We start from the raw sequence: 49,486 nt of genomic DNA on the forward strand, positions 1-49,486 counted from the left end.
AGTACTTGGTAGCCATGCCGAACACGCCCGTGAGCCACATCCACAGCACGGCGCCCGGGCCGCCGGCGATGATCGCGGTGGCCACGCCGATGATGTTGCCCGTGCCGATCGTGGCCGAAAGCGCGGTGGTCAGCGCGCCGAACTGGCTGATGTCGCCTTCGGCATCGGGGTCGGCCGTCACCGACAGTTTGATGGCCTGAGGAAGCTTGCGTTGAATGAAACGCGTGCGGATGGTCAGATACACGTGCGATCCCAGCAAGACAACGATGGTAAGCGGGCCCCATACCCAGCTGTCCACCAGATTAATCACACCGACGATGTCCATGGGCGGCTCCTTCGTGATGGTGCGCCCGCAGGCGCGTCGTCGCGAGAAACACCGACGCGAAACCCCTCGCGCCGGAAAGTGCGCATGATTATACGAATGCAGATCCTTTTGCATCTTTACCTGCGATGCTTTAGCGTGCAAAAGCGTCTATTCGACGGCGAAAGGCGCCTCGCGCGCGTCGGAGCACGCCTCGCGCCGCCTGCCGTCGGCAAGCGGCGCGTACAGGAGTCAGACGCGTTTCGGCGCGGCCGCGGCAAGGGCGGCCATGACCGCAGGCATGCCCGCCGCCGTATCCGTCGAGCCGTCGGCGCCCACGCGCAGAAGCGTCGGCGCGGCCATGACGCCCAGGCTCTCGACGAGCGCGCGAACGCGGTCGTCTTCGTCGATACGCAGCTCGCGATAGGAGATTCCCGCCGCGGAAAGCAGAGGCTTCACCCTGCGGCAATTCGGGCAGGCGGCCGTGGTGATCAGATACGCGCCCGGCGTCAGGGCGCATGCGGCCGAAGAGACCGCGCCGTTTTCGGCCGCCTTGCCGAACGAGGGCACCGTGCCCGCGGGGCCGCCCTGGGCGCCTTCGTCGCAAGCGGCGCGGGACGCGGGGCTTTTACCGGCTTCGCCGCGGCGTTCGTCAGCGCGCGCGTTGCGCAATGCATCTTCATCGGGCGCGAAGGGGGCTTCCCCCTTGGAAGGATGCGCCGTGGCGAGCGCGTATTCCGTACGGTCGGCGTATTCTTGCGCCTTGCCTTCGTTCCAGTTCTTCAGCGGGCGATAGTAGCCCGTGATGCGGCTGCATACCTCGGTCTCGGCACCGCACTGCGGGCAGGCGCGCTGCTCGCCCGCAAGGTAGCCGTGGGTGCGGCACACCGAATACGTGGGCGAAAGCGTGTAATACGGCAGGCGGTAGTTCTCGGCGATCGCGCGCACCAGCTGCGCCGCAGCGCGCCAATCGGGCAGCTTCTCGCCCAAGAAGGCATGGAACACCGTGCCCGAGGTATAGCGCGTCTGCAGGTCGTCCTGCACGTCGAGCGCGCTGAACACGTCGTCGGTGCAGCCCACCGGCAGATGCGAGCTGTTGGTGTAGTACGGCGTGCCCTCCCCGCCCGCGCACACGATGTCGGGGAACTGCTCTTTGTCATGCTTGGCCAAGCGGTACGACGTGCTTTCGGCGGGCGTGGCCTCCAGGTTGTACAAATCCCCGTAGCGCTCCTGATACACCACCAAACGATCGCGCATATGATCGAGCACCTGCGCGGCGAATTCCTGCGCGCGCGAGCCGGTCAGATCGCAGCGAAGCCAGCTCGCGTTGAGCGCGGCCTCGTTCATGCCCACCAGCCCGATCGTGGAGAAGTGATTGTCGAACCCGCCCAGATAGCGCTTCGTGTACGGATAGAGCCCCGCATCGAGCAGCTGGGAAATCACGGTGCGCTTGGTCTTGAGCGAACGCGCGGCGATATCCATCATATGGTCGAGGCGTGCGTAGAAATCGGCCTCGTCGGCGGCAAGGTATGCGATGCGCGGCAGGTTCACCGTGACCACGCCCACGCTGCCCGTGCTCTCTCCGCTGCCGAAATAGCCGCCCGACTTCTTGCGCAGCTCGCGCAGATCGAGACGCAGACGACAGCACATAGACCGCACGTCGGAGGGCTCCATGTCGGAGTTCACGTAGTTGCTGAAATACGGCGTGCCGTACTTCGAGGTCATCTCGAACAGCAGGCGGTTGTTCTCGGTGTCGCTCCAGTCGAAATCGCGCGTGATCGAATACGTGGGAATGGGGTACTGAAAACCGCGGCCTTCGGCGTCGCCTTCGATCATGACCTCGATGAACGCCTTGTTCACCATATCCATCTCGCGCGCGCAGTCGCCGTAGGTGAAATCCTGCGGCTCGCCGCCTACGATGGCGGGCGCGTCGCGCAGGTCGGGCGGGCACGTCCAATCGAGCGTGATGTTGGAAAACGGCGCCTGGGTTCCCCAGCGGCTCGGCGTGTTCACGCCGTAGACGAAGCTTTCGACGCAGTGCTTGGTTTCTTCGTAGCTCAGATCGCCCGCGCGCACGAACGGAGCCAGATAGGTGTCGAAGCTCGAAAACGCCTGGGCGCCCGCCCATTCGTTCTGCATGATGCCCAAGAAGTTGACCATCTGGTTGCACAGGCTTGCCAGGTGCTTGGCGGGCTTGGAGGAAATCTTGCCGGGCACGCCGCCCAGGCCCTCTTCGATCAACTGGCGAAGCGACCAGCCCGCGCAGTAGCCCGTCAGCATGGACAGGTCGTGAAGATGGATATCGGCGTTGCGGTGCGCCTGGGCCGTTTCGGCATCGTAGACCTCGGACAGCCAGTAGTTCGCCGTGATCGCGCCCGAGTTGGACAGGATCAAGCCGCCCACGGAGTACGTGACGGTGGCGTTCTCTTTCACGCGCCAGTCTTCGATCTTGAGGTAGCCGTCCACGAGCTTTTTGTAGTCGAGCAGCGTGTCGCGCGTATTGCGCACGTTCTCGCGCTGGCGGCGGTACAGAATGTAGGCCTTGGCCACGTCGGCATAGCCCGCTTCGGAAAGCACCTCTTCGACGCTGTCCTGGATCTGCTCGACGCCGATCAGGTCGTTTTCGATCCTCTGCTCGAAATGCGCCGTCACGTTGAGGGCCAGCATGTCGATGACCGTGGGATGGTAATTCTTCTCGCACGCCTGAAACGCCTTGGTGATGGCCGCCGATATCTTCGCGATGTCGAAGGCGACGACGGCGCCGTCGCGCTTGATGACCTGGTACATGGTGCCCGCCTTTCCCTCTTGATGCCCTCGATGATAAGCGCTCGAAAATAGAATTCAATATCTTGCAATATCATTCCTGCTTCAACACAACATATGGTGGTGTTATGCCGTATTCGAGCGCACCTGGGCAAACGCCGTCCGCCGAAAAGCGCGGCTGCCGATCGCCGTCGACAAGCGGCGGCGGGGAACGTGCCGAAACCCGGCGCGGGCGGTCGCAGGGCTTTCGACGGACGCCGAGCGGGCGGCTAGACGCCGCGCAGACGGACGAACGGAGCGCGCGAGACAAGACGCTCGACGATGCGCGCCATGGCGGCTTCGTCGTAGGCGCTCAGCACCCCCTGCCCCGCAAGCACGTCTGGCGAATCGGCATAGCGCTGCAGATACCACGCCCGCGCGCCGCGCAGCTCGTCGGCCATGGCTTCGAGATGCGCCATGTCGTGGAGCTCGCGCACCACGGTGGTGCGAAACTCGTAGGCGATAGGCCCCTCCATCAGCAGGCGGGCGCTTTCCTGCACCGCGCGCACTACCCCGGGCGCCGCATCATCGCGCAGGCCCGCCGCCTGGGCATAACGCTCCCGGCTCGCTTTGACGTCCATGGCCGCATAGTCGACCAGGCCGGCATCGACCAAGGCCGCCAGACGCTGCGGATGCGCGCCGTTGGTATCGAGCTTCACCCGATAGCCCATCTCCTTGATGCGCCCGCACAGCTGCGCAAGACCGTCCCTCAGCAAGGGCTCGCCGCCCGAGATGCACACGCCCTGCAACACGCCGCGGCGCTTTTCCAGAAAGGCCCAGAAGGCGTCTTCGTCCACCGTGGGAAAGCCCGCCCCGCCCTGCGGCGCCACGAGCGACGCGTTGTGGCAGAACGGGCAGCGGAAGTCGCAGCCCGGCAGAAACACCGTAGCCGCCATAAGGCCCGGATAATCGACCAGCGAAAGCTTCTGCAGCCCCGCTATTTCCATAAGCTCCCCTTTCCGCGCGGCCGTTTCGTTCCATATAACCCCGCGCCCGCTGCACGAAGCCGGCGCGATCCGCATGCGGCTCTGCGTCGTCCGCGCTCGGCGCCGCGAAACCCCATCCCGACACGACGCGCCCGCCCACCGCCGCAAGACGCATCGGGCCGCAACGCAAAAAAACCTCCCGCCTTCGGCCGGCAAGCGGCTGAAAACGGGAGGTTCGAAACGATGCCGAAAAGACGCGCTACTTGGCCTCGATGACCGGGATTTCTTCCTCGTACGCCTCGTCAAGATGGCCTTCGTAGACATAATGCTTGGTCTCACGGGCGATCATGCCCGAAAGCAGCAGCACCATGATGATGTTGGGGATGGCCATGAGGGCGTTGCCGATGTCGGAGACGGTCCACACCACGTCGCCCACGCCGATCGCGCCGAGAAAGCCCACGACCACATACAAGATCTGGTAAGGACGGATAGCCTTGCGGCCGAACAAATACGTGGCGCAACGATTGCCGTAGTAGCTCCAGCCCAAGATGGTGGAATACGCGAAGCTGATCATGCCGATCACCAAGATGGGCGTTCCCAGGTACGGAATGGTGGCGAAAGCCGCGCTGGCGAGCGCCGCGCCCTCCTTGATGCCGCCTCCCTCGATGATGCCGGGGTTGGCGAGCAGCGTGGACACCAGCACGATGCCGGTGATGGCGCAGATGACCACGGTAGACCAGAACGTGCCGGTCATGGCGACGAGCGCCTGGCGAGCGGGGTTTTTCGTCGCGGCGGCGGCGGCCACGATGGGGGCCGAACCCAAGCCGCTCTCGTTGGAGAACAGACCGCGCGCGCATCCGAACTGCAGCGCCACCATGATGCCGCTGCCCACGGCGCCGCCGAACGCGGCCTTCGCGGTGAAGGCGCACTCGAAGATAAGCGCGAACGCAGGGCCGATGTATTGCCAGTTATATGCCATGATCACGAAGCAGCCCACGGTATAGGCGATGGCCATGAAAGGCACCAGCTTCTCGCACACGGTAGAGACCGTCTTCACGCCGCCGAAGATGACGAGCGACACCAAAACGGCGATCACGAGGGCGATCAGCCACTCGGGGATGCCCGGGAAATTGGATTCGATGATGCCGGTCATGGCGGCCGACTGCACGGCCGAACCGGTGCCGATGGTGGCGACGATCGCGAACAAGGCGAACGATACGGCACCCAGCTTGGCCCACCACGGAACAGATCCGTCCTTGCGCTTGAACGCGCGTTCCCACGCATACATGGCGCCGCCGAGCATTTCGCCCTTATGGTCTTTGACGCGATACTTCACCGCGGCGTAGACCTCGGAGTACTTCGTGGCGATGCCGAACACGCCCGTAAGCCACATCCAAAACACCGCGCCCGGGCCGCCGGCGATGATAGCGGTGGCCACGCCCACGATGGAGCCCGTGCCGATCGTACCCGCCAAAGCGGTGACGAGCGCGCCGAACTGGCTCACGTCGCCTTCGCTGTCCTCGTCCTTGACGACGGACATCTTGATGGCCTGAGGCAGCTTGCGCTGGATGAATCCCGTACGAATGGTCAGAAAGATATGGGAGCCCAGCAGCAGCGCGATCATGAGCGGGCCCCACACGACGGCATCGATCTGATTGAGTATGCCGACAATGTCCATATAACAGCCTTCCCCCGGTTGATCCGTAGCGATGCATTGTACGCCTGACCGCCGTTCAACCTGCATGAGAAGTGAATCAAAACCGAACTCGGCGCATAAAAACAGAAGTCGGACAGGTAAAAGGCGTTTGACCGTGCATATAAAACCGTTCGCCGAATTTATAAAATCGCATTCGCGCTCGGTCGACGGCCCCTGCGCGCAATACGAAGACGTGCGCAGACGCGAAAACGGCTGCGGCCCGATCGATAGGATCGGCCTTTCGATCGGGGACGATCGCATGGTTTTCACCCGAATTCGCAACTCCGGCCGTACACCGAAGGCGCGCCGCCGTTCAAGGTGCTACAATGCCAGCCATGAATTCTGTTTCAGGGCGGGGCGAAATTCCCCACTGGCGGTAACCGGCGCGGCGCGCAGCGCTCCCGGAAGTCCGCGACCCCGATCCGGCCTTCGGTCGAATCGGGCTGATTCGGTGAGAATCCGAGACCAACGGTCACAGTCCGGATGGAAGAGGCAGAGTTCGCACGATATAACGCTCCGGCATGGACCGGAACCGTTTTCATGCGAATGACAAGCCCGTATTGGAATTCATACGGGCTTGTTTCTTTTTCGCGAGGCAAGAAGCAATTCCGAACGGCATTCGCCTCGCAGAAAAGAGGCCGTCATGGCAGCATCGAAGAAACCCGTGAAAAACACCAACCGATGGAGCACGCGCCAGCTCGTCACCATGGCGCTCATGTGCGCCATCTCCGCGCTGTTCTCGTTCGTGCAGATCCCCCTTATTCCAGGGCTCACGTTCCTCACCTACGACCCCTCGCTCATGCCTGCCATGGTATGCGGCTTCGCGTTCGGGCCGGGCGCGGGCTTCGTCGTCGGCGCCCTGGCCGCCGTCATCCACGGCCTCGTGCTGGGCGAATGGGTCGGCTCGATGATGAACATCGTCGCCACGCTGTGCTTCGTCGTTCCCGCGGCCTTCGTCTATCGCCGCGTCCATACGTTCAAGGGCGCCGTGGCGGGCCTGGTGCTCGGCAGCGCGGCGGCGGTGGCAGGAGCCATCATTGCCAACCTGACGATCGGCGTCTGGTTCTGGTATGGAAGCGTCGATGCGATCGCTCCCATGATCCTTCCCGCCCTGGTGCCGTTCAATCTGGTGAAGACCATTCTGAACTCCGTGCTCACCATGGTAGTGTATAAAGCCGTATCCAACCTTATCACGCCCAAAAAAGACCAGGTCAAAGGACGCCCTGCCGCTACGAGGTCCTAACATTCGGCGCAACGGCACGGATGCGGGGCTTGCATGAAGGGCGCCGCATCCGCCTTCCGCGGCCGCCTCGACCGGCGGACGCGATTTCGAACCGTCTCGAGAAGAAACGAACCACGATGATCGACTGCGAACATATGAGCTTCACCTACGACGGCGAGCGCTTCGTGCTCTCCGACGTCAGCATCCGCATAGCCCAAGGCGAATTCGTCTGCATCCTGGGCGGCAACGGAAGCGGGAAATCGACCTTCGCCAAGCATATCAACGCCCTGCTCGTGCCCGACGAAGGCGCTATGACGGTCGACGGCATGGACACCGCCGACGAAGAATCGCTCTACGCCATCAGGTCGACGGCCGGCATGGTGTTTCAAAACCCCGACGACCAGCTGGTCGCATCGTTGGTAGAAGACGACGTGGCGTTCGGGCCCGAGAATCTCGGCGTCGAAACGCCCGATATAGCTCGACGCGTGCGCGAGGCGCTTTCCGAGGTGGGCCTGGTCGGATTCGAGACGCACGAAACCAACGCGCTTTCGGGCGGCCAGAAGCAACGCGTCGCCATTGCGGGCGCGCTGGCCATGGAGCCGAAGATCATCATTTTGGACGAGGCGTCTTCGATGCTCGACCCGCGAGGCAGGCGCGGCCTCATGCGCGTATGCAAGGCGCTCCACGAACGCGGCATGACCGTGGTGGCCATCACCCACTTCATGGAAGAAGCCGCCGAGGCCGATCGCGTGGTGGTGTTCGACGGCGGACGCGTGGCACTCGACGGGGCGCCCGCCGACGTGCTGATGCAAACCGAGAAGCTGGCGCATCTGAACCTCGAGGTTCCCTTCGCATGCGAGCTTTCCGAGCGCCTGCGCGCCGAGGGCGTGGACGTGCCCGTGTGCATTCGCGAACACGACCTGGCCCGCGCCATCGCGCAGCGCGCTGACGCATTCGGCCGCCCCGTCGTGCAGGCCGAACCCTGCGCATGCCGCGACGCCGCGCACGCTTGCGCGCCCGACGGAACGCCCGTCATCGCGTTCGAGCACGTCAGCCACACCTACCTCGATTCCTCGAAGGCCAAGAAGAACCGCGGCCGCAAAAAGGAAAAGACCGCCGCATGGGGCAACGACCCCAATGCCGTGTGGGCGCTGCACGATATCGATTTCACGATCGGCGCGGGCGAGTTCGTAGGCATCGCAGGCCATACCGGATCGGGCAAATCGACGCTCATCCAGCATATGAACGGCATCCTCAAGCCCACGCAGGGACGCGTATTGGTGAACGGACGCGACATCGCCGATAAAAAAGAAGCCACCGCGGCGCGCGCGAAGGTGGGCGTGGTGTTTCAATACCCCGAGCGCCAGCTGTTCGCGGCCACCGTGTACGACGACGTGGCGTTCGGCCCGCGCAACCTGGGCCTTTCCACCGGCGAGGTGGACGAGCGCGTGGCATCGGCGCTTGCGCTGGTAGGCCTTGACCGCGAAGCGGTCGGCGACATGAGCCCCTTCGAGCTTTCGGGCGGACAACAGCGCCGCGTGGCCTTCGCGGGAGTGCTCGCCATGGACCCCGAAGTGCTCGTTCTCGACGAGCCCACGGCAGGATTGGATCCGGCGGCGCGCAAGGAATTCCTGGGGCTCGTGGCCAGACTGCACGCCGAAGCGGGCCTGACCGTGGTCATGGTGTCTCACAGCATGGACGACCTGTCGACGCTCTGCCAGCGCATCATCGTGCTGAAGGAAGGCGAGATGTTCGCGCAAGGCACACCGCGAGAGGTATTCTCGCTCGACGGAGAACTCGACGCCATCGGGCTGGGCCTTCCCGCGGCGCGGCGCATGGCGCTTTCCCTGCGCGACCTGGGCATGCCCGAAGCCTTCTCCTCCCTGTACACCGAAGACGAACTGGCCGCGGCCGTCGTTTCCGCATGCAAGGGCGGTGCACGATGAATTCGGCGTTTTCCTTCGGCAGCTATTACCAGGGCGAAAGCGTCTTGCACCGCCTGGACCCGCGCACCAAGCTGCTCGCGGGCATCGCGCTGATCGCGGCGGCGCTTCTAGCGCGCGATTTCGCGGGGCTTGCCGTGGTGGCCGCATTCGTGGCGGGGTTTTATCTGCTTGCACGCATCCCCTTCGGATCGGCGGCACGCTCGATCGCTCCGCTGCTGGTCATCGTGGTGCTTGCCTCCGCGCTCAACCTGTTCCTCGTGCAAGGCGGCGACGTCTTGTTCCAGTGGTGGATCGTACGCATCAGCGAAGCGGGCGTGTATTCGTGCGCCTTCATCGCCGCCAGGCTGTTCCTCATGATGGCGGGTATGAGCCTGGTCACCATGACCACCACGACCATCGACCTGACCGAAGCGTTCGAGCGTCTGCTGGCGCCGTTCGCGCGCATCGGGCTGCCGGCCCACGAGCTGGGCATGATACTGGGCATAGCGCTGCGTTTCATGCCGCAGTTCGCCGACGAGCTCGTCGCCGTCTATCGAGCGCAGATCAGCCGCGGCGCAGGGTTCGCGAACAGCCCTTCGCGCGGGATCCGCATGCTTTCCTCGCTCGTGGTGCCGCTGTTCTCGAGCGCGTTTCGACGCGCCGAAACCCTTGCCGCGGCTATGGATGCCCGCTGTTATCACGGCGCCGACGGGCGCACCCGCCTGCATCCGCTGGCCTTCGCTGCGCGCGACGCGGCGGCAGCAGGCGTCATGGCCGTGCTGATCGCGCTTGCCGCCTGCGCCCACCTGGTGCTGTAGCCCGCATTTGCGCGCCGTATGCGCGTCGCACGACAACTCGCACGAATCGGCGCGCGACGCCGACCGATACGCCCCCTGGAAAGGAGCAGCCATGACTGGAAACGAAACGATCCTGCAGTACCTCAACGCCGTGCCCGCGTGGTATCTGGCCACCAGCGTCGACGGGCAGCCCCACGTGCGCCCGTTCAGCTTCGCCGCCGAAGAGCACGGCAAGATCTGGTTTTGCACGGCAACGACCAAAGACGTCTGGCAGGAGCTTCTGGAAAACCAGCGCTTCGAGGCCACGTCCTGGTGGCCCGGCCACGGCTGGCTCATCCTGCGCGGCAAGGCGGGCCTGAAAGACGAAGCGGGCGACGCCATGCGCCGCGCAGGCTACGAGCATCTGGAAAGCCTGGGCGAGCACTACGAAGGACCCGACGACGAGACGCTCGTGTTCTTCAGCGTCGAAGATCCCCAGGCCTGGATTTGCGACCACGACGAGTGGAAGCCCATCGAGCTGTAAGCACGCGAACCTTTGGAACGAACGAAGGCGGTCCATATCGGGCCGCCTTCGTTCGTTTTAGGATGTATTTCAGCTATGCAGACGCCCTGCATGCGACGCATTCGCCTTCAGGCTCGCGATCGCACGAGGCATCGAACGCGATGCGTTCGGGATGCGTGTACACGGTGAAGCGGTCGTCGCGGGCGAACGCCGCCAATGCGACATCGGCCTGAGCGGCGAACTCGAGCACCGCCGACGTGGGCGCGGAAACCGTGGCGACCAGGCCAACGCCGAAACGAGCCGCCTTGCTGACCAGCTCGAGCGCGCAACGGCTCGAAAGGAACACGAAACCCTCCTGCGGATCGGCCCCCGCGCGCAGCAAAGCGCCGATCAGCTTGTCGAGCGCGTTATGGCGTCCCACATCCTCGCGCAGCATAAGGAAATCGCCCCCGCGCGACACGAACGCCGCCGCATGCGTGGCACCCGTGGCCTGATGCATGCCCTGCTTATCGCGCAGGGCATTGGCAGCGCGCGTGATAGCCTCCGCTGGAAACGGACGCGACGGGCCCACATGCACCATACGGGCAGGAAAATAGGACGGAACGCCCTGGTCGCACAACGAGCGAGGGCAGTCCGACAGAGGGCTCAGCCTCATGGCCGATTCGGATGCAGAAAGCCCCTCGCGCAACGCGACATCCACGATAGGCGCATCCGCCGTGCCGCCTATCTCCACCGATGCGATGTCGGAGGCGGCATCGACGACCCCGGCCGAAAACAGCGCGCCGTACGCCAGGTCGACCAGATCGACCGGCGTGCACGACAGCGCATTCAGGCACACGCCGTTGCAAAACAGCAGCACAGGAATCTCGACCGCCACCGTTTCGTCCCGCATATGCAGCCCGTGCACGTCATAGCGCACGCATTCGGGAACCGAACGCACCGATGCCTCGTGCCTTCGGCGTTCTTCGCCATCGAATGCAACGAACTTCTTTTCGGCCACATCGACCTCCCGATTCATAAGACCCGTCTTCCATGGCCGCGGCGCGCGGCCGCGAACCGTCTAGTTTTCCTTCTTCGCGTGGAAGACGAACCAATACGCCAGGCCCACGAACAGCGCGCCGCCCACGATGTTGCCCAGCGTTGCGGCCGAGACATTGTAGAAGATGCTGCTGAAATCGAGCGCCGAGGCATCGACGGTCGACGCGTAGCCCGTGCTTTTGGCGAGCAGACCCATGGGCAGGAAGAACATATTAGCCACGCAGTGCTCGAAACCGCAGGCCACGAAAGCCGAGATGGGAAGCAGGATGCCGATGACCTTGTCGACCACCGTGCGCGCGCCGAAGCCGATCCAGACCGCCAGACACACGAAGATATTGCACAGGATGCCCTTGAAGAACAGCGTGATCCAATCGGGCGTCACCTTCGACACCGCCACCGAAATCATGGCGCCTCCCACCGCGCCGCCGTTCATGTCGCCGATATGCGCGAAATACACCAGAGCGACGGCGACCAGCGCGCCCGCCAGGTTGCCGAGCCACACGAGCGCCCAGTTCTTCGCCATGGCACCCAGCGTGATCTTCTTGCTCGCCAACGCGCACACCATAAGCATGTTGCCGGTGAACAGCTCGGCGCCGCAGCAGAGCACCAGCACCAGGCCCAGGCTGAAGCACAGGCCGCCGACGACGCGCTGAACGGCGAAGGGGATGGAGGGGTCGCCGAGGAACACGCAGAAATACAAGGCGCCGAAGGCGATGAACGCACCCGCCAGCATGGACAGCACGAGCAGTTTCGCCACCGGCGTCTTGGTTTTCCCTATCGCGACGGCTTCGGCCTTCGCTTCGATTTCGGCCGGCGTCAGAGCGTCCGGCCTCACGGCCTTCACTTCGGAATCGTCCAGAACCGCCATGGATGGAATCTCCCTTCCTCTTATGCCCGCGCAATGCGGACGACCGATACGATGCGCGCGGCGACGCGTCGCAGACACGCCCGGACGCGTCGGACGAGCCTGGAACCACCACGGTACCCCATGCCGCATTCGACGAACCGGGCGAATTCGCAGTCGGCGCGGATTACATGGCGACGAGAGGGCCCGCATCGGCGGATGGCGGCCGCGCTCGCGTCGTATACTTACATAAACGCACGACGGCGCGGCGCCGCCGACCGAAACGAACGGAGACACCATGAGCGAGAAAGAACGCATCAGGCTGACGCAGCTGACATCGCGCGGCGGTTGAGCGGCGAAATGGGGTCCGGGCGACCTCGACGACGTGCTTGCCGCGCTCGCGCAGCGCAGCGCGCACGACCTTCTTCCCGCCGACGCAGACAGGCTGCTGCTCGGCTTCGAGACGAGCGACGACGCGGCGGTCTGGCGAATCGACGACGACACCGCGGCGGTGCTTACCGTGGATTTCTTCACGCCCATCGTAGACGACCCGTACCTGTTCGGGCGGATCGCGGCGGCCAATTCGCTTTCGGACGTGTTCGCCATGGGAGCAAGGCCCCATGTAGCGCTTAACATGCTGGCGCTCGACAGCGCCTTGGGATGCGAAGTGGCGGCCGAAATCCTGCGCGGCGGCGCCGATACCGTGCGCGAAGCCGGCGCCTTCGTGGCCGGCGGCCACACGATCGACGATGCGGAGCCTAAATACGGCCTGACCGTGTTCGGGACCGTGCATCCCGACCGCATCGTGCGCAACGCCGGAGCGCGGCCTGGCGACGTGCTGTTTCTGACCAAGCCGCTGGGCACGGGCATCATGGTCGCGGCTCGCTCGGTGGGCCTGGCCGACGACGACGCCATGCGGGCCGTGACCGACGCCATGGCCGAACTGAACCTGCATGCGGCCGAAGCCATGAAGGCCGCAGGAGCCCATGCCGCCACCGACGTGACCGGATTCGGTTTCGCGGGCCATCTGCACGAAATGCTCGCGGCAAGCGGATACGCCGCCGAAATCTCCTGGAACGCGCTACCGATATTCGAGGGCGCGTGGGACAACGCCTGCGCCTACTGCAGGCCCAACCGCGCCTTTGCGATCATGGACCTGGCGGAGCGCTACATCGCGCAGGGCGAGCTTTCGGACGAAGAGTACGACAACCGCATGGCGGTGCTGTGCGACCCACAGACCTCGGGCGGCATCCTGGCGGCCATTCCGCCCGATAAGGCCGACGAGTTCGCCTGCGAATTCGAACGACGCGCAGGAAGGCCCGCTTGCCGCATCGGCGCGATTACAGAAGGCCCGGCCGGTACGATTTCATTGATCGATTGACCGACGACAGCGCCCGGCACGGCGCCTGAAAACCGACGACTGCCGAGAAATGGAGGAGAACATGACATGCGTACGCATCGCGCGCCCCGAAGAATTCGAACAGGTGGCCGCGCTTTATGATGAAATGGTCGCCGACATGGCGCATTCCGCCTTCGATCCGCACTGGAACCGCGAAAACCATCCGAGCGATGCGTTTTTGAAGCAGGCGGTCGAGCACGGCCAGCTCATCGTATGCGAATACGAAGGCGAGCTCGCAGGGGCCTTGGTGCTTGACTCGGGCGGCGCGCAAGGCTACGAAGGCGCCCCGTGGCCGACCGATGCGACGGCCGACGAGGCCGCCGTCATCCACGTGCTATGCACCCTTCCCCGCCTGCAGGGAAAAGGGCTTGCACGAGCCTTGCTGAAAGGCGCGCTCGACGTTGCGCGAAAGGACGGCCGACGCTGCGTTCGCCTGGATATCCTGCCCGACAACCTGCCGGCGCAAAAACTCTACGAATCGGAAGGGTTCGTGCGCGTCGCAGACGCCGCGCTCACCTATCCCGACGGCACGTTCGACGCGGTGCTCTACGAATGCCCGCTCGAAAAGCCCCGTCCCTAGCTTTCTCGCATCGCGAAAAAACGGCCGCAGGCGGCACGTCGAATGCGACGAGCCGACCCGCGGCCGTTTTCTCTTATGGCGCGAACCCTGTGCTACCAGTTACCGAAAATGAAGCGCTGGATGTCTTGGTTCAGCATGATGATGAAAAATCCTATGAACAGCGCCATGCCCGCGATGCTCATATAATTCATGGCCTTGTAGCCCACCGCCTTACGCGAAATCTTCTGGAAAATCTCGATTACGAAGCGACCGCCGTCGAGGGGCGGGATCGGCAGCAGGTTCATGATGCCGAGCGACACCGAAATCATAGCCATGAACTGGAGGAACATGGCGAGGCCCGCATCGGCGTACATCTTCGACATGACGGCCATGCCCATGATCGACGTGGAGCCCGACACCGTTTCGGCGGCGGTCTGCGGATTGAACAGTCCCGCCACGGCTTGCGCCACCAGCACGATGTAGCTCACGCCGCCCTGGACGGCCTCGATGGGCGTGAGCACGATATGCTGCTGGATGACGCCCGCCTCGTCCACGATGTCGACGCCGATCACCGAAAACGCCACCACCAGCAGCACGATGGCCACCAGCAGATTCATGAACACGCCGGCCAGCAGGATGACCGAACGCTTCCAAAACGGCAGCGCGCGATACGTCTGCGCTCGTTCGGACAGATACAGCTCGTGCGCGTCGGAGAACTCGCGCGGCATGCCTTCGGCCAGGTCGATGCCGCGCTTCTTGTTCTTGTACGCGCGGGTGCGAAAGATATTATGCTCGTCTTCTTTCTTCGGACCCGTCAGACAGCCCCAGTCTTCCAGCACGTAAAGCACGTCGCACGCCTCCTGGATGGTGATTCCCATCTCTTCGGCCAAGTCGTCGGCATACACGGTGCCATGCTTGTAGGCGAAAGCGAGCGCGCCTTCGATATACGGATTTTCGGGGCCCGGCTCCATGCCGCACACTTTGGCATAACCGCCCAGCGGCACCGCCGTCACGCCGAAGCGCGTACCGCGCCAGGTGAACCCGACGCTGGGGCCGGGAAAGCCGATCATGAACTCGGTCACGCGCACGCCGAACGCACGCGCCGCCAGGTAGTGGCCGCCCTCGTGCACGAACACGAGCACCGAAAGCACGATGGCCAGGTACAGAATCATCATCACGATATCCATGGGAGGAATCCTTCTCGCAATATCTCATGAAGCGCGGCCGCGACGCAGACGGCGGCCGCACGCGTCTCTTTCGCCTGCGTTTATACCGGCTCGCCCGACGCACAGCCGCGCGCGAAGACGTCATGGGCACGAAACGCGCAAACAAAACGCAACGAAACGCCCCGCTGCGTCGCACGGCGTAGGGATCGCGCGGCACGGCAAGGGTCCATGCGCACGAAAACGCCCCGGGCGCATATGCCCGGGGCGCTGGGAATCGGTTTTCGAAAAGCCTATTTGAACTGGCTCGGGTGCTTTTCGAAGAAGTCGGTGCGCGGCGGAAGCTCCACCACGGCGTGACGGCCTGCCGCACGCTCGTCCTCGGCGCACAGCTCGTCCATGTTCTCGAACGCTTCGTTCCACGAGAATACGCGCTCGACGGGAAGGTTCAGATGGAAGGCGATCTTCTCGCAGCCGGCAGGCGCCACGGGATGCATGAGCAGCGCGCAGACGCGCAGCAGATAGAAGCTGTCCAGAAGAACCTGGCGGCGCGCATCGGCGTCGTCGGCGGTATCGGCGGCCTTGATGCCGTCGGCCCACCGCTTCTGCGACCAACGCACGAAGTCGTCGAGCAGCGTCATGATCGAATGCAGCTCGGCGCGGTGCATGATGCGCTCGTATTCGGCCATGGCCTCATGCGCGCGCTCGATCACGGCAGGACTCGGCGAGCCCAGGGGCATGAAGCCGCCGAAGCTCTTCTGCGCCTCGTAGAAGCAGCTGCGCGCCAGACGATTGAACACGTTGGTGAGCAGCGCCCCTTCTTTGAGCACCGGATCGGCCACACGCGGGTCGGTGCGCTTCTGCTCGTCCGGATCGAACGGCTTGGGCTTGAAACCGACCGATTTCTGATCGAGACCCAGACCAAGCCAGTGCGCGCGCAGCTGTTCGACCGTGTAATGCTCGAGCAGGTCGTCTGCCGAAGGCGGCTTGACCGCGCCCGAGGACGAGGCTTTATGCTTGCCGAGCAGGATATGATGGTTCGCGATCAGGCGCGTCTGCTGCAGCTGGCCCTCGGCAGGCTCGGCCTGCATGGCGTTGCCGTCCTCGAGACCGACCCACAACGCAGGCTGGGCCACGCCGTAGAAATACAGGTTGTCCTGGCCGATGAACTGATAGACGCAAGCATCGGAAGAGCACCACCAGTCGCGCACGGCCTCCAGGCTTTCTCCGCGCTCTTCCAGCGCCGTGGCGCTGAAGCTGATCGGCGCCCACAGGCTTTCGGGCCAGCACCATACGGTCAGGCCTTCCACGCCGTCCATCTCGGGAACTTTCACGCCCCATTCCACGTTGCCGGAAATACGGAACGGCACCAAAGCCTTGCCCGTGCGGAAACGCACGCCCGCCTCGAACAGCACGTCGCGGGCCGTATCGCGGTCCTCGATGCTTTCGAATTCGATTTCGAAGGACTGCTTGCCCTTTTCGGCTTCGTGGAACGTATGCGCGGGAAGCTTATCGGCGATCGCGCGGTAATCCTCCTCGAGCTCGTTTTTGATGTACATGACAGGCGGCACCAGGAATTCCTTGGCGCCCTTCACCACGACGGGACGCACTTCCTCGTCGGCTTCGAGGCGTGTGGCATGTTCTTGCAGCTGCGTGCGGAAATTGGGCAGGTCGAAATACCAGTTGCGCACAGGACGCATTTCGGGAACCTCGCCCGTCAGCGTGGACACCGGCGCGATGAGGTCTTCGGGGTTGAACTGGTGGCCCAGTTCGCACTCGTCTGCGTAGGCCTTTTCCGACTTGCAGCCCTGCACGGGGCAATGGCCCAGCACTTGGCGGCCGTTCAGAAACGCGCCGGCCTTCGCATCGTAGAACTGCAGGGTCTCCATCGTCTTCAGGTGGCCGTTTTCATGCAGGCGGCGCAGCACGGCGTCGGTGACCTGCTGGTGCACTTCGCCCGCGCGGCCCATGCCGCTTCCCTCATAGATGGAAAGCGAGATGTCGTAGGCGTCGAGCGTCGCCTTCTGCGCGTCGTGGTTGCGCTGCACGTAATCGCGGATATCGCCCTCGAAACCGTCCTCGCAAGCGGCGCAGGCTTTGCGATAGCCCTCCTGGATGGGAGAGCCGAAGCAGTCGGTGCCCGAAACGAACAGGACGTTTTCGGCGCCCAAGCGGTCGCGCAGGAAGCGCGCGTAGGCGTCGGCGGGAACGAACACGCCGGCGACGTGCCCGAAATGAAGCTTCTTGTTGCCGTACGGCATGCCCGCCGTCACCACGGCGCGCTTCGGCCAAGATACCGTGCTCAGATAACTCACGAAAGAACACCTTCCTGTTTCAACAACCCGATCAGCTCTTCGACGGCCTGGGAAGACTCCGAAGAACCGAACAAATCCATCAATGCGCCCAAGTCGGCCGAAGAAGGCGTCAGCTGCACCACGTCGTAAGACGGAGCGCCTTCATAGGCGTCGTATTCGATTCCGCCCAGCTCGGCGGCCTTGTCGAGAGCGTCGTCATAGATGCCTACCTCGTCTGCCAGGCCGTTTTCGACGGCTCGACTGCCGGCGAATTGCATGCCCGTCGCAAGGGCGCGCACCTCGTCGACCGACATGCCGCGGCCTTCGGCCACGTTGCGAATGAACGTCTCGTTGATCGTGTCGACGAGCTCTTGGTAATACGCGCGCTCCTCGTCGGTCAAAGGACGCGTGCCGTAGCTGGAATCCTTGGAATCGGCCGAAGCGATATTATCCACCGAAATGCCCAGCATATCCATCAGACCCGATAAATCGGTGACTTGCATGATGGTTCCGATAGCCCCGATAGCCGTGGTCTCGTTCACGAAGATGTAGTCGGCCTGGCTGGAAATCTCATACGCGGCGCTACAGTTCATCGAGGCGCTCGACACCACCACCGGCTTGGAGAAATCGCGCACATAGGCCGCCATCTCCTCGCCCGCCGTGGCCACGCCGCCGCCCGAGTCGACGCGCAGCACGACGGCCTTGATGTCGGGATTGTCTTCGGCCTGCTGCAGCAGTTCGCGCAAACCCTCGGGGCTGCACGACGTGCCGTCGTACTGGATCGTTCCCGCCACGTCGATCACGCCGACGCTATCGCCCATAGTGAGCGCGGCCGCATCGGTCTGTCCCGCAGACATCACGTTGGAATACACATGCGAACACGAAAGCGCGCCGATGGTGAACATGAACACGATGACGAACAGGAACACGCCGCCCGCGATCCAAGGGGCCTTGCTCTTCTTGGCAGGCGCCGCGGCGTACGGCATGGCCGCATAGGGCTGCGAGGCGTATTGCTGCTGCGCATAAGGCTGGGAATACGACTGCTGCGGCGGAACCTGACCGGCGTAAACCTGCGATTGAGGCCTGGCCGGCTGCCCGCAAGGCGGCTGGGTCGATCCGGGAGCCTGGGGCGGCGTGGAAGCGGCGCCCTGGGCCTTGTTCTGGTCCGTCATGCGAACCCTCCTTCTATCGATGCGCCGAAACGAAGCAAGCCCGAACGCCTGCTCGGCGAAGCGCGCGATCACGATGCAGACCATGGTAGCGTAAAGCGTTTCAGGCCGAGGCGAGAGCCATGGTTTTGCTACAATCACCTGCCATGAAATCATCCGATACACCCGATATCGCGCCTCAAGGCGCCCTCTCGCCCGGCTGCCGAGACGGCAGGTCGAAGGCGTTCGTCGCGGCCTCGTGGGCCGCCGTGGCCGTCGTGGCGGCGCTGATCTTCGCCATGAGCGCCAAAGACGGCGTTGCCTTGGATACGGGATCGGGCCTTCTGTCGGCCGCGAAAGCCTGGCTCGCCGAGATGCTTTCGGCGGCTGCAGGGCATCCGGTGGACGTGTCCCCCATCGGGCATTTCGCGGAATATCTGCTGTTCGGCTGCGTGCTCGCCAACGCGCTGCGCCTGCATGTCGCGCCGCGACGGGCGGCCGCGATCGCAAGCATCGCCGCGAGCCTCTACGGCATAACCGACGAAATACACCAGATTTTCGTGCCCCTGCGCTCGTGCGACCCCGCCGACTGGGCGGTCGACACCGTCGCCGCCTGTATCGGCGCCATCGTCGTAAGCGCCCTTGCAGCCCGCCGCTCGGCACGCACGCGCGCATCGACCGACCGATAGGCGCCGCGAACGCACCGCCGGCACGGACGCGTGCCGCGACGGCCGGCGGCGAACGGCCCCCAAAATACGAAAACGCTTCGGCCGCCCCCCGTTCGCCTGCAATCGCAGGCGCGCAGGATGCGCGGCCGAAGCGCCGATACGCGGCGGGCGGCAGGACCATCGCCCCGCCGCCCGCCGAACACCCGCTAGACCAGAACCTTGAAGACGGCCTTTTTCACCGGCGCCGAATCGCTGACCGCGATACCGGGCTTGTGACCGTCGCACGGAAAGACCGCCACGAACGTGCCGGGCGTCATGACGACCGACGCGGCCGCTTCGCCGTCGAGGAACATGTTATCGGCTTCTTCGTCGAAGGGCTCGGCGTCCAGACGGTCGATGAACTGCACGTCGATGCGCTCCTCGCCCTCGAGCACCATCTGCACGTCGATGTAGCGGCGATGGGCCTCGAAGCGGCAGTCCTCGAACGCACGCGTCTCGTAAGCGCATACGTTGACGAACAGCGCGTCGCCGTCGATGTCGTGCCTGCCGGGTTCGAGCACGCTCAAGTCGTGCTCTTTAGCGTAGGCGACGGCGCGGCGCACGCCTTCGTGGGCGCATTCGTCAAGGCTCGCCGTATCGATATGTCCGAACAGCATCGGTATTTCCTTTCTTCGGGCCGCATCGGGTGCGGCGTCGATCCTTCTAAAAGACGGAGCATAGAAACGACGCTCCGCCCACCATCGTTTTCCGCCTAGGCGAGCATCGCGCGGGCGGCCGCGTCGAGAGCGTCGAGCAGTGCGAGCGCGTCTTCGCGGGCATCCGCCTTCGCGAACAGATAGGCCTTGATCTTGGGCTCGGTGCCGCTCGGGCGCACGATGACCTTGCAATCGCCTTCGAGCGCAAGCTCGACCACGTTCGCCGCAGGAAGCTGGGCGGGTTCTTCGCCCGAGCCGCCCACCACGGGCATAACGGCTCCCTGAGCGTAGTCGGTCGCGCGCAACACGGCGCGGCCCGCCACCGATGCAGGAGCCTGGGCGCGCAGAGCCGCCATGAGGTCTGCCATCTTGCGGGCGCCGTCTGCGCCGGGATAGCTCAGCGAGATGGTGCGGTTCAGGCAGTAGCCGTAGCGCTCGTAGAGCGCGAGCAGGGCCTGGACCAGGTTCATGCCCTGCTCGCGATAGAAGCGCGCCATCTGGCAGATGAGCATGCTCGCCACCACGGCGTCTTTATCGCGCACGTGCGTGCCCGCCAGATATCCGTAGCTCTCCTCGAAACCGAACATGAACCGGTCGGCTTCGCCCGCCGCCTCGAGCAGACCGATCTGCTCGCCGATGTATTTGAAGCCCGTCAGGGTACGACGCAGCTCGAAACCGTGGGCGCGCGCCACGTCATCGGCCATCGCCGACGACACGATCGTGGTCACCGCGATGCAGCGCGCAAGGTCCTCGCCGCGCTCGGCACGCATGCGCGCCAGATAGTCCATGAGCAGGATGCCCATCTCGTTGCCCGTGATCAGCGTGTAGTCGTCGCCGTCTTCGCAGGCCACACCCACGCGGTCGGCATCGGGGTCGGTCGCCAGCAGCAGGTCGGGGGCCGCGCCCTGCGCCGCGCGTTCGCGGCAGCGGGCGATGCCGGCCTCCAGAGCGGCACGCTCTTCGGGATTAGGGTATTCGCACGTGGGGAAATCGCCGTCAGGCTCGCCCTGCCCCGCCACCACGTCAAGGTTATCGATGCCGATGCGGCCCAGCGCGTCGCTCACGCATTCCAGGCCCGTGCCGCACAGCGGCGTGTACACCACTTCCAGCGGACGCTGCATCTGCTCGGGCGTTTCCTGCGACTGCGCCAGCACCGCCTCGACGAAACGCTCCAGCGTGTCGTCGTCGATTTCTTCCACCAGCCCCTCGGCGACGGCACGGTCGAAATCGACCGTCTTCGCACAGGCGCCGTCGGCTTCGAAATAGCCCAGGCGTGCGATGCGCGCCGAGATGTCGGCCGCGGCCTCGCTGGTGATCTGGCAGCCGTCGAAGCCATAGACTTTGTAGCCGTTGTAGGCGGCCGGATTATGGCTCGCGGTCATGTTGATGCCGGCGCTGCAGCCCAGGTCGCGCACGGCGAACGAAAGCGCGGGCGTGGGCTCGACGCGCGGATACGCCAGGCAGCGGATTCCGTTGGCGGCAAGCACGCTCGCGGCCGTGTGCACGAACAGCTCGCCTTTGTGGCGCGAGTCGCGCGCGATGGCCACGCTGGGATTTTCGAAGCGAGCGTTGAGGTGCTCCGCCAAACCCTGGGTGGCGCGCGCCACGGTGTAGACGTTCATGCGGTTGGTGCCGGCCCCGATCACGCCGCGCAGGCCCGCCGTGCCGAATTCAAGATCTTGGAAGAATGCATCGGCTACCGCAGCATCGTCGGCCTCCGAAAGCCGCGCGAGCTCTGCGGAAAGCTCGTCGTCCGCCACGCATTCGCTCCAGTGCGCAAGGGCAGCGCGCACGTCGATTTCGCTCATATTCCATCCCCCCTGCCGTGGTCGCGCCCACGAGAGACAAATCCCCCGAAAGCGCCTCGATACGATTTTCCGATTCTACCAATGACTCTCTGAGCAGACCAGAAAACGCATGACAAAGAGACAAGCGCGGCGACGCGCCTCCCCGCCGCAGGCGCCATCCCGTGCTGCACGCATCCCCGAAAGTGCCGCTGATGCCAAAACCACGCAACGCGAGAAAGTCGTTCGGTGAGGGCATGGGCACGCCCCGACGCGTGGCGGAAACATTTTCCAACGCAGGAATCGATTCGGGAAGGCGCGATGCAAGCCAAAAGAAAGCGCACGTCAGCTATAAAAAGACCGTTTGCCGGCAACGTCTTTCCATATGCCGATTAGCTTTGTGAATTCATTGACAAATGTTAAATCAGATAGAAATTATCGCCTTTTTTCGAGGAACCGTGGTATCTTGGCCACAACGTCGGGACCGCGCCCCGGCGAACGAGCATAGGACGCCTCGAATAAGAAAGGAGGCATTCCCATGAATGCCTATTTCATCGCCGCGAAAGCAAACGCTTGGGAAGTCTCCCAGCAGGTCGGCCACGCCATCGAAGCGCATCAGCCCGAGTACCTCACCGACGCGCAAGGCCGCGGTGCAGGCTGCGACATGAGCACGAAACGCAAGGTCATGACGCGTCCGAGCCTGTACAAGGACATCTTCCGCATGGCGGGCAAGACCTTCGCCTAAGCAAAGTCGCAAAGAGCCGCCTTCTGCGACGCGCTCTTTTCAACCCGGACCACTTCCTCCACGGGCCCCGAACCTTCACGGTCGGGGCCCGTTTTTTATAAAGACGGCCTATTCGCCTGCATCGAGGAAGATCTTGCGCGTGACGAAATTCCACACCATGACGATAGCCGTGGCCGCGATCTTCACGATCAGGTAATGCACGCCCAGAAGCTCGACGCCCGCCCACATGCAGACGTTATTGATCAATAGGCCGATCACCGACAGGATGATGAAGATGACGAACTCGCGGCGGCGGCTCATATCCTCTTTGTGCGTGAACACGTAGCGCATCGACGCCAGGTAATTGAACACCACCGACACCGTGAACGATATCGTGGCGCTGACCAGGTAGTTCACGCCGAATACTTCGGTCAGAAGCGCCAGAAGGCCGTAATCGATGCAAAACGCCAGCGCTCCCACCACGCCGAATTTCATGAACTGGGCGAACAGCTTCTTCATAACGACCTTTCATCATCGCGGATATTCATCGGACAGGCGCGGAAACGCCGCGCAGGCGGCGCCTTACGTCCAGAACTGGAACGTTTCCAGAAGCGATTGGTACGCCCACGGATACGCCTGGCTCCACCAACCCGATTCGGCGGTCAGGCACAGAAGCACCATGTAAGCCAGGCCGACGAACACCGCCACGGGAAGCACCCGCAGCATAAGCACATGCAAGGCGCTGCCAGGGGCCATGTTCTCGTTGAGGATGAATATCACAAGCACCGCGGCCATAAGGAACATGATGCTGAAGTCGGCGAAATAACGCTGCAGGATGCCCGCCACCTCCGCATCGGCGATGCCGATAATCACGCCCGACGCCAAAAGCACGCCGACGACGCCCGCTATCGTGCGGGTCTTGCGCTGGCTGACGCGCATACGTAGCGCCGTGCCCGCGAACGGCAGGATCCACAGCACCGGCAGGCATGCGAAGATGCCGCCGAACGTGGCCTCTTTGACGGTCTGTCCGAGATAGGTGGTATCGAACGGCGTCGCCTGCAGGTACGGGAACACGCCCGTAGCCGAGGGCGGCTGGAAGAAATAGGCGAACAACGCCGGCGCGATGCGGCCCACGGCCATGCCGCGCTTGGTCATGTCGTTGACCGTCAGGTTGTAGTTGGCGCCGAAATCGAATAGCGACCCGAAGCGAGCGTAGTTGTACCACATGATGCCGGCCAGCACGACGGCATACGGCGCAATCAGGCAGATGAACTGACGCATGCCCGCAGCCGTCCTGATGTGGCCCTCGGTGATGAACGGCCGCCAGAACAGCGGGAAGGCCAAAAAGCTCAGCATGACGAATTGCGGTCGGCAGCCCACCACGAGCGCCATGCACAGCGACCCCGCAAGATAGAGCAGCTCGGGCCGGCGATGGGCGCGGCCGAGCATCCAGAAATAAAGGCCCCAGACCGAAAACGCCAATGCCAGCATGATAGGCAGCGAATAAAACGTCGGGAACTTCAGCAGATACAACGCGCCGCTGCAACCCACCACGGCCATCTGCAGCAGCAGGTACAGCCCCACGCTCACGCGCTTGAAATGGTAGCGCGCGAATCGGTCGAGCAGCGCCGAAACGCCCGCGATGAACGCGATCATGCCTATGAGAACGCCGATCGCCGTGGGGAAATTGGCTCCCGTGGCAAGATAGAACGGCAGATAGAACAATACCACCGGCACCACGCCGAAATACACGTAGTAATGGCCGTCGTAATACGCCACGTCCCACAGATAGTTCTCGCCTGTTTCCTTGACCAGCTGGTCGCGGGCGCCGCGGTCGTAGGGGTCTTCCATATTCTGCAGCCAGTTCGGCGGCTCTTCTTCCAGATAGAACTTACCGTCGGCCATGCTCTTGGCCAGCTCGGCGTACTGCTGGGCGTTATCGCCGCCCACTTCGAAGGTGTTCACGATGCTCACGCCGTCCCACGAACCCGAGTTATACGACGACGTGGCCACGCCGACCAGGTTGGAGCCCATGAGCAAAAACGACGAGCACAGCCAGATTTCGACGGCGGCGACGCCGATGGCGGCGATCTTAGAGCGGTGCGGATGTTCTTTGATGTAGATGCGGTACAGGCCGCTTCGCGGACGGAAGGCGTAGACGAACGTCATGACGGCGATCGCGGCCAAAAGGCGCAGCATGCTGAACGAGAACGGCTCGGGCGCGTTGATGGACACGCCGTCCAGATACAGCGGATAGACCGTCTTGTCGCCGCCGAACTGGATGCGCAGCTTGCCGATCTCGCCCGACGAATTCAGGTTGAGATATTCGCTTTCGTCGCAATTGGTGGCCACGTAGGCCACGGGCACGCCCGAAGTATATTCGGTGTCGTCGAAATAAGTGGAATGGGCATCGTCGGTGAACCAGATCTTCACCGGAACGTTTTGCGCCCCCTGGTTCCAGCTGAAATCGAGCCGCAGGTTGTGCACCTTCACGCCGAGATGCTCGAATTCTATATCGTTGTCGACCGTCGATATCCGATAGCGCCCGTCGGGCGTTTCAGGCAGGTCGATCTGGGAGTCGAGCGTCACGGCCTCCCACGTGAGGCTGCGCCAATGATTGAAATTGAAGACGAAGGTTTCCAGCACCACGGCGCAAAGCACGATGATGCACGCCGTTTTCACGAAACGGCGCAGTTCGGGATGATGGGTGGCCACGAATTCTCGCAGCAGTGTCATGAATTCACGCATGACGGACATTATAGCCGACAACTTGCGGGCGAACGCCTTGCGAGCACAGGCACGACACGATGCGAACGCCGTGCATCCGAGAAAACAAAACAGGGGGAGACAGCGTCTCCCCCTGACCGAAACGATACCGCACGAAAGAATCGGCGGCTCCATTCCAGCAAGCCTACAGGCTCAGCAGAGCCTTCACATCGGCATAGACCTCGTCGACCGGACGATCGCCGTCGACCGCCTTGAGCAGCGCCTTGCCCTTGTAGTAGTCGATCAAGGGAGAGGTGCTCTTCTCGTAGACGTCGAGGCGGTTGCGAACCGTGGCCTCGTTGTCGTCGTCGCGCTGGTACATTTCGCCGCCGCACTTGGGGCAGGAAGCGTCAGCGTCGGAGCCGATGTAGCCGCAATCCTTGCAGCAGCGGCGAGCGGTCAGGCGCTTCACGATGACCTCGGGGTCGACGTCGACGAGCAGCGCGCCGTCGAGCGGACGCTCGAGACGGGCGAGCATGTCGTCAAGAGCGACGGCCTGCGCGGTGGTGCGGGGGAAGCCGTCCAGGATGAAGCCGACCTTGGCGTCGGGCTCCTGCAGGCGCTCGTTCATCAGGTCGATGATCAGGCTGTCGGGAACGAGGTCGCCCGCGTCCATGAACGACTTCGCCTTCTTGCCGAGCTCGGTCTGGTTCTTCACGGCGGCGCGCAGGATGTCGCCCGTGGAGATATGCGGCGTGCCGAACTCCTCGACCAGCTTGGCGGCCTGGGTTCCCTTGCCAGCGCCCGGGGCGCCCAACAATACGATGTTCATACGAACTTCCTTTCGTTAAAACGGTGGCTCCATTGTAACAGTGCGTTCCGACGGAAGAAACCGTGCGACGGCAAGCAGGCGCGGCCGGCAGCACGAAACGCGACGCGTTACGAGATATTGCGGTGATACAGGTCCCACAGGCCCTTCAGCAGCAAGTTGGGATCGTGCACCACGTATCTGCGACAGGCAGGCACAATCAGGCGGGAAATGCCGCCCGTGGCCACAGCCAGGACCGGGCCGCCCAGCTCATCGGAGATACGGTCGACCAGACCGTCCATCATGGCCGCATTGGCATAGATCACGCCGCTGCGCATGCAGTCGACCGTATCGCGGCCGATCAGGCGCTTCGGGCGCTCGAACTTGATGAACGGCAGCGCCGACGCCTTCGCGGTCAGAGCATCCTGCGAGATCACGACGCCGGGCATGATGATCGAGCCCAGGTAGACGCGGTCGGCGCTCACCACCGAGCACGTAGTGGCCGTACCCATGTCGAAGATGGCCAGGTTGCCGTCGTAATCGTTGATGGCGCCCGCGGCGTCGGCGATCATGTCGACGCCCAGCTTCTCGGGCGTTTCCATGTCGATCGTAAAGCCCAGATCCATGCGGTGGTCGACCACGAGCGGCGCATCGCCCGTCTTCGCGCGCACCGACGCCACCACCGAATCGGTGAGCTCGGGCACGACGGAGCTCACGATGGCGCCGTTGACGTTGGAGAAATCGAAGCCATGCATGGCGACCAACGCCTCGAAGCCTTCCATGAACTCCTGCACCGTCCGGCGCTTATCCGTGGGAAAGCGCAAGTTGGAGGCAAGCAGGCCTCGTTCGGGCATAAGGCCCATGACCACGTTGGTATTGCCGATATCGACCGTCAGAAGCATCGGCTACTCCCCTTTCGGCGCGATCGCGAACAGTTCGTCGAGCACGCGGTCGGCCGCGTCGATCTTGTCCATAAGGGGCAGGTCCACCGTGCGTTCATGAGAGATCAGCGTGAGGTGGTTCGTCGGCGTGCCGAAGCCCGCGCCGTCCTCTTTCAGGCAGTTCGCGCAGATCATGTCGACCTTCTTGCGGTCGAGCTTGGCGCGGGAGTTCTCCATCACGTCGCGCGTCTCCATAGAGAAGCCGCACAGACGCTGGCCGGGCATGCGATGGGCGCCGAGCCACGAGAGAATGTCGACCGTGCGCTCGAGCTCGATCGTCAGGTCGCCGTCCTTCTTCTTCATCTTGTCGGAAGCCGCATGCTTGGGGCGATAATCCGCCACGGCGGCAGCCTTGATGACCGCATCGCAGGATTCATAGCGAGAAGCGACCGCCTCGAACATATCCTGGGCGCTCACGACGGGCACCAGCTCGACCCCTTCGGGGGCCTCGATGGAAACCTTGCCCGATACCAGCACCACATCGGCCCCACGCTCGCAAGCGCGCTGCGCGATCGCATAGCCCATACGGCCCGTGGAATGGTTGCTGATGAAGCGAACGGGGTCGATGGCCTCCTGCGTAGGTCCCGCCGTCACAAGAATCCGCTTGCCATCCAAATCGCGTTCGGTCATTGATCGTTCCAATCTCTTCGCGATAGACTTATTTCCACAATAAGGCATAAAATGTTGTTTTTATGCTCGATAAACCAGAAACAGTCTAGCCGAAAAAGACCACGCATCCGTCGAGAAAACGCATTTGGCTCCCGCGACGTGCGAATAGGCCGGAAAGTCGGACGTATCGCGAACGGTCGAGGTCCGCATGGCAAGCGAATCTACGCTTCGGGAAGGGAATCGGCCAGAATTTCGGCGATATCGCGCACCGGCACGGCGGCGTCTTTCGCAGCCACGCCGTCGGAGAGCATGGTCAAGCAGAACGGACACGCCGTGCATACCTCATCGGGATCCGTTTCAAGCGCCTGACGCGCGCGTTCGAAATTGATGCGGGCGCCCTCCTTCTCTTCGAGCCACATGCGACCTCCGCCGGCACCGCAGCAAAAACTCTCCGAAAACGCCCTTTCCATCTCGACCACATCGCGACCCGCAGCCCTCAAGAGAGAGCGCGGCTCCTCATAGATGCCGTTATAGCGACCCAAATAGCACGAATCGTGATACGCCACGCGCTTCGAAGCGCCGCTCGCGATAGGCAGACGCCCTTCGGCGACCAGCCGCTCAAGCAGCTCCGCATGATGAATCACTTCATAACGGCCTCCCAGCTGAGGATAGTCGACGCTAAGACTCGTGAAGCAATGCGGACACTGAGTGATGATCTTCTTCACTCCGTACGAATTCAGCGTGGCGATGTTTTCCGATGCGAGCATGTAATACACATATTCGTTGCCCATGCGACGAGCGGCATCGCCGCAGCACTTTTCCTCGTTGCCGATAATCGCGAAATCGACGCGCGCCGCCTTGAGCAGCTTGACGAGCGCGATGCTCACCTTGCGATTGCGCGCGTCGAATGCACCCGAGCATCCGGGCCAGAACACGTATTCCGCATCGGGGTTCTCCGCCAACGTGGGAACATCGAGGCCTTCGGCCCAATTCGCGCGCGTCTGCCAACCCAGGCCCCAGGGATTGCCGTTGTTCTCGAGAGCCCTGAACGACTGCTGGGCTTCGCTGGGAAACGCGCTTTCCATCGATACCTGATAGGTACGCATCTTGACGATTTTCGAAGGGACCTCGATCATCGCGGGGCACTGTTCCTGGCATGCGCCGCATGTCGTGCAATCCCACAAAGCGTTCTCGGAAAGAACCGAACCGACCGGCGCGATGCGCTCCGACGCCCCGGAGGCGGCCGCCTGCCCTTCTTTTCGCCCATCGCCTCGATCGGCAGCTTTGCGCGCGGCAGCGATAGAGGGCCCATGCTCTTCAAGCTGGACGCGAAGCCCTTGAACGACCCCTTTCGGAGAAAGCTCTTTGCCCGTCATGCTGGCGGGGCAATTGTTCACGCAACGTCCGCACCGAATGCATGCTTCGGCATCGAATAGGTCTTTCCATGTGAATTCGTCGATAGACCCCACGCCCATGGAATCGAGTTCTTCGTCTTCGAGGTCGATATACGGCAGCGTCGCCTTATGGTCGAGCGTTCTGAAATACACGCCCGCCGGCACGAGCAGCACGTGAACGAGCTTCGTGTAAGTCCATGCGCCCAAAACGACGAACGCAAGAACGAGATGGCTCCACCACAAAATCCGATGCGCAGCCGATATCTGTTCCGCATCGAGACCCGCGAAGAGCGCGGCGAATACGTTTCCCACAGGAGACCAAAAACGCCACGGGTCATCGGTGCCGACGATGCGCAGCCCCTCGACGCAAAAGCCCGATATGCCGATAGCGAGCAAGGCGACCAGAATGACGATGTCGGAAGCGGAAGTGTCGAGGCCCCTGTTCTTCCGCATCGCACGGCGAATAAGCGCTGCCGCCATGCCGATGCAGAACAGCAGTCCCGCAACGTCGACGGTCAAGGAGAAGAAATAGAGGTAAAGCCTGCCTTGCACGAACGACGTTCCCAGATCGGCATCGGCCGCCGTCAACGCCGTGGCCAAAAGCAGCACGATCATGCCCGCATACATGGCAAGATGGATGATGCCGCCCTTTTTCTCGCGCAGAACGCGAACCTGCAAAACGGCGTCGCGCAACGCTCCGCGCAGACGCAGCCCGACATGGCCCGACCTGTCGTCGGGCCGTCCGATACGCCACAGCTTCACGCGCCGCACATAGAATAGGACGAAGAATGCAACGACCGCGAGAAACAGCGGATACATGACCCACTGCCCCGAGATGTTCCAGAACAATTCACGCGTCGGCGTTACCGCATCCATGCCCGTCATCCTTCCCCGACACCAAGGCGTCTACGCATCGAGTACCGATTTCAATTCCTGCGTAAGCAGGGGAACCGCTTCGAACAGGTCGGCGACTATGCCGTAGTCGGCCACCTTGAAAATTTCGGCCTCCGGGTCGCGATTGATGGCGACGATGCACTTCGACGCCGAGACGCCGGCCATATGCTGGATCGAGCCCGAAATGCCGCAGGCGATGTAAAGGCCGGGCGCGATGGCCTTGCCCGTTTGGCCGACTTGGTACTGAATATCGAGCCAGCCTTCGTCTACCACCGGTCGCGAAGCGGCGATCGCTGCGCCGAGCACGTCGGCCAGCTCTTCGATCGTCGCGAATCCTTCGGCGCTGCCGACGCCGCGGCCGCCCGCAACGACGCGATCCGCTTCGGTCAGTTCCACACGGCCCGACACCTTGCGGACGATATCCTTGACGACCTGGCGCGCATCGACGCCGGAAAGAAGCGTCCAGGCCGTCTCGCACACCGTCGCGCCTTCGCGCACGACGCGCGCCTCTATGGCCTTCGGCCTCACCGTCATCAACGCCGACGGGCCCTCATCGGGTATCTTAACGGCTTCGACGACCTTGCCCGAATACGCCTCGCGCACGGCGGCACGCCGTTCGGGATCGACCGCGACGATTTCGGGGATATAGACCGTCCTGAGACGCTGCGCCATCGAAGGCGCCACATCCATCCCGAACGACGAATGGGCGAACATGATGGCCGAAGGATTTCTTTTCGACGCAAGGTCGGCAAGCATAGCCGCCGCCGCTTCGGTTTCGCACGGCTCGACGGCGTCGCCCAAAAGAACGATATGGTCGGCGCCGAACTCGGCGAGGCGCTGCACGCCCTCGACTTCCGTTTCGGCCACGACGGCCACGACGCATTCGCCCGACGCATCGGCCAGCGAACGGGCCGCCGTCACCATCTCGTAGGTCACATGTCGCAAGGCCTTGTCTTTCACCTCGGCGTATACCCAGATATCAGCCATGTCGTTTCCTCCTAAAGCACTTTCGCCTCGTCGCGAAGCATACGGACCGCATTGGCGACCATCTCTTTCGTTCCGTCGCCTTCCACGATGCGGCCGCCCACCCGCTTCGGCTTGGAAGAGACCGCAAGCACTTGCAGCGTCGCGCCCGCATCCGCATTCCCGCTTGCGGCATGCGTCTCGATCGGCTTACGCTTGGATTGCATGATGTCGCGCACGGTAGGATAGCGGGGTTCGGCCAATCCCTGCTGAGCGCAAACCGCCGCGGGAAGCTCCATGTCGATCGCGACCTTGCCGTCGTCTATCTCGCGCACGACATGCGCCACATCGCCTTCGATTTCCAAATCCACCGCCGTGTTGACGTGGGGGATTCCGAGAATGCAAGCGATACGCGGCATGACCTGTGCGCGAGCCGTATCGGAAGACATGCATCCGCCCATGACCAGATCGGCGCCCATGGCGCGAATCTCCTCGGCCAGAACGGCCGCCTTCGCCGCAGGGTCGCCATCGGCGAGAGCGGCGTCTTCGACGAAGACCGCCGAATCGGCGCCCATGGCAAGCGCGTGACGGATGACGGGAAGCGCATCGGGCGATCCGATGCACAACGCGACCACTTCGGCGCCCAAAGACTCCTTGATCCTGACCGCCTTTTCTACGGCGAATTCGCTGTACGGGTCGATGACGAGCGTCTGCCCTTCCTTGGCAACGCTGCCGGATTCGTCGAACGCAAGAACCGCCTCCGAATCGACCGACTGCTTCACGCATACGACAATCTTCATGTCCTACCCTCTTTTCTTTCGGAAGTCGGAATCAAAACGATGAGACGCGAGGCGTTTTTCTCCACCCAGCGCAGCAAACGGCGCCTGCTACGCCTCGGGTTTCGCGTATTCCCGCAAAACCGCTTTCGCCACAAGGCTCTTTTGCACCTGGCTCGTGCCCTCGATGATGGTGAACGCGCGCGCGTCGCGGTAGTAGCGCTCGACCGGGTAGTCTTTGCACAAGCCGTAACCGCCGAATATCTGAACGGCGTCGCGCGCCGCGTCGACCGCATGCTCCGAACAGAACGCCTTCGCAGCCGAAGCGGTTTTCATCATGTCCGCCGAACGGTCCATATATGCGTCGGCCGCCTGATCGAGCAGAAGCCGCGACGCCTCGAGCGATATCTCCATGTCGGCGAGCATGAATTTAACCGCCTGGAAATCCGAGATGCTGCGATGGAACTGAACCCTTTCCTGCGCATATGTGGCGGCGGCCTCGACGCACGCCGCCGTCACACCCGTCGAAAGCGCCGCCACCGCGAGCCTTCCGCGGTTAAGGGTGTGGTGCGCGATATCGAACCCCTGCCCCACTTCGCCGACCAGCATATCGGGGGTCACGAACATGTCCTCGAAAAACAACTGCGAGGTCACAGAGCCGCGCAGGCCGATCTTGTGTTCTTTTCGGCCGATGACCAATCCGGAGGTATCGCGAGGGACGACGAAGCATGTGGGCAGCATCTCGTCGTCCCGGGGCACTTTCGCGAATACCGTGAAATAGTCGCTCACCTCTCCGTTCGTGATGAAAATCTTCGCTCCGTCGATCTTCCAGCCTCCATCGACCGGCTTCGCCGTCGTCGAGATGGAAGATATATCGGAGCCCGCACGCGGTTCGGTCAACGCAAAACAGATCTTCGCCTCGCCTGAAGCGAGTCGCGGAAGAATCGTCGATTTCTGCTCTTCGCTTCCCGAAAACACAAGAGCGTCGGACCCGATGGCGGATATGAGGACCATCAGCGCCACGGCGGGCGATTCCTTGGAAATGCGTTCGATCATGCGGACCCAGCAATGCATACCGACCTGGCATCCGCCGTATTCTTCGCCATACGCCAACGAGAACAGGCCTTGTTCGGCGAAAAGACGATAGATATCTTCAGGGAATTCATCCTGCTCGTCGATTTCGGCTGCGCGCTGCGAAACGACATTCGTGCAGATATCGTCGACCATTTTCAGAATCATGGCCTCTTCTTCGTTGATTTCGTATCTCATTTTTACCCACATTTCAAAGTTTGTTGATAACTTTGAAAATATTATAGGTACTATTCATTTTTATATAGCTCTTAGTTCAATATTGATGGGATACTTCTTTAATATTGTATGGAAATATACGAAATAACTGAGCGATTCCGACCGAAATCGACGCCGTTTTTCACACACTCGCGCCACCTTGTCCGAAAAGAACATCGATGCGCTCCGGCGGTCATCGGCATCCAAAACAAAGGCCTCCTCGAAAAGGTTCCGAGGAGGCCTTGAAATAAAGGCGACATATGTCCGACCGCGCGCAATGCGGACGGCCTTCATCACAGCACGTATGGAATGCAGTCTCCCGCCACCAGCAGCACGGCCGCCACCACCGAAGCAAGGAACAACGAGTCGCACCGGTCGAGGATGCCGCCGTGACCGGGCATGATGGTTCCCGAATCCTTGACGCCCGAGTTGCGTTTGATGCGGCTTTCCGCCAAGTCGCCCAGCACGCCTGCAAGGCCGCACATCATGCCGAAAGCAACGGCCTGGGCTATGCTCATTTCGACGCCGGGAATGAACGAGAGGGCATACCAGATGGCGACCGACCCAAGAAGGCCGCCGACAAAGCCCTCCCAGCTTTTCTTCGGCGAAATGCGGGGAGCAAGCTTATGCTTGCCGAGCTTGCTTCCCACCAGGTAGGCGAATGAATCGTTCGCCCATACGCTGCAGAAAATGCCGACCACCAGCACGCCGCCCCAAAATCCAGGGACGGCCTGACGCACTACGATCAGGCTCGACAACAGCAGGCCGGTGTAGGCCGCGCCGAAAAACGACACGCCCACATCGCCGATACGCGCCCGCATCCAGAATACGTACCATACCAGCAATGCGACAAGAAGCGCGCCCGTCACGACGAGGGCGCCGGGCATGCCGAACTGCCATACGCTGATCGGATACGCGACCGCAGCCATCGTGCCCAGAAGCTCGTTGGGAAGCTTCGCATCGCTGCGCAGCATGTAGAAGAATTCGCCTGCCGCGATGCCCGATAGCACGCAGAGCAGAAGCACGGTGCTCAATTCGCCGCCCATGATGCACAGTATGGAAACCGTGACGTAGACGAATCCCGTGCGGAAACGAACCTGCAGGTCGCTTGCGTTCTTGAATTTCGCAGGCGTCTTATCGTAAACGAATTTCTTCGCGGCGTTCTTCTTGCCCGTCGCCGTCGATTTCGCCGATTCATACGCCTGATGGGCGTGTTCCCTCATTTCGTGCGTATTGCTCACGACCGCACCGCCCCGAAACGCCTGTCGCGGCCCTGATAGTCCAGCAAAGCGCGCAAGAAGTCGTACCTATCGAAATCGGGCCAGAGCACATCGGTGCAATAAAACTCGGAATACGCCATCTGCCACAGAAGGAAATTGGACACGCGCATTTCCCCCGACGTGCGGATCACCAAATCGGGATCGGGAATGTCGGCGGTATAAAGGCCGCGTTCGAACATGCGCTCGTCGACCTGCGGGACCGACCCCGTCTCTTCCGCCGCGATGACGGCTTCGCGCATACACGCCTGCACGGCGCGCAGCATCTCTTGGCGCGAGCCGTAATTCACCGCGACAAGCAGCGTCATGCCGTCGTTATCCATGGTCTTTTTCCAGGCCTCGTCGAATGCCGCGCGCGTATCCTCGGGCAACGCGGAAAGATCGCCGATCGTGCGCACGCGCACACGCTCTTCATGCAATCCGTCCACTTCGGCAAGCATGGTTTTGGCGAAAAGGTCCATCAGCCCGACGACCTCTTCTTCGGGTCGCTTCCAGTTTTCGGTTGAAAACGAGTAAATGGTCAGATAGCGCACGCCGGCATCGCTCGCGCATCGAATGGTCTCGCGTACGGCCTCGATACCCGCCTTGTGCCCTTTCAGGCGATTCAAGGCGCGCTTCTTCGCCCAGCGGCCGTTGCCGTCCATGATGACGGCGACATGTTCGGGGACGCGCTCGGGATCGAGCGCGAAAGGATCGAGCCCGTCGGGCGGGCTCGGAAATATAGCGTCGAGAGGCTTGTGAAGCATAAGCACCCCTTTCCATCGAATCGGGGCCGCGTGAAAACACGGGCTGGAAATAGACCGAAAAAAACAGCTGCCGCCCGCGTCATGCGGACGGCTTCTTCGGTGCATTTCCAGCCCGGCCGCCCCGAAGGGCGGCTCAGGCAAAAAGCGCGAAACAATGAAGAGAACACCAGGTCGCCCAGCGCAGCGAAAGGCTCCGGCCTGCCGAAGCGCAGGCGAGGCGAACAAGGAATTCCAGGTCGCCGAAACGCAGGCGAGGATGAGCGCGGCAGATGCAGTCGGCGTGAAAGCGGGGCGAAGCGTACTTCGGTACGCGAGTCCCGCTTGGAGCGCCGCATGCGCCGTCCCGCTCGTGCGCAGCCGGACGACCCGTTCCGTCGGCCGAAAGGCCGACGGAACCTAAATCTCCATAACCTCGGCTTCCTTCTTCTTCAGCATCTCATCGACGGAAGCGACGAACTTGTCGGTGAGCTTCTGAACCTGCTCCTCGGCGCGACGGGCGTCGTCCTCGGAAATCTCGGAGTCCTTCTTCAGGCGATCGATCTTGGCGTTGGCGTCGCGGCGCGCGTTGCGCACGGCCACGCGTGCTTCCTCGGCGTAGGTCTTGCAGTCCTTGACCATTTCCTTGCGGCGCTCCTCGGTGAGGGCGGGAATCGGAAGGCGGATAACCGCGCCGTCGTTGGACGGGGTGATGCCGAGGTCGCTCGCCAGGATGGCGGCCTCGATGCCGCGCAGGATTGACTTGTCCCACGGCTCGATGACCAGCATATGGGCATCGGGGGTCTTCACGGCGGCCATCTGATTGATGGGCGTGGGAACGCCGTAGTAGTCGACCTTGATCTTGTCGAGCATCATCGGGTTGGCGCGACCGGTGCGAACGCCGGCGAACGCCTCCTTCAGGTTGTCGAGGCCTTTGTTCATGTTGGCCTCGGCGGCACTCATGATTTCAGCAGTCATGTCCGGTTTCCCCTTTTCTCTAGTACACGAGCGTTCCGACGTCTTCGCCCTTAAGAATGCGTCCGATATTGCCGGGCGTGGTCATATCGAACACGAGCAGCGGCATCTCGTTGTCCTTGCACAGCGAGATAGCAGCCGCATCCATGACGTTGAGCTCCTTGGTAAGCACGTCGAGGTAGCTGATCTTGTCGAACTTCTTGGCATCGGGATTGGTCTTGGGGTCGCTATCGTAGATACCGTCGACCTTGGTGGCCTTCATCATGCAGTCGGCGTCGATTTCGCACGCGCGCAGAGCGGCCGTGGTGTCGGTGGTGAAATACGGATTGCCCGTACCTGCGGCGAAAATGACGACGCGGCCCTTTTCCATGTGGCGGATGGCGCGCAAGCGGATGTAGGTCTCGGCGACCTGATGCATCTCGATTGCGGACTGGACGCGCGAAGAAACGCCGTGACGCTCGAGGCCGTCCTGCAGCGCCAGCGCGTTCATCACGGTGGCGAGCATGCCGATGTAATCCGCCTGAGCGCGATCCATGCCATCGGCGCTGCCGGCAACGCCGCGGAAGATGTTGCCGCCGCCGACCGTGATGGCCACCTGGACGCCGTCGTCGACGATTTCCTTGATCTGCTCGGCCAGGTCGTCGATAACCTTCGGGTCGATGCCGTAGCCGGCGTCGCCCATCAGGGCCTCGCCGGAAAGCTTCAGCAGCACGCGGTTGTATTTGTAACCTTCTGCAGGCATGAAATCCCCTTTCGAAAGAATCATGGTATCCGCGCTATTGTACGCTAACAAAAAGGGCCGCACCCACCAAAGGCGCGACCCTTTTTCCCATGTTCATCGAAATTGCCGAGCAATGCACGGCCGTATGCGACGAACGTGCCGCCTAGTAGCCGAAACCGTACATGCCGTAGCCGTTGCCGTAGCCGTTGCCATAGCCGTTGCCGTTACCGCTGCCATAACCGTACTGGTCGCTTTGCGACGAGGCCGCCAATGCGTTCTCGTCGGATCCCAGCGTCACCGAAAGCGTCTGCTCCTGGCCGTCGCGATTCACCGTGACGTCGACGGTGTCGCCCGGGTTCTTCTGGCGCACCATCAGCTGCAAATCGGAAGGCGACGTGACGCTCTGGCCGTCGAAGCCGGTGATGATGTCGCCGCGCTGCAGCCCGGCATCGGCCGCTCCCGTGCCGTCATACACATTGGCCACGTATACGCCGGTGTCCGTCGGAAGGCCGTAATAGCGAGCCATCTGGGCATCGATCTGAGCCATCGACACGCCAAGCTGGGCATGCGTGGGGGCTTTGCCCTCGATGATCTGCTGCGCCAGGTTCATGGCGTAATCCACGGGAATCGCGAAGCCCACGCCCGAGCTGGAGCCGGAGGCCGACTGGATCATGGAGTTGATGCCGATCAGCTTGCCGTTGGCATCGACCAGCGCGCCGCCCGAGTTGCCGGGATTGATCGTGGCATCGGTCTGGATCATGTTGGGATAGATGACCGTTTCGCCGGTGGTCTCGTCCTGCATGGTGGTGGAACGCTGCAGGGCGCTCACGATGCCTTCGGACACGGAGTTTTCAAGACCGAACGGGCTGCCCAAGCTCATGACCCACTCGCCGACCTGCAGGTCGGACGAGGAGCCGATTTCGATCGGAGTCAAATCGGGCGCGTCCACCTTGATCACCGCGATATCGCTCGAGGCGTCGCTGCCGACGAACTGGGCGTCGTATTCCTGGCCGTTGATCGTGGCCTTGATGGCGTCGGCGCCTTCGACCACGTGGTTGTTCGTGATGATGTAGCCGTCCTTGGAAATGACTACGCCGGAACCGAGGGAGGCCTGCGTGAGCGTGTCGTCGCTGCCCGCGCCCGGCACCTCGAAACCGAAGGCCGACTGCGACGAAGACGAGGCCTTCTGGTAGATGTCGATGCTCACCACGGAAGGCAACGCCTTAGCGGCCACCGCTTCGGCGAGCGTCGCCTCGGTGTCCGAGGCGGTCACATTGGTGGTGGTGGACGCGCCGAGCGAGGTGGACGAACCCTGACCGCTCAAGGCGTTGAAGCCCGCAAAGCCCCCCAAGCCGAGGACGACGGCCAAGGCCGCGCCCGCAAAGCTCACGCCGAAGGTCTTCATGAGGCTTTTCTTGGCGGGATCCTTCTCGGTCTTGACGTGCTGCGCGCCGTTATGGGCGGCGTATGCCTGGTAGACCTGCTGCTGATAAGCGGCCTGCTGCTGGGTATAGCCCTGCGCCGAAGCGCCCATCTGGGGCTGTGCGGCGTGGAGCGGATGCGGCTGGGTCTGGAAGGCCGCATCGGCATTCGCCTGCGGCTGCTCGGGGCCGGACTCGAACGTGTTCTTGTTCTCTTCGCTCATATCAATATCTCGCTTTCCTTGTGTGGGGGCATGTGCTCTTTTCGCTGAGAACTCTAAACGCCGCACGCCTTCTTGAAAAGAGGGGCGGCCCGCATCGTCATCGCCGCGTTGCCCTTTATACGCTCGTGAACGTAGCCGCGACACATTGCGTACACATTCGGCTCGTCGAAGCTGAAAAAACAGTGCTGGAGACGACGCGCGAGAAGCCGCACGGGCAGCGTTTGACAACCTGGGAACGCCTAGGCCGCCAAGGCGCGGCAAGCTCGGCCGGATGCTAGCATCTATATAGAGGACATAAGCGCAACGAACATGAGAGGAATGGTAGCAATGAACCTCGCAGGACTGACCACCGTGAAACCGGAAGACCGCGAGCTCGCGCATCGCGCCGCGATTCTGCTCGGCGACAGCTTCATGGAAGAGATGTGGTTCGTCACCTGGCTCGAAGCGCTCGACGAAATCGGCACCGACGACGCGCGCAAACGAGAGCTTCTGCATGCGGTATTCGCCGACGACATCGAGGCCTTCGCGCCTTACGGCGCCATCTTCATGCTCGACGACATGACGGCGGCCGTGGGCGGCTATCTGTATAGCGAGCTGGGCGGCGAGACCATCACCTCGGTAGAAGGCGCACAGGCGGGCAAACGCTTCCTCGAAACGGCAACCCCGCAGGAAGTCGAACTGCTCGAGCGCAGGGAGCAGGAGATGGTCGCCATCTCCTCGTTCGACTGGGCGCGCAAACATGCAGGCGGCGAAGACCACATCAACTTCTTCGCCTGGGCCGTCGACCCCGCAGCGCGCGGCAAGGGGTCGCTGCGCAGGATGCTTGCGCCGTTTTTCGCATTCGCCGACGAACACGGCCTGAAATGTTACCTTGAGTGCTACTCCGACAGGCTGCAGAGCATGTACGAGCATCTGGGATTCGAAATGGTTGACGAGCTGCACTCCCCCGATTTCGACGTGTATGAACGCCGCATGGTACGCTACCCCAAGCCGCTGGCGGCATAGTCGCGCCGCACCCGCGTCACGCGCCTCGGACGCGACGCCCTTATAGATGAAAATCGCCCCCGTTTTCCTCCCTCGAGCATCGAAGGCGGAAACGGGGGCGATATCGTTCAGGCTCCAATGCGGCGCGTGTTACTTGGAAGCGATGAATTCGCGCGCGACGCCGCGGGCCCAGGCGTCCACATCGTCAAGCTGGTCGAGGCTTTCGACGCGCTGCACGCCCTGCTTCACATGAAGCTCCATGGCATGTTCGACGCACGCGTCGATATCGAGATAGCCGCAGGCGTCGTCGAGGAAGGCCGCCACGGCCACTTCGTTAGCCGCGTTCATGACGCACGGAAGCGTGCCGCCCGTGCTGCCGGCATGACGAGCCAAGGCGAGGCAGCGGAACGTGTCGGTATCGGCAGGATAGAACTCGAGCGAGCCCAGGCGCGTGAAGTCGAGCGGCTCGACCGGCGCTTCCCATCGATCGGGATAGCTCAGCGCGAACTGGATGGGAATGCGCATATCGGTGGTGCCCAGATGCGCCTTCACGCTGCCGTCGGAGAATTCGACCATCGAATGGATCGCGCTCTGCGGCTGCACGACCACCTTGATCTTGTCATAATCCATGGCGAACAGATGATGCGCCTCGATCACTTCGAGGCCCTTGTTCATCAACGTCGAGGAATCGATCGTAATCTTCGGGCCCATTTTCCACGTGGGATGCGCGAGGGCCTGCTTGGCCGTCATGCCCGCAAGCTCGGCGCGCGTCATGCCGCGAAACGGTCCGCCCGAGGCCGTGACCCACAAGGCCGATACTTCCTCATGACGTTCGCCCAGCAGACACTGGTAAATGGCGCCGTGCTCGGAATCGATCGGCATGAGGGCGCCCGCAGGACCTGCCTGCGGTGCGATACCGCGCTCGACGCGCAGGGCATCCACCTTCGCAGCCAGCGGCATGATCAGATCGCCCGCTACAACAAGGCTCTCCTTGTTGGCCAGAGCGAGCTGCTTGCCGCACGCAAGGGTCTCATACGACGCACGCATGCCGGCGGCGCCGACAAGCGCGTTCACGACCACGTCCACCTCGTCCAGACGCACCAGGCCCAAAAGACCCTGCTGCCCGAAGCCGACCGACACGCCGCCATGAGCCTGGGCAAGCATCGGATTTTCCCTCAGACGCTCGTCGCCGAACGCTATATTGCTCACCTTGAATTCATGCGCCTGCCCGATCACCTTGGCGACGTTCGTATTGGCGGCAAGCGCCACGATTTCGAGCTCGTCGGAATGACGGCGCACGACATCGAGCGTCTGCAGGCCGATAGAACCCGTGGACCCGAGCACTGCGATGCGCTTGCGCACGCGACCTTCTGTCGACATAGAAACCCTCTTTCCTCAATAGAACGATTATTTCTCAAGCCCATTGTAGTGCCCGTCCGGACGAGCGCTCGGAGCGCCTCGCAACGAGCGTCAAACTTGCGTATACGCAGGACGGTACAAAAAAAATCCCCTCGCGATAGCGAGGGGATTCCAAAGCCTTTGAAGCGACTACGCGGCCTACTTGAAGAAGCCCTCGTAGTTATGCATCTTGAGCTGCGACTCGATCTTGGACATGGTATCCAAGGCGACGCCGATCATAATGAGGATCGACGTACCGCCGAATGCCTGGATCAGCTGATTACCCGTGAAGTAGAACAGGATCGAAGGCACGACGGCGATCAAGGCGATGAACAGACCGCCAGGCAGCGTGATGCGATTTATCACGCGCTTGATGTAGTCGGTCGTCGCCGAACCCGGACGCACGCCCGGAATGAAGCCGCCCTGCTTGCGCAGGTTGTCGCTGGTCTCTTCGGGATTGAACACCATGGAGGTGTAGAAGTACGCGAAGAAGACAACCAGACCCAGCGTAAGCAGCCAGTTGACCCAGCCGGTGCTCATGGCGTTCGCAGCAGCCGTCAGCCAGCCGACATTGAACAGAGCGGCAAGCTGAGCCGGGAAGTAAATCAAGCAGCTTGCGAAGATGATGGGGATAACGCCCGCTGCATTCACCTTGAGGGGAATGTAGGTGCTCTGGCCGCCCATCATGCGACGACCCTGGACGCGCTTGGCATAGTTGACCGGGATACGGCGCTGGGCACGCTCCACGAAGATGATCGCGGGGATGCACAGGAGCACGATCGCGACGATGACCACCGTGATCACGATGCCCATGCCCATATCGGCCTGCAGATTGACGCTGCTGAAGATGGCCGAGGGAACACGGGAGATGATCGACGTGAAGATGATCAGCGACATACCGTTGCCGATACCGCGCTGAGTGATCAGCTCGCCCATCCACATGATGAAGGCAGTGCCCGCCACCAGAGTGAACACGACGATGATATCGGTCACGATTTCGGGGACCTCGCTCGAGAACACCACGCCGTACTGGCTGCTCTTAAACAAGAAGAGGTAGCCGATGGCATTGATCAAGCCCAGACCGAGCGTCAGGAAACGAGTGACCTGGGTGATCTTCTTGCGACCGGTCTCGCCCTCCTTCGACCAGCGGCCCACGGCGGGAATGACGCCCTGCATGAGCTGCATGATAATGGACGCGGTGATGTAAGGCATGATACCCAACGAGAACACCGAGAAGTGCGACAGCGCACCGCCGGTGAACAGGTCGAGCATAGTCATGCTCACGCCGCTCGACGCGAATGCATTCGCGAATTCGTTGAAGGGGATGCCGGGCACCGGCACGTACGCGCCGAAGCGGTACAGTGCCAGGATGCCCAAGGTGAACAGAATCTTATTCCTAAGTTCCGGCACCTTGAACGCATCGATGATGGTTCTTAGCAAGACTGCTCGACCTTTCCTCCGGCTGCCTCGATCTTGGCAACAGCGCTCGCGGAAACCTTATCGACCTTGACGGTCAGAGCCTTGGTCAGCTCGCCGTTGCCAAGGACCTTGACCAGAGCGTCGACGCTCTTGATGATGCCCTTCTGAACCAGAGCCTCGTGATCGACGACATCGCCGGCCTCGAACTTGAGCTCGAGACGGTCGACGTTGACGGGCACGTACTCGACGCGATTGAAGTTGCGGAAGCCGGGGAGCTTCGGCAGACGCATAGCCAGAGGAGTCTGGCCGCCCTCGAAGCCGGGGCGCTTGCCGCCGCCGGAGCGGGACTTCTGGCCGTTCATACCGCGGCCGGAGGTCTTACCATGACCGGACGCGGGACCGCGACCGACGCGCTTGCGGTTTTTGGTAGAGCCCTCTGCGGGGCGCAGGTCTTTGAGTTCCATGTTCATTCCTTTCGCTTTTTTCGGACGGGTGTATCCCGTTCTCAGCCGACAGCTCGCTCGCCGGCCAACTATGATTACCTGCCTGTGCGGGCAACGACGCCCCTAGAAGCACAAGCCTTTCTAGAATACACCGAAACCCCCGTAATTGCCAGAAGAATATCTGACTTGACCGGGGGTTTCTTGAAAATCAAAAAGGCCGCCCTTACGAGCGGCCTTTCATCGTTAGTCCTCGACGACCTCGACGAGATGCTTGACCTTGAAGATCATGCCACGGATGGTCGGGTTGTCGGCATGGTCGACCGTGCGGCCGATCTTACCCAGGCCCAAAGCCTTCAGGGTAGCGCCCTGATCGGCCTTGCGTCCGATAGCGGAACGGGTCTGGGTGATATGGAGGGTCTTCTGAGCCTCGGCCATGATTTATGCCTCCTTCTTCTCAGACCAACCGTAAATGTGAGCGACGCTCACGTTACGGCGGGCGGCAACCTCATTGACGTTGGAGAGCTCCTTGAGGCCCTCGGCAGCTGCCTTGACGATGTTCATAGCATTGTCGGAACCGAGAGACTTGCCGAACACGTTCTTGACGCCAGCGAGCTCCATGAGAGCGCGAACCGGGCCGCCGGCGATAACGCCGGTACCAGGGGTAGCAGGCTTGAGAAGCACGCGGCCTGCACCGAACTCGCCCATGATCTCGTGGGGGATGGTGCCAGCCTCGGTCAGCGGGATGCTGAACATGTTCTTCTTGGCATCCTCGATGCCCTTCTTGATGGCGACAGGCACTTCCTGGCTCTTGCCCATGCCCACGCCGACGCGGCCGTTGCCGTCACCGACGACGACCAGCGCGGTCAGAGCGAAACGACGGCCGCCCTTAACAACCTTGGAAACGCGGTTGATGTAAACCACGCGCTCCTGAAGCTCAGGAACGGCAGACTGGTTCTTTTCTTCTTTACGAGGAGTCATTTACCCTACCCTTTCCTAGAACTTCAGGCCGGCTTCGCGAGCAGCATCGGCCAGAGCCTTGACGCGGCCGTGGTACAGGTTACCACCGCGGTCGAAGACGATTTCGGTGATGCCGGCTTCGACGGCCTTCTTGCCCGCGATCTCGCCGAGGGCGGCAGCGCCTTCGACGTTGGCACCGGACTTGCCGGTGGCCTTGAAGTCGGGGCCCAGGGTGCTCACGCCGAGCAGGGTCTTGCCTGCGACGTCGTCGACGAACTGGACATACACATTGGAGTTAGAGCGGGTGACGCAAAGCCTCGGACGAGCGGCGGTGCCGGAGATCTTACCGCGCACGCGACGATGGCGACGAGCCAGCGCAGCTTGTTTCTTCTGAAGTTTCTTCATCTTAAAATCCCTTCACACCTGAGTCGCTATTTGTCGCCCTTGGCGGCCTTGCCCAGCTTGCGGCGGACCTGCTCGCCGGCGTAGCGGATGCCCTTGCCCTTGTAAGGCTCGGGTTTACGCCACTTGCGCACGATAGCCGCGGTCTCGCCGACCAGCTGCTTGTCTGCGCCCTTGACGGTGATGTGCGTCTGATCGGGAACCTCGAAGGTGACGCCTTCGGGAGCCTCGACCACGACGGGGTGAGAGTAACCGAGCTGCAGCTCGAGGGCAGTGCCCTTGAGAGCGGCACGATAGCCGACGCCCACCAGCTCGAGCTTCTTCTCGAAGCCTGCGGAAACGCCCTCGACCATGTTGGCGATGAGGGTGCGGGTCAGGCCGTGGAAGCTGCGGGCTTCGCGGGAATCGTCGGGACGGGTGACGATGATCTCGTCGCCCTCATGAGCAACGCTCATGATCGGGTTGAAATCGTAGGAGAGTTCGCCCTTACCGCCCTTGACGGTGATGTTGTTGTCGTTGATAGCGACTTCGACTCCGGCAGGAACCGGAATAGGCTGCTTACCGATACGAGACATATCTAGCTCCTTCCTTTCCTTACCAGATGTACGCAATCACTTCGCCGCCGACGCCGGCCTTGCGGGCGTCGCGGTCGGTCATAACACCCTTAGAGGTGGACACGACAGCCGTGCCCAGGCCGCCCAGAACGCGGGGCAGCTCATCCTTGCCGGCGTAGATACGCAGACCAGGCTTGGAAATACGCTTAATACCGCGGATGACCTTCTCCTTCTTGTCACCGTACTTGAGGGTGATCTCGAGGATGTCGCGCGGGGCGGCCGGGGTGATTTCATAACCCTGGACGTAGCCCTCTTCGGTCATGATACGGGCAATCTCGACGAGCTTCTTCGAGGACGGCATAGAAACCGTAGCCTTGCCAGCAGAGTTTGCGTTACGCACACGCGTAAGCATATCTGCGATGGGATCGTTCATGCTCATGTTTTCTCCTTTGGTTCGTGATGAGCGGAGTCGGAGGTACGTAATGGCGCCCGTAGCGCGTACGCCTTACCGACCGGCACACGCCGATGTGCGAAGTCTTACCAGGAAGCCTTGGTCACACCGGGCAGTTCGCCTTTGTGAGCGAGTTCACGCAGGCACACGCGGCAGAGACCGAACTTGCGATACACAGAGTGCGGACGGCCACAGCGGGTGCAGCGGGAATACTTACGAGTCGAGAACTTCGGCTCGCGCGCAGCCTTGGCGATCATCGATTTTTTTGCCATGCTTTTCCTTCTTTCCTATTTCTTCACTCAACAGATGTCGAGTAGAAACCTAGTTCTTCTTGAACGGGAAGCCCAGGGCATCCAGAAGGGCCTTGGCGTCCGTGTTGTTTTCGGCGGTGGTGACGAAGGTGATGTCCATACCACGGGTACGGTCGACCTTGTCGTACTCGATCTCGGGGAAGATCAGCTGCTCGGTGATGCCGAGCGTATAGTTGCCGCGACCGTCGAAAGAGGTCGTGGGGATGCCGCGGAAGTCACGCACGCGAGGAAGGGCCATGGACAGCAGGCGGTCCAGGAACTCCCACATGCGGTTGCCACGCAGGGTGACCTTGCAGCCGATGGCCATGCCCTGGCGAATATGGAAGCCTGCGATGGACTTCTTGGCATGGGTGACGCAGGGCTGCTGGCCCGTGATAACGCGCAGGTCGGCCATGGCGGCATCGAGCTGCTTGGAGTCGGACGCAGCGGCGCCGACGCCCATGTTCACGACGATCTTCTCAAGGCGGGGAACCTTGTTGATGTTGTCGATGTTGAGCTCGCGCTCGAGCTGCGCGACGATTTCGTTGGTGTACTTTTCCTTCAGACGAGGAGTAGCCATCTTGAAATTTCTCCTTTTCGATGATTTAAACGCAGGATTTCCGACCCTACGTCCCTATCCCCGCGCTAAACACGCAGGGAGGGTCATTGTACCAAGCAAGCGGGGATTATAAAACCCCCGCTCACAAAAATTTAGTTATTTAGCCTCGACGATGTCTGCGCCACACTTCTTGCAGACGCGGACCTTCTTGCCGTCGACGCGCTTGTTGGCAACGCGGGTCGGCTTGCCGCAGCTCGGGCAAACGAGCATCACGTTGGAGACGTGGATGGGAGCCTCCTTGGTGATGATGCCGCCCTGAGGGTTCTGCTGGGTGGGACGCATGGCCTTCTTGACCATGTTCACACCCTCGACCAGCACGCGCTCGTCCTGGGGGATGCCGCGCAGGACCACGCCCTGCTTGCCCTTGTCCTTGCCGGTGATGACTTCGACCTTGTCGCCTTTGCGGATGTTCATTTTCATGCTTCTGACCTCCTTTACAGCGTTTCAGGTGCCAGAGACACGATCTTCATGTACTTCTTATCGCGCAGTTCGCGAGCCACGGGCCCGAAGATACGGGTGCCCTTGGGAGCGCCGTCGTTGTTGATCAACACGGCAGCGTTCTGGTCGAAGCGGATATAAGAACCGTCGTTGCGACGGACTTCCTTCTTCACACGCACGACAACGCAGCGCACGACATCGCCCTTTTTGACGTTGCCGTTAGGAGCCGCCTCCTTGACGCTGCAGATGATGACGTCGCCAAGGCCCGCGTAACGGCGCTTAGAGCCGCCGAGAACCTTGATGCACTGCACCTTGCGTGCGCCGGAGTTGTCGGCAACGTTCAGCATGGTTTGCATCTGAATCATTGTGCAATCCTTCCGATACTAGCTTACGCAAAAGCGTAGACTATTTGGCCTTCTCGATGATCTCGACGAGGCGCCAGCGCTTCGTCTTAGACAGCGGACGCGTCTCCATGATGGAAACGGTATCGCCGACGCCGCACTCGTTGTTCTCATCATGAGCATGGAACTTCTTGGTGCTCGTCATCATCTTGCCGTACACGGGGTGCGGCTTGCGTTCTTTAATCTGAACCACAATGGTCTTGTTGCCGGGTGCGCTGACGACGATACCCTGGCGGACCTTGCGGGAGTTACGGATTTCTTCAGTCATCTGTTTCCCCGAATCCTTACTTCAGTGCGCCGGCAGCGGCGATCTCGCGAGCGCGCATCTCGGTCTGCAGACGCGCGATGTCCTTTTTGACCTGCTTCACACGAGCGGTGTTGTCCAACTGGCTGGTAGCCATCTGGAAACGCAGGTTGAACAGCTCGGCGCGAGCCTCTTTCAGCTTGACGTTCAGGTCGTCGGAAGAGAGTTCACGAATCTCTACGGGCTTCATTATTCAGCCACCTCCGTTTCCTTGGAAACGATCTTGCACTTGATGGGCAGCTTGTTGATGGCGAGACGGAGAGCCTCTTTAGCGGTGGCCTCGTCGACGCCGTCGATCTCGAACATAATGCGGCCCGGCTTAACGACGGCCACCCAAGCCTCGGGGTTACCCTTACCGGAACCCATTCGGGTCTCAGCGGGCTTCTCGGTGATGGGCTTGTCGGGGAAGATCGTGATCCAAACCTTACCGCCACGCTTCATGTAACGAGTCATAGCGATACGGGCGGCCTCGATCTGACGGTTGGTGATCCAATGGGCCTCGAGAGCCTGGATGCCATAGCTGCCGTGGTTGAGGGTGGTATGGCCCTTGGCCTTGCCCTTCATGGAACCACGCTGCACCTTGCGGTGACGGATGCGCTTAGGAGCGAGCATTATTTAGCACCCCTTTCGTTGCGATCGTTGCGGTCGTTGCGACGGCCGCGAGACGGACGAGAGTTGCCCTCGAGAGCGGGCTGGGGAACCTTACCGCCGGGGAGCTTTTCACCGTGGTAGACCCAAACCTTGATACCGATGGAACCCATGGTGGTGGCAGCGGTGGCGAAGCCGTAGTCGATCTTCGCACGCAGGGTGTGCAGAGGCACGCGACCCTCGCGGTACCACTCGCGGCGGCTCATCTCGGCACCGCCGAGACGACCAGAGCACTGGATACGGATGCCCAGGGCGCCGGACTTGCGGGCGGACTGAACGGCCTTGCGCATGGCGCGACGGAATGCGACGCGACCCTCGAGCTGCTCGGCCACGGACTGAGCGATCAGGTTGGCATCGAGCTCGGGGCGCTTGACCTCGACGACCTCGATGTTGACCGGAGCACCGACGATCTTGGCGAGCTGCTTGCGCAGGCTCTCGATCTCAGCGCCCTTCTTGCCGATGACGACGCCCGGACGAGCGGTGGTGATGATGATCTTCACCTTGTCGCCGGCACGCTCGATCTCGATCTTGGAGACAGCGGCCTTGGCCAGGTACTTGTCCAGGAAACGACGGATAGCGAGGTCGTTTTCCAGGTTCTTGGCGTAATCCTTGTCGGAATACCAGCGGCTACGCCAGTCTTCGGTGATGCCGAGACGGAAGCCGGTGGGCATGATTTTCTGACCCATGCTTATGCCTCCTCTCGCGGCGCAACGATGACGGTGATGTGGCTGGTGCGCTTGCGGATGCGCGAAGCGGAGCCCTTAGCACGCGGACGAATGCGCTTGAGAGTGGGACCCTCGTCGACATAGGCGGCCTTGACGACGAGATTGGCGGAACGCATGTGGTGGTTGTTCTCCGCGTTCGCGACGGCGGAGTTCAGGACCTTCTCCACGACCTCGGCGATAGCGCGCTCGGAGAAGCGGAGGATTTCGCGGGCGGCGACGACGTCTTTGCCGCGAACCTGGTCGATGACGAGACGTGCTTTGCGGGGGGTCACACGCACGTACTTAGCGGTTGCTTTTGCTTCCATGTGTGTTTACCTCCTTACTTCTTGCCCTTGTTGGCATGGCCCTTGAACGTACGGGTGGGAGCGAACTCACCCAGTTTGTGGCCGACCATGGACTCGGTGACATAAACGGGCACGTGCTTGCGGCCATCATGGACGGCGATGGTGTGACCCACCATTTCCGGGAAGATGGTCGAAGAGCGAGACCACGTCTTGATGACGTTCTTTTCGCCGGCAGCGTTCATCGCATTGATGCGACCGAGAAGACGCGGCTCAACGAAAGGACCTTTCTTCAAACTTCTGCTCACAGTTTCTCCTTAACGTTTAGTCGCTTACTTCTTGCGGCGACGAATGATCAGGCGGCTCGAAGCCTTCTTCGGGTTGCGGGTGCGATGGCCCTTGGTGGGAACGCCCCACGGGCTGACGGGATGACGGCCCGAAGACTTGTTCTTGCCCTCGCCACCACCGTGCGGGTGGTCGACAGGGTTCATGACGGTACCGCGGACGGTAGGACGAATGCCCTTCCAGCGGTTACGGCCGGCCTTACCGATCTTGATGTTGGCATGCTCGGCATTGCCCACCTCGCCGATGGTGGCACGGCAGGTCAGGAGCACGCGGCGCATCTCGGAGGAGGGCATACGCAGGATGGCGTACTTGCCCTCTTTACCCATGAGCTGGATAGAGGTGCCGGCGGAACGGGCGATTGCAGCGCCCTTGCCGGGCTGAAGCTCGACGGCATGAATCAGCGTACCGACGGGAATCTCGGACAGCGGCATGGCGTTGCCGGGCTTGATGTCGGCGCCGACGCCGGAGAGGATCGTATCGCCGACCTGCAGGCCCTTGGGATGCAGGATGTAGCGCTTCTCGCCGTCTGCGTAGTGCAGAAGGGCGATGCGGGCGGAACGATTGGGGTCGTACTCGATCGTGGCAACCTTGGCGGGCACGCCGTCCTTGTTGCGCTTGAAGT

The 49,486-nt window shown here is 62.1% G+C and carries 53 protein-coding genes and 1 riboswitch; of the genes, 9 read left to right on the forward strand and 44 right to left on the reverse strand.

Annotated features, from left to right (window positions below; genetic code table 11):
- From Q6E04_RS06000 to Q6E04_RS06015, 4 genes are all read right to left on the reverse strand, one after another.
- Window positions 1–325 (reverse strand): alanine:cation symporter family protein (locus tag Q6E04_RS06000; protein ID WP_303249902.1); only part of this gene is annotated, 325 nt, incomplete at its 3' end.
- A 228-nt stretch (window positions 326–553) separates the two neighbouring features.
- Entirely contained in the window at window positions 554–3,088 is a 2,535-nt protein-coding gene (locus Q6E04_RS06005; protein ID WP_303249903.1) for a ribonucleoside triphosphate reductase, read from the reverse strand.
- A gap of 245 nt (window positions 3,089–3,333) precedes the next feature.
- On the reverse strand, window positions 3,334–4,050 hold the full coding sequence (locus tag Q6E04_RS06010) for an anaerobic ribonucleoside-triphosphate reductase activating protein (protein ID WP_303249904.1): 717 nt from the start codon (window positions 4,048–4,050) through the stop codon (window positions 3,334–3,336).
- Between the two features lie 238 nt (window positions 4,051–4,288).
- A complete protein-coding gene (locus Q6E04_RS06015; RefSeq protein WP_303249905.1) occupies window positions 4,289–5,707 on the reverse strand; it encodes a sodium:alanine symporter family protein in 1,419 nt (472 codons plus the stop codon).
- A 357-nt stretch (window positions 5,708–6,064) separates the two neighbouring features.
- Window positions 6,065–6,224, forward strand: a riboswitch (FMN riboswitch).
- A gap of 144 nt (window positions 6,225–6,368) precedes the next feature.
- On the opposite strand from Q6E04_RS06015, the gene Q6E04_RS06020 reads away from it, so the two are divergent.
- From Q6E04_RS06020 to Q6E04_RS06035, 4 genes are all read left to right on the forward strand, one after another.
- On the forward strand, window positions 6,369–6,968 hold the full coding sequence (locus tag Q6E04_RS06020; protein WP_303249906.1) for an ECF transporter S component: 600 nt from the start codon (window positions 6,369–6,371) through the stop codon (window positions 6,966–6,968).
- Window positions 6,969–7,084: 116 nt separating this feature from the next.
- Window positions 7,085–8,893, forward strand: coding sequence for an energy-coupling factor transporter ATPase (locus Q6E04_RS06025; protein WP_303249907.1), 1,809 nt, complete (start codon window positions 7,085–7,087; stop codon window positions 8,891–8,893).
- Window positions 8,890–9,690 carry an energy-coupling factor transporter transmembrane protein EcfT gene (locus Q6E04_RS06030; RefSeq protein ID WP_303249908.1) on the forward strand — a complete coding sequence of 267 codons (801 nt, stop codon included), beginning with the start codon at window positions 8,890–8,892 and terminating at the stop codon, window positions 9,688–9,690. The genes Q6E04_RS06025 and Q6E04_RS06030 overlap by 4 nt, the downstream gene beginning before the upstream one ends.
- Window positions 9,691–9,781: 91 nt before the next feature.
- Window positions 9,782–10,192, forward strand: a complete 411-nt coding sequence (locus Q6E04_RS06035; protein WP_303249909.1) for a pyridoxamine 5'-phosphate oxidase family protein — start codon at window positions 9,782–9,784, stop codon at window positions 10,190–10,192.
- A 73-nt stretch (window positions 10,193–10,265) separates the two neighbouring features.
- Here the strand turns inward: Q6E04_RS06035 and fdhD are convergent, their stop codons facing one another.
- Window positions 10,266–11,189 (reverse strand): formate dehydrogenase accessory sulfurtransferase FdhD, encoded by a 924-nt coding sequence (fdhD, locus tag Q6E04_RS06040; protein ID WP_303249910.1) that lies wholly within the window; start codon window positions 11,187–11,189, stop codon window positions 10,266–10,268.
- 42 nt (window positions 11,190–11,231) lie between these two features.
- On the reverse strand, window positions 11,232–12,077 hold the full coding sequence (locus tag Q6E04_RS06045; protein WP_303249911.1) for a formate/nitrite transporter family protein: 846 nt from the start codon (window positions 12,075–12,077) through the stop codon (window positions 11,232–11,234).
- Window positions 12,078–12,351: 274 nt separating this feature from the next.
- On the opposite strand from Q6E04_RS06045, the gene selD reads away from it, so the two are divergent.
- Together selD and Q6E04_RS06055 are read left to right on the forward strand one after the other, a co-directional pair.
- On the forward strand, window positions 12,352–13,434 hold the full coding sequence (gene selD, locus Q6E04_RS06050) for a selenide, water dikinase SelD (RefSeq protein ID WP_303249912.1): 1,083 nt from the start codon (window positions 12,352–12,354) through the stop codon (window positions 13,432–13,434).
- A 61-nt stretch (window positions 13,435–13,495) separates the two neighbouring features.
- A complete protein-coding gene (locus Q6E04_RS06055; protein ID WP_303249913.1) occupies window positions 13,496–14,032 on the forward strand; it encodes a GNAT family N-acetyltransferase in 537 nt (178 codons plus the stop codon).
- A 92-nt stretch (window positions 14,033–14,124) separates the two neighbouring features.
- Here Q6E04_RS06055 and Q6E04_RS06060 read toward each other — a convergent pair whose 3' ends face one another.
- From Q6E04_RS06060 to sppA, 3 genes are all read right to left on the reverse strand, one after another.
- A complete protein-coding gene (locus Q6E04_RS06060) occupies window positions 14,125–15,198 on the reverse strand; it encodes a site-2 protease family protein (protein WP_303249914.1) in 1,074 nt (357 codons plus the stop codon).
- Between the two features lie 269 nt (window positions 15,199–15,467).
- On the reverse strand, window positions 15,468–17,489 hold the full coding sequence (locus Q6E04_RS06065; protein WP_303249915.1) for a class I tRNA ligase family protein: 2,022 nt from the start codon (window positions 17,487–17,489) through the stop codon (window positions 15,468–15,470).
- On the reverse strand, window positions 17,486–18,640 hold the full coding sequence (sppA, locus tag Q6E04_RS06070; RefSeq protein WP_303249916.1) for a signal peptide peptidase SppA: 1,155 nt from the start codon (window positions 18,638–18,640) through the stop codon (window positions 17,486–17,488). The genes Q6E04_RS06065 and sppA overlap by 4 nt, the downstream gene beginning before the upstream one ends.
- 143 nt (window positions 18,641–18,783) lie before the next feature.
- Here sppA and Q6E04_RS06075 point away from each other — a divergent pair, with 143 nt between their 5' ends.
- Window positions 18,784–19,305, forward strand: coding sequence for a VanZ family protein (locus Q6E04_RS06075; protein WP_303249917.1), 522 nt, complete (start codon window positions 18,784–18,786; stop codon window positions 19,303–19,305).
- 185 nt (window positions 19,306–19,490) lie between these two features.
- Here the strand turns inward: Q6E04_RS06075 and Q6E04_RS06080 are convergent, their stop codons facing one another.
- Both Q6E04_RS06080 and Q6E04_RS06085 read right to left on the reverse strand, forming a co-directional pair.
- Window positions 19,491–19,940, reverse strand: coding sequence for a YhcH/YjgK/YiaL family protein (locus tag Q6E04_RS06080; protein ID WP_303249918.1), 450 nt, complete (start codon window positions 19,938–19,940; stop codon window positions 19,491–19,493).
- A gap of 95 nt (window positions 19,941–20,035) precedes the next feature.
- On the reverse strand, window positions 20,036–21,787 hold the full coding sequence (locus Q6E04_RS06085) for a phospho-sugar mutase (protein ID WP_303249919.1): 1,752 nt from the start codon (window positions 21,785–21,787) through the stop codon (window positions 20,036–20,038).
- 514 nt (window positions 21,788–22,301) lie between these two features.
- On the opposite strand from Q6E04_RS06085, the gene Q6E04_RS06090 reads away from it, so the two are divergent.
- The gene (locus Q6E04_RS06090) at window positions 22,302–22,508 is read left to right on the forward strand and encodes a hypothetical protein (protein WP_123198125.1); all 207 of its coding nucleotides are present in this window, start codon (window positions 22,302–22,304) and stop codon (window positions 22,506–22,508) included.
- Between the two features lie 108 nt (window positions 22,509–22,616).
- Here the strand turns inward: Q6E04_RS06090 and Q6E04_RS06095 are convergent, their stop codons facing one another.
- From Q6E04_RS06095 to Q6E04_RS06160, 14 genes are all read right to left on the reverse strand, one after another.
- Complete coding sequence (locus tag Q6E04_RS06095; RefSeq protein ID WP_303249920.1) at window positions 22,617–23,006, reverse strand: GtrA family protein; 390 nt, start codon at window positions 23,004–23,006, stop codon at window positions 22,617–22,619.
- Between the two features lie 63 nt (window positions 23,007–23,069).
- A complete protein-coding gene (locus tag Q6E04_RS06100) occupies window positions 23,070–25,235 on the reverse strand; it encodes a cytochrome C oxidase Cbb3 (RefSeq protein ID WP_303249921.1) in 2,166 nt (721 codons plus the stop codon).
- 163 nt (window positions 25,236–25,398) lie between these two features.
- The gene (locus Q6E04_RS06105; protein WP_303249922.1) at window positions 25,399–26,025 is read right to left on the reverse strand and encodes an adenylate kinase; all 627 of its coding nucleotides are present in this window, start codon (window positions 26,023–26,025) and stop codon (window positions 25,399–25,401) included.
- Window positions 26,026–26,132: 107 nt separating this feature from the next.
- On the reverse strand, window positions 26,133–26,903 hold the full coding sequence (locus tag Q6E04_RS06110) for a type III pantothenate kinase (RefSeq protein WP_303249923.1): 771 nt from the start codon (window positions 26,901–26,903) through the stop codon (window positions 26,133–26,135).
- 3 nt (window positions 26,904–26,906) lie between these two features.
- Entirely contained in the window at window positions 26,907–27,572 is a 666-nt protein-coding gene (gene coaBC, locus Q6E04_RS06115; RefSeq protein WP_303249924.1) for a bifunctional phosphopantothenoylcysteine decarboxylase/phosphopantothenate--cysteine ligase CoaBC, read from the reverse strand.
- A gap of 200 nt (window positions 27,573–27,772) precedes the next feature.
- Window positions 27,773–29,821: a heterodisulfide reductase-related iron-sulfur binding cluster gene (locus tag Q6E04_RS06120; protein ID WP_303249925.1), complete on the reverse strand. Its 2,049-nt coding sequence runs from the start codon at window positions 29,819–29,821 to the stop codon at window positions 27,773–27,775.
- 30 nt (window positions 29,822–29,851) lie between these two features.
- Window positions 29,852–30,826 carry an electron transfer flavoprotein subunit alpha/FixB family protein gene (locus Q6E04_RS06125; RefSeq protein ID WP_303249926.1) on the reverse strand — a complete coding sequence of 325 codons (975 nt, stop codon included), beginning with the start codon at window positions 30,824–30,826 and terminating at the stop codon, window positions 29,852–29,854.
- Window positions 30,827–30,837: 11 nt separating this feature from the next.
- Entirely contained in the window at window positions 30,838–31,602 is a 765-nt protein-coding gene (locus Q6E04_RS06130; protein ID WP_303249927.1) for an electron transfer flavoprotein subunit beta/FixA family protein, read from the reverse strand.
- Window positions 31,603–31,689: 87 nt separating this feature from the next.
- A complete protein-coding gene (locus tag Q6E04_RS06135) occupies window positions 31,690–32,859 on the reverse strand; it encodes an acyl-CoA dehydrogenase family protein (protein ID WP_368656404.1) in 1,170 nt (389 codons plus the stop codon).
- 299 nt (window positions 32,860–33,158) lie between these two features.
- A complete protein-coding gene (locus Q6E04_RS06140) occupies window positions 33,159–34,106 on the reverse strand; it encodes a phosphatidate cytidylyltransferase (protein ID WP_303249929.1) in 948 nt (315 codons plus the stop codon).
- Window positions 34,103–34,888: an isoprenyl transferase gene (locus Q6E04_RS06145; protein ID WP_303249930.1), complete on the reverse strand. Its 786-nt coding sequence runs from the start codon at window positions 34,886–34,888 to the stop codon at window positions 34,103–34,105. The genes Q6E04_RS06140 and Q6E04_RS06145 overlap by 4 nt, the downstream gene beginning before the upstream one ends.
- A 396-nt stretch (window positions 34,889–35,284) precedes the next feature.
- Complete coding sequence (gene frr / locus Q6E04_RS06150) at window positions 35,285–35,842, reverse strand: ribosome recycling factor (protein ID WP_303249931.1); 558 nt, start codon at window positions 35,840–35,842, stop codon at window positions 35,285–35,287.
- 19 nt (window positions 35,843–35,861) lie between these two features.
- Window positions 35,862–36,581, reverse strand: coding sequence for a UMP kinase (gene pyrH, locus Q6E04_RS06155; protein WP_303249932.1), 720 nt, complete (start codon window positions 36,579–36,581; stop codon window positions 35,862–35,864).
- Window positions 36,582–36,723: 142 nt separating this feature from the next.
- The gene (locus Q6E04_RS06160; protein ID WP_303249933.1) at window positions 36,724–38,205 is read right to left on the reverse strand and encodes a S1C family serine protease; all 1,482 of its coding nucleotides are present in this window, start codon (window positions 38,203–38,205) and stop codon (window positions 36,724–36,726) included.
- A 318-nt stretch (window positions 38,206–38,523) separates the two neighbouring features.
- On the opposite strand from Q6E04_RS06160, the gene Q6E04_RS06165 reads away from it, so the two are divergent.
- Window positions 38,524–39,210, forward strand: coding sequence for a GNAT family N-acetyltransferase (locus Q6E04_RS06165; RefSeq protein ID WP_303249934.1), 687 nt, complete (start codon window positions 38,524–38,526; stop codon window positions 39,208–39,210).
- A gap of 129 nt (window positions 39,211–39,339) precedes the next feature.
- Here Q6E04_RS06165 and dxr read toward each other — a convergent pair whose 3' ends face one another.
- The 19 genes from dxr to rplB form a co-directional block, all read right to left on the reverse strand.
- Window positions 39,340–40,569, reverse strand: coding sequence for a 1-deoxy-D-xylulose-5-phosphate reductoisomerase (dxr, locus tag Q6E04_RS06170; protein ID WP_303249935.1), 1,230 nt, complete (start codon window positions 40,567–40,569; stop codon window positions 39,340–39,342).
- Window positions 40,570–40,746: 177 nt separating this feature from the next.
- Window positions 40,747–42,027, reverse strand: a complete 1,281-nt coding sequence (secY, locus tag Q6E04_RS06175; protein WP_303249936.1) for a preprotein translocase subunit SecY — start codon at window positions 42,025–42,027, stop codon at window positions 40,747–40,749.
- Window positions 42,021–42,470, reverse strand: a complete 450-nt coding sequence (gene rplO, locus Q6E04_RS06180; RefSeq protein WP_123198137.1) for a 50S ribosomal protein L15 — start codon at window positions 42,468–42,470, stop codon at window positions 42,021–42,023. Before rplO ends, secY begins: the two co-directional genes overlap by 7 nt.
- Before the next feature lie 222 nt (window positions 42,471–42,692).
- Window positions 42,693–42,884 carry a 50S ribosomal protein L30 gene (rpmD, locus tag Q6E04_RS06185; RefSeq protein WP_303249937.1) on the reverse strand — a complete coding sequence of 64 codons (192 nt, stop codon included), beginning with the start codon at window positions 42,882–42,884 and terminating at the stop codon, window positions 42,693–42,695.
- 3 nt (window positions 42,885–42,887) lie between these two features.
- Window positions 42,888–43,427, reverse strand: a complete 540-nt coding sequence (gene rpsE, locus Q6E04_RS06190; RefSeq protein WP_123198139.1) for a 30S ribosomal protein S5 — start codon at window positions 43,425–43,427, stop codon at window positions 42,888–42,890.
- Between the two features lie 15 nt (window positions 43,428–43,442).
- Window positions 43,443–43,811, reverse strand: a complete 369-nt coding sequence (gene rplR, locus Q6E04_RS06195; RefSeq protein WP_123198140.1) for a 50S ribosomal protein L18 — start codon at window positions 43,809–43,811, stop codon at window positions 43,443–43,445.
- Window positions 43,812–43,837: 26 nt separating this feature from the next.
- A complete protein-coding gene (gene rplF / locus Q6E04_RS06200) occupies window positions 43,838–44,383 on the reverse strand; it encodes a 50S ribosomal protein L6 (protein ID WP_303249938.1) in 546 nt (181 codons plus the stop codon).
- A 19-nt stretch (window positions 44,384–44,402) separates the two neighbouring features.
- Complete coding sequence (gene rpsH, locus Q6E04_RS06205; RefSeq protein ID WP_303249939.1) at window positions 44,403–44,801, reverse strand: 30S ribosomal protein S8; 399 nt, start codon at window positions 44,799–44,801, stop codon at window positions 44,403–44,405.
- A 98-nt stretch (window positions 44,802–44,899) separates the two neighbouring features.
- On the reverse strand, window positions 44,900–45,085 hold the full coding sequence (locus Q6E04_RS06210; RefSeq protein WP_123198143.1) for a type Z 30S ribosomal protein S14: 186 nt from the start codon (window positions 45,083–45,085) through the stop codon (window positions 44,900–44,902).
- A gap of 49 nt (window positions 45,086–45,134) precedes the next feature.
- Window positions 45,135–45,683, reverse strand: coding sequence for a 50S ribosomal protein L5 (rplE, locus tag Q6E04_RS06215; protein ID WP_303249940.1), 549 nt, complete (start codon window positions 45,681–45,683; stop codon window positions 45,135–45,137).
- A 135-nt stretch (window positions 45,684–45,818) separates the two neighbouring features.
- A complete protein-coding gene (rplX, locus tag Q6E04_RS06220; RefSeq protein ID WP_303249945.1) occupies window positions 45,819–46,136 on the reverse strand; it encodes a 50S ribosomal protein L24 in 318 nt (105 codons plus the stop codon).
- Window positions 46,137–46,156: 20 nt separating this feature from the next.
- Entirely contained in the window at window positions 46,157–46,525 is a 369-nt protein-coding gene (rplN, locus tag Q6E04_RS06225) for a 50S ribosomal protein L14 (protein WP_123198145.1), read from the reverse strand.
- A gap of 40 nt (window positions 46,526–46,565) precedes the next feature.
- A complete protein-coding gene (gene rpsQ / locus Q6E04_RS06230; RefSeq protein WP_123198146.1) occupies window positions 46,566–46,829 on the reverse strand; it encodes a 30S ribosomal protein S17 in 264 nt (87 codons plus the stop codon).
- Between the two features lie 16 nt (window positions 46,830–46,845).
- Window positions 46,846–47,055 carry a 50S ribosomal protein L29 gene (rpmC, locus tag Q6E04_RS06235; protein ID WP_009138463.1) on the reverse strand — a complete coding sequence of 70 codons (210 nt, stop codon included), beginning with the start codon at window positions 47,053–47,055 and terminating at the stop codon, window positions 46,846–46,848.
- Window positions 47,055–47,477: a 50S ribosomal protein L16 gene (gene rplP, locus Q6E04_RS06240; RefSeq protein ID WP_303249941.1), complete on the reverse strand. Its 423-nt coding sequence runs from the start codon at window positions 47,475–47,477 to the stop codon at window positions 47,055–47,057. The genes rpmC and rplP overlap by 1 nt, the downstream gene beginning before the upstream one ends.
- Window positions 47,477–48,199 (reverse strand): 30S ribosomal protein S3, encoded by a 723-nt coding sequence (gene rpsC, locus Q6E04_RS06245; protein ID WP_303249942.1) that lies wholly within the window; start codon window positions 48,197–48,199, stop codon window positions 47,477–47,479. Before rpsC ends, rplP begins: the two co-directional genes overlap by 1 nt.
- Before the next feature lie 2 nt (window positions 48,200–48,201).
- Complete coding sequence (gene rplV / locus Q6E04_RS06250; RefSeq protein WP_303249943.1) at window positions 48,202–48,543, reverse strand: 50S ribosomal protein L22; 342 nt, start codon at window positions 48,541–48,543, stop codon at window positions 48,202–48,204.
- A 14-nt stretch (window positions 48,544–48,557) separates the two neighbouring features.
- The gene (gene rpsS, locus Q6E04_RS06255; protein ID WP_009138459.1) at window positions 48,558–48,827 is read right to left on the reverse strand and encodes a 30S ribosomal protein S19; all 270 of its coding nucleotides are present in this window, start codon (window positions 48,825–48,827) and stop codon (window positions 48,558–48,560) included.
- A gap of 24 nt (window positions 48,828–48,851) precedes the next feature.
- Window positions 48,852–49,486, reverse strand: a 635-nt coding sequence (rplB, locus tag Q6E04_RS06260) for a 50S ribosomal protein L2 (protein WP_303249944.1), incomplete at its 5' end; no start/stop codon positions are given.

Origin of the sequence: uncultured Slackia sp., assembly GCF_959608125.1 — a bacterium.
GTDB lineage: Bacteria > Actinomycetota > Coriobacteriia > Coriobacteriales > Eggerthellaceae > Slackia.

Excerpts from the sequence above, each read along its gene's own strand:
- Q6E04_RS06005 (WP_303249903.1), bottom strand. The coding sequence starts at position 3,088 with ATGTACCAGGTCATCAAGCGCGACGGCGCCGTCGTCGCCTTCGACATC.
- Q6E04_RS06010 (WP_303249904.1), bottom strand. The coding sequence starts at position 4,050 with ATGGAAATAGCGGGGCTGCAGAAGCTTTCGCTGGTCGATTATCCGGGC.
- Q6E04_RS06015 (WP_303249905.1), bottom strand. The coding sequence starts at position 5,707 with ATGGACATTGTCGGCATACTCAATCAGATCGATGCCGTCGTGTGGGGC.
- Q6E04_RS06020 (WP_303249906.1), top strand. The coding sequence starts at position 6,369 with ATGGCAGCATCGAAGAAACCCGTGAAAAACACCAACCGATGGAGCACG.
- Q6E04_RS06025 (WP_303249907.1), top strand. The coding sequence starts at position 7,085 with ATGATCGACTGCGAACATATGAGCTTCACCTACGACGGCGAGCGCTTC.
- Q6E04_RS06030 (WP_303249908.1), top strand. The coding sequence starts at position 8,890 with ATGAATTCGGCGTTTTCCTTCGGCAGCTATTACCAGGGCGAAAGCGTC.
- Q6E04_RS06035 (WP_303249909.1), top strand. The coding sequence starts at position 9,782 with ATGACTGGAAACGAAACGATCCTGCAGTACCTCAACGCCGTGCCCGCG.
- fdhD (WP_303249910.1), bottom strand. The coding sequence starts at position 11,189 with ATGAATCGGGAGGTCGATGTGGCCGAAAAGAAGTTCGTTGCATTCGAT.
- Q6E04_RS06045 (WP_303249911.1), bottom strand. The coding sequence starts at position 12,077 with ATGGCGGTTCTGGACGATTCCGAAGTGAAGGCCGTGAGGCCGGACGCT.
- Q6E04_RS06055 (WP_303249913.1), top strand. The coding sequence starts at position 13,496 with ATGACATGCGTACGCATCGCGCGCCCCGAAGAATTCGAACAGGTGGCC.
- Q6E04_RS06060 (WP_303249914.1), bottom strand. The coding sequence starts at position 15,198 with ATGGATATCGTGATGATGATTCTGTACCTGGCCATCGTGCTTTCGGTG.
- sppA (WP_303249916.1), bottom strand. The coding sequence starts at position 18,640 with ATGACGGACCAGAACAAGGCCCAGGGCGCCGCTTCCACGCCGCCCCAG.
- Q6E04_RS06075 (WP_303249917.1), top strand. The coding sequence starts at position 18,784 with ATGAAATCATCCGATACACCCGATATCGCGCCTCAAGGCGCCCTCTCG.
- Q6E04_RS06080 (WP_303249918.1), bottom strand. The coding sequence starts at position 19,940 with ATGCTGTTCGGACATATCGATACGGCGAGCCTTGACGAATGCGCCCAC.
- Q6E04_RS06085 (WP_303249919.1), bottom strand. The coding sequence starts at position 21,787 with ATGAGCGAAATCGACGTGCGCGCTGCCCTTGCGCACTGGAGCGAATGC.
- Q6E04_RS06090 (WP_123198125.1), top strand. The coding sequence starts at position 22,302 with ATGAATGCCTATTTCATCGCCGCGAAAGCAAACGCTTGGGAAGTCTCC.
- Q6E04_RS06095 (WP_303249920.1), bottom strand. The coding sequence starts at position 23,006 with ATGAAGAAGCTGTTCGCCCAGTTCATGAAATTCGGCGTGGTGGGAGCG.
- Q6E04_RS06100 (WP_303249921.1), bottom strand. The coding sequence starts at position 25,235 with ATGCGTGAATTCATGACACTGCTGCGAGAATTCGTGGCCACCCATCAT.
- Q6E04_RS06105 (WP_303249922.1), bottom strand. The coding sequence starts at position 26,025 with ATGAACATCGTATTGTTGGGCGCCCCGGGCGCTGGCAAGGGAACCCAG.
- Q6E04_RS06110 (WP_303249923.1), bottom strand. The coding sequence starts at position 26,903 with ATGCTTCTGACGGTCGATATCGGCAATACCAACGTGGTCATGGGCCTT.
- coaBC (WP_303249924.1), bottom strand. The coding sequence starts at position 27,572 with ATGACCGAACGCGATTTGGATGGCAAGCGGATTCTTGTGACGGCGGGA.
- Q6E04_RS06120 (WP_303249925.1), bottom strand. The coding sequence starts at position 29,821 with ATGGATGCGGTAACGCCGACGCGTGAATTGTTCTGGAACATCTCGGGG.
- Q6E04_RS06125 (WP_303249926.1), bottom strand. The coding sequence starts at position 30,826 with ATGGCTGATATCTGGGTATACGCCGAGGTGAAAGACAAGGCCTTGCGA.
- Q6E04_RS06130 (WP_303249927.1), bottom strand. The coding sequence starts at position 31,602 with ATGAAGATTGTCGTATGCGTGAAGCAGTCGGTCGATTCGGAGGCGGTT.
- Q6E04_RS06135 (WP_368656404.1), bottom strand. The coding sequence starts at position 32,859 with ATGTGGGTAAAAATGAGATACGAAATCAACGAAGAAGAGGCCATGATT.
- Q6E04_RS06145 (WP_303249930.1), bottom strand. The coding sequence starts at position 34,888 with ATGCTTCACAAGCCTCTCGACGCTATATTTCCGAGCCCGCCCGACGGG.
- frr (WP_303249931.1), bottom strand. The coding sequence starts at position 35,842 with ATGACTGCTGAAATCATGAGTGCCGCCGAGGCCAACATGAACAAAGGC.
- pyrH (WP_303249932.1), bottom strand. The coding sequence starts at position 36,581 with ATGCCTGCAGAAGGTTACAAATACAACCGCGTGCTGCTGAAGCTTTCC.
- Q6E04_RS06160 (WP_303249933.1), bottom strand. The coding sequence starts at position 38,205 with ATGAGCGAAGAGAACAAGAACACGTTCGAGTCCGGCCCCGAGCAGCCG.
- Q6E04_RS06165 (WP_303249934.1), top strand. The coding sequence starts at position 38,524 with ATGGTAGCAATGAACCTCGCAGGACTGACCACCGTGAAACCGGAAGAC.
- dxr (WP_303249935.1), bottom strand. The coding sequence starts at position 40,569 with ATGTCGACAGAAGGTCGCGTGCGCAAGCGCATCGCAGTGCTCGGGTCC.
- rplO (WP_123198137.1), bottom strand. The coding sequence starts at position 42,470 with ATGGAACTCAAAGACCTGCGCCCCGCAGAGGGCTCTACCAAAAACCGC.
- rpmD (WP_303249937.1), bottom strand. The coding sequence starts at position 42,884 with ATGGCCGAGGCTCAGAAGACCCTCCATATCACCCAGACCCGTTCCGCT.
- rpsE (WP_123198139.1), bottom strand. The coding sequence starts at position 43,427 with ATGACTCCTCGTAAAGAAGAAAAGAACCAGTCTGCCGTTCCTGAGCTT.
- rplR (WP_123198140.1), bottom strand. The coding sequence starts at position 43,811 with ATGAAGAAACTTCAGAAGAAACAAGCTGCGCTGGCTCGTCGCCATCGT.
- rplF (WP_303249938.1), bottom strand. The coding sequence starts at position 44,383 with ATGTCTCGTATCGGTAAGCAGCCTATTCCGGTTCCTGCCGGAGTCGAA.
- rpsH (WP_303249939.1), bottom strand. The coding sequence starts at position 44,801 with ATGAGCATGAACGATCCCATCGCAGATATGCTTACGCGTGTGCGTAAC.
- Q6E04_RS06210 (WP_123198143.1), bottom strand. The coding sequence starts at position 45,085 with ATGGCAAAAAAATCGATGATCGCCAAGGCTGCGCGCGAGCCGAAGTTC.
- rplE (WP_303249940.1), bottom strand. The coding sequence starts at position 45,683 with ATGGCTACTCCTCGTCTGAAGGAAAAGTACACCAACGAAATCGTCGCG.
- rplX (WP_303249945.1), bottom strand. The coding sequence starts at position 46,136 with ATGAACATCCGCAAAGGCGACAAGGTCGAAGTCATCACCGGCAAGGAC.
- rplN (WP_123198145.1), bottom strand. The coding sequence starts at position 46,525 with ATGATTCAGATGCAAACCATGCTGAACGTTGCCGACAACTCCGGCGCA.
- rpsQ (WP_123198146.1), bottom strand. The coding sequence starts at position 46,829 with ATGACTGAAGAAATCCGTAACTCCCGCAAGGTCCGCCAGGGTATCGTC.
- rpmC (WP_009138463.1), bottom strand. The coding sequence starts at position 47,055 with ATGAAGCCCGTAGAGATTCGTGAACTCTCTTCCGACGACCTGAACGTC.
- rplP (WP_303249941.1), bottom strand. The coding sequence starts at position 47,477 with ATGCTCGCTCCTAAGCGCATCCGTCACCGCAAGGTGCAGCGTGGTTCC.
- rpsC (WP_303249942.1), bottom strand. The coding sequence starts at position 48,199 with ATGGGTCAGAAAATCATGCCCACCGGCTTCCGTCTCGGCATCACCGAA.
- rplV (WP_303249943.1), bottom strand. The coding sequence starts at position 48,543 with ATGGAAGCAAAAGCAACCGCTAAGTACGTGCGTGTGACCCCCCGCAAA.